We start from the raw sequence: 53,167 nt of genomic DNA on the forward strand, positions 1-53,167 counted from the left end.
CGCGCTGGCCGGGCGGGCCGGCGTCCGGCTGGCTGCCCAGCTGGGCTTCGGAGCCAGCCGGATGACCTTGTTACGCAGGGTCATGGCCTTGCCCGATCCGCAGTTCGGTACTCCGCGGGTGCTGGGCATGGACGACTTCGCGATCCGCCGCGGCCAGACCTACTCCACCATCTTGACCAGCGTCGAAGACCATCGCGTGATCGACGTGCTCCCGACCCGTGAAGCCGGGCCACTGGCCGACTGGCTGATCCGCCACCCCGGCGTGGAGATCATCTGCCGGGACCGGGCGGGCGCCTACGCCGAAGGTGCCCGCCGCGGGGCCCCCGACGCTCTGCAGGTCGCCGACCGGTTCCATCTATGGCAGGGCCTCGGCCGAGCCGTGGAGACCTGCGTCGCCGCCCATCGCGACTGCCTGCGCAATCCTTCACCCAGCGGCATGTTGCCGGAGGCCACCCGAGCGGCTGCCGGCCGGCCGCAGGGCGACTCGGCGCCCGTCGGCCGGCGGGCCGAGCGGAAGAAGGCAGCACATGCCTTGGTCCACGAGCTCCTTGCCCAGGGGTACTCACGCCGGGCTATCGCTCGGCACCTGGGCTGGGGCCTCAACACCGTGCTCCGGTACGCGAATGCCGCACGCTGGCAGGACACCTTCCGCGATAACCGGCCCCGACCGAGCAGGCTGGACCCCTACAAGCCCTACTTGGAGCGGCGATTCGTCGAAGGATGCACCAGCGTCACCCGGCTGCACGGCGAGCTGGTTGCCGAGCGCGCTCCTGTCACCTACGGCATGGTCCGCGCGTACATTGCCACTTTGCGCGGGGTCCCATCCGGGGCACCGCCCCGGCCGCCGACAGTGCGGCAGGTGACCGGCTGGATCACCCGTCACCCCGCGACCCTGACCGAGGAAGCCCGGGCCGGCCTGAAGGAGGTCCTGGCACGCTGCCCCGAACTGGACACGGCAGCCGGACATGTCCGCGACTTCGGCGAGATACTCACCGACCGCCTCGGCGCCACGCTCCCCACCTGGATCGATGCAGTCGACGCCAGCCAGCAACCCGGTCTCACCGGCTTCGCGCTCCATCTGCTCCGAGATCTCGACGCCGTGACCGCCGGGCTCACTCTCGACTGGAGCTCCGGCAGCATCGAGGGCGCCGTCAACCGCATCAAGAAGATCAAGCGGCAGCTCTACGGCCGAGCCGGATTCGGACTGCTCCGCAAGATGATCCTGCTCCAGTAGCACTCCGAGACGCTCCCAAGACCTGCACAAAACCGAGAAATAGGGATATTTGCCGCGGGTGTGTGAATCGGGGGTCCATCCAGGTGCCCAGCCGTGGCAGGATGGCCTGATGTTGATCCGAAAGGGCGATGCCGCGTAGGCGTCCCAAGGCCGTCCGTGCAGAGCGGTGGCGGCCACGATGGCAGTATCCGGTCCTGAGGGTCCGCGGTGTCTCCGCGCGGACTCGTGCAGCGATCCGCCGGGTCGAAGACCAGGAGATGTGGTCCAACGCGGTCGCGAATGCGCTCTCTCGCTTCGAGTGGGCCTTCAAGCAACAGGGCCGCTACCTGAACGCCTCCGAGGCCTGCTCGCCTGGGATAGAGGTGGAAGACGCTCGTGACGATCTGGAGCGGGCGATGCTGCACCTTCCTCCCGGAGCCAAACGGGACTTGGGTCGACTGATCACGCGCATCGATGAGGAATTCGAGCGCCGCACCTTGCCGGAGCCCAACTACATCGAGTGGGCAATGGACGGCTGGTGGTGGACCAGGATGCGTGAACGCTGACGGACCCGGCCTCGTGCCCGTTCCCTGTAATCGAACGACACAGTTACCCTCCGTGATCACTCCCCAAGATCTGTGCCAGAACCCATTTCTCATCCACATTCCAGAGATGGCCTGGCGGTCGACGAGCTGGAGCGGGATCGGCTGCTGGACATCGCGGCGGGCTGCGGTGGCACCGACGTGGAGTTCACCCCGGCCCCGTAGGGCGGCGCAGACGACGTCGCACCACGAACGGAGTAACGACCGACCGACATTGTGGACGCTCTAGCGTCCGGACCCGCGTCGCCCCAGGCACCGGCGCGGCTTCACCCAGGGCAGAAGGCCACTCCCTTCCCCCCGCGCCCCGGATCCTTAGGGTGAGGGGGTGAGCACTCATGCGCCGAACGAGTCCCGCGTCATCTCCCTGCGCCCGCAGGCCCCGTCGCCTGGTTCCGGCGGGGCGGCCGGCGCACCGCGGCGACCCGTGGGGGGTCCACAGCCACGCGCGCCGAGGGAGCCTCTGTGGCGTGACCTCGTCGGCGACGTGCTGCGGCGCGAGCGGCTCGCCCAGGAGCGCACGCTGAAGGACGTCTCGGAGGCGGCCCGGATCTCGATGCCGTACCTGTCGGAGGTGGAGCGCGGACGCAAGGAGGCATCCTCCGAGGTGCTCGCGGCAGCCGCCCAGGCCCTCGGGCTCGGCCTCGCCGACCTGCTGCTGCTCGCCGGTGACGAGCTGGCCCGGCACGCCCGGAACCGGGTGGTCCGGGGCCGCACGTCACCCACGTCACCCACGGCGCAGTACAAGGGCTTCTGCCTCGCCGCCTGACCGGACCGGGCCCACGGCCGGTACGACGGGGCGCGCCCCCGCCGTACCGGCCGGCTCGCTGGCCCTCGGCCACGGCCGCGCGGGCTCAGACGAACGCGAACCGTCGGCTCAGCACCTCGTCGGCGAGCCCGTAGGCCACGGCCTCCTCGGCGGTGAACACCTTCTCCCGGTCCATGTCCGCGCGCAGCGTCGCCACGTCGTGGTGCGTGTGCCGGGACAGGACCTCCTCCACCTGCGAGCGGACGCGGACCATCTCCTTGGCCGCGAGGCTGAGGTCGGAGACCGTCCCCTGCCGGCCGCCGCTGGCCGGCTGGCCGAGCAGCACCCGCGCGTGCCGGAGCACGAACCGTCGCCCGGGATCTCCGCCCGCCAGCAGCACCGCCGCCGTCGACGCCGCCTGACCGACGCAGAAGGTGGAGATCGGCGCCTGCACGAACGTCATCGTGTCGTAGATCGCCATCAGCGAAGTGAACGATCCGCCGGGTGAGTTGAGATAGATCGAGATCTCCTGCTCCGGGCTCGCCGACTCCAGGTGCAGGAGCTGCGCGATGACCACGTTGGCGACCCCGTCGTCGATCTCGGTGCCGAGGAAGATGATCCGCTCGTTCAGCAGCCGGCTGAAGACGTCGTAGGACCGCTCGCCCTGCGCGGTCCGCTCGATCACGTAGGGAACCGTGTACGACCCCATGTCACAGCCCCGTCCGTCGGCGCGGCGTGGCCGGGCGGATGTCGGCGAGCGACTCCACCACCCGGTCCACCATCCCGTACTCCCTGGCCTGTTCGGCCGTGAACCAGCGGTCCCGGTCGCCGTCCCGCGCGATCGTCTCCTCGCTCTGCCCGGTGTGCTGGGCGGTGATCCGTTCGACGGCCTTCTTGGTGAACTGGAGGTTCTCCGCCTGGATCTCGATGTCCGCGGCGGTACCGCCGATGCCCGCCGAGGGCTGGTGCATCATGATCCGCGCGTTCGGCAGCGCGAACCGCTTGCCGGGCGTCCCCACGGTGAGCAGGAACTGGCCCATGCTGGCGGCGAAGCCCATCGCCAGCGTCGAGACGTCGTTCGGGATGAGCCGCATCGTGTCGTAGATGGCGAGACCCGCGGTGACCGACCCGCCGGGGCTGTTGACGTACAGACTGATGTCGGAGCGCGGGTCCTGCGCCGACAGCAGCAGCAGCTGCGCGCACACCCGGTTGGCCGACACCTCGTCGACCTGGGTGCCGAGGAGGACGATTCGCTGGTCGAGCAGCCTTGCCGCGAGGTGGTCGTCGAAGTGGCCGGGCGGTGTGTCGCCCTCCTCCGCGCGGGGCGCGAGCATGGTGAGGGGAGCCATCTCTTCTCCTTGTCGAGGGGTGATGCCGTCGACTCCACTCTTGACCTCGGGAACCCCCCGGACGCCGTTCCTCTGCCCCCGGCAGATCCGCCACGGGCGGACACGACGTCACGGCACTCGTACCTGGAAGCGGTCGGCGCCTAGGACCTGGATTCCGACGACCTGTCGTGAACGTTGGTGAACGCCCTGCGTCGTGCGGAAGATTCGAAGACCCGGGCGTAGAAGGTGCACTCCCGTCCCGGGTGCTGCGCCCTGGACGGCGGCATGGAGCAGGGGAACGGTGCCGTATCTGCCCGAGCCTCCACGGCCTGGGCCATCTCGTTCTACGGTGGTCGGTAGCACCCGCCGCAGGAGGAGCCGATGAGCGCCCAGCCCGACCACACCCCCGCAGCCCCTGCCCCGTACGCGCCTGCGCCCGGCGCGCCGGCCGAACTCCTCGCGCAGCTGCGCGCCGATCGCCGCGCCGCGCGGTGGGTGCCGGCGTTCGAGGCGGAGTGGGCGGCGGCGCTGGAGGAGTCGCGCCGGACGTTCTCCTTGACCACCTTGTACGAGGTCGTCCACGCCTGGCAGGCCCGTCTCGCCTCCGCCCCCTCGGTCGACGCGTTCGTGGCCTCCGGCCGCGACGAGGCCGGGTTCATGGACATGGCCGAGCTCCGCGGTCGGCGGCGCCGGTGAGCCTGCAGCCGTGCGCGGTCCGCATTTCGTCGCCGGCTGCGAAGGTCCTCGCCGCCCTCCCCGAACACGCAGAAGAGATGGTGTGGGACCTGCTCGACGCTGCCGCGGCCGACCCGCGGGGCTCCCGCCAGTGGGACCCCGCTGACCCCGAAGGCGAAGACGTCCGGATCGCGTCCGCCGGCCGCCTGTCCGTCATCTACTTCGTCAACCGTCCGCTACGGCACCTGTCCGTCCTGGACATCGTCTGGCTCGGCTAGCTATCCGACTACCGCGAGTCGGCCGAGCCGTCGCCCCGGGAGCCTCGCTGTCTCGTCCGGTTCACGGGGCCTCCTCATGAGAAGTCGAACATGCTTAACCCCCTCTGCTGGCTGGCTCGGCGGTGTTCGGCGTGACCTGGCCGCGTTGGGCATGGCATGGAGATGGAGTGGTTGCCGTTCGGGATGCGGGCCCCGGTCGCGGTGACGTACGTCCGGTGCGCGCAGTGCGGGGCACTCGGTGAGATCGTCCTCGAGGGCGGGCGGCTGGACCTGGCGATGGCCCGGGCCGGCGCTCACGTCCGCCAGATGCACCCGGGTGTGAACGTCCGCGAGGCGCTCCGCCTGGTGCCCGACCTCGCCTTCCCACCAGTCGACTGTTCCGACGTCGCCGACTGGGCTGCGCAGTACAACGCCCGAAACTACGGGACGGAGACCCTCGGCCCGGGGTGACGAGACGGGTGTGGGGCGGCCCCGCGGGGCCGCCCCACCTGGTTCGCAGGGATGGGCTGTCGTGGTTTCTGCAGAACGAGACGTTGATGTAGTCGATGTCGGTGAATTCGACTTCGAGGTGGTCGGCGCGGGTTCCGCCGTCCTTGCAGTAGATGTCCTGGAGGCCTTCGGCGACGATCGCGCGCAGTTCCGGATCCGGGGCCGCTCGGCGGCCTGGGCGAGCACCACCTCGGCCAGGGCCCGTCGGCGGTCCTCCTCCGGCGTCCGTTCAGACATTTTGTGGTCAGGGGCGGTGAGCGTGGAAGATGCCCCAGCTGGTCAGGTTGTTGCGGCAGGCTTCCACCCAGAGCGGCAGATTCTCGAGGAGGCCTTGCAGGTAGGCGGGACTGATGAGGCCCTGGAGTTCTTTGGCCCGCTGTCGTGTCTCCTCGGTGAGGCGGAGGTAGTGGGTGAGCATCTGGTCGCTGCGGTCGTCGAAGTCGACTGAGGCCAGCCCCAGGGCGGTGAGTTGCTGCCGGTAGAAGGCGGGGGTGGCGAACCCGTCGACCTCGAGGCGGGCGATCACAGGGCGCAGCGCCTGGGGTGGAGTGTGGTCGGCCGCCATCAGGTCGGTGAATACGAGGTGCCCCTGGGGTTTGAGGACACGGACGGCTTCTGAGAGGAGTTCTTCCCGGTTTCCGCTGTGGCAGAAGGCCTCCTGCGACCACACGACGTCGAAGTGCCGGTCAGGGGAGGGGATGTCCTGGAACGATCCGGTGACGACCTTGATGAGCCCGTCGAGGCCGAGCTCGGCATTGGTCTTGCGGTGGCGCTCGTTCTGGGCCTCGCTGATGTTGAGGGCGACGACCTGGCAGCCGAAAGTTTCGGCCAGGTAGCGGGTGGGTCCCCCGTATCCGGATCCGAGGTCGAGGACCACGGATCCGGGCCCGAGACGGCCGGCGACTTTCGACGCTGCGACTTCGACGGTACGGCGGGAAGCAACGGCGAGCGGCTCGTGGGGATGGATGTACACGCCGGTGTGGATGTCCTCCCCGCCCCACACTGTGCCGTAGAAGGCATCGACATCACTTGTGCCGTAGTAGCGGGCCGCTGCAGCAGAGGCCTTGGCCGCACTGTCAAGACTGGTCATCTCACGCCCTCACTTGTCGGGACCCGGCTACCACAGCCGGCGCAGATGCTCGGCGCGAGAGTAACCGGGCCCCGGGCAGGAAACAGGAACACCAAACCAGCCATCCCGGCGAACACCCCGGCGCGCACCGGGCCATCGGACAGTATCTCGACGTACCTGCGAGCCCCCGTTCTGCCTCGTGCGCGGGGAACGAGCTTGAGTGGCGGCGAATGCGGCGGCCGTGCCGGTGTCTGCAGTCCGGGCCGGCCCGCCGGATCGGCGGAGTTACGAGGTCGTGGGGGCGGGCGGGCGACGTGAGAGCGTCTCGCTGGATCTCCTCGGTGACAGCCATCTGGTGAAGGGCGGGCGAGCCACGCGGTGGCCCGCCAGATGTTCGTCTCCGAGCACACCGTGCAGGACCACCTCAAGTCGGTGTTCGCCAAGACCGCTACGAACAACCGCAGAATGCTGCTGGCCCGCGCACTCGGAACGTGAACCGCGGGCCGCTACCCCGCCTGCTTGACGCAGGTCCGGTCCCTCGCCGGCAGCTTGCCGGTGGCCAGGTACCGGTTGACCTGGTCGTCCACGCACGCGTTGCCGTAGCGCCCGAAGAGGGCGTGCCGGTTGGCGCCCTCGAGGGTGACCAGCCTGGAGCTCGGCAGCTGCTTGTGCAGCTCGACGCTTCCCTTGTACGTCGTACGCGGGTCACCGGTGGCGGCGACGATCAGTGCAGGGGCATCGCGCCGCACCCGGGTGGGCTCTTCGCGCGGCGAGTCCCAGAAGGCGCACGGGTTGATGTTGTTGGTCAGAGCGCCGAACAGCGGGTGCGCGATGCGGTTGCGCTCGATGTCCCGCCAGTAGAGCTCGGGATCGCGCGCGGCGGCCACGTCCCCGCAGATGACGGCGGACTGCGCGCCGGTGGGCTCGCCCTCACCGCGCAGCACGTACCGGAGCTCCGGGACGAGCATCGGCGGCACCGTCGTCGGCCGGCCCTCCGCGGCTTTGGCCAGTACGGAAAGCAGCTCGCCGAACGACGCCCGCGCCGGGGCGGTGTCGTCCGCGATGCCCGAGAAGAGGAGGAGCGGCACCTGGCTGTCGTCGATCCGGAAGGCATCGGCGCCGGCGCCGATGGTCAGCGGACCGCGCGCGGCCGCCGCGACGATGCGGTCGACGGCGGCGAGCACCTCGGCGCGGCTGCGGCCGAGGCCGTAGGTGTCGTGGTGCTCCGCGGCCCAGGCGGCCCAGTCGGACAGCGCCTTCTCGTTCTCGCGCTCGGTGCCCTTCAGCAGCCGGGGGCGGTAGTCGCTCGGGTTGATCGCCCCGTCCAGCACCATCCGGTCGTGGCGGCCGGGGAACATCTGCGTGTAGACCGTGCCCAGGTAGGTGCCGTACGAGTAGCCCAGGAAGGAGATCTTCCGCTCGCCGAGCGTGCCGCGGATGACGTCCATGTCGCGGGCCGTGTTGCGGGTGGTGATGTGCGGGAGCACCGCGGCGTCGGTGGCCCGGCACTTGTCGGCCAGGCTCTTCTGCAGGGCGACCTGGCGGTCGAAGCCCGCCCGGCCGGTGCCGGCGGACAGCCAGGTCATGCCGACGGGCAAGCCGCAGTCCAGCGCGGTGCTGCGCCCGATGAAGCGCGGGTCGAAGCCGACGATGTCGTAGCGCGCGCCGACCTCCTTCATCGACGCACGGGCCTGCGGCGGGGACTGGAGCGCGGGACCGCCCGGACCGCCGTTGTTGAGGAGGATCGCGCCGATGCGGTGGCGGGTGTCGGTGGCCTTGAGCCGGGAGATCGCCACGGTGATCGTGCGCCCCCGGGGGTCGGCGTAGTCCAGGGGCACGGTCACGTCCGCGCACTGCACGCCTGCCTGGTCCAGATCGCGGCCCGTGGTGTCGTCGGGGCCCTTGATGCAGCTGCCCCAGCCGAGGTGCTGGCGGTAGTACCGGTCCAGTCCGGCTCCGGAGCTGTCCTGGGCGGGGGTCTCGGCGGCCGTGGCCAGGACGGGGGAGGACGTGAGGCAGGCGGAGAGGGTGAGGCCCACGGCCAAGGCGCGGCGTGCGGCGGGGCTGAGAGTGGTCACGGGGTCTCCTTGAGCATCGTCCGCTTCGTGTGATCGCATGCCCCGAGGCTAGGAATCCGCCCTGGTACGGCACATCGCCCAAGGGCACGAGGACCCCGGTCCCGTCCACCCCCTGGTCCGGGACCTGCGGCCCGGTCCGGTCTCCTCCTCCGGGAGGAGACCGTCGGCGTCGTCGCCTCCCTCAAGATCCGACGCGTCCGGTTCCTGCTGAGGGAGGGCAGTACTGCGCGGGGCGTGGTGACCCGTCTTGAGTAGACCCGGATCGCGCCGGCCTCGGGTGCCGGCAGCACCAGCCGGAGCGTCGGAACCACCGTGTACTACCCGGTCATCACTTGGAGCACGGGCGACGGCCGCGCAATGGAAACCAGGACGAACATCGCTCGACCCAAGGACAAAACCCTTCCCGTCGGTGCCCGCGTCGAGGTCCGATACGACCAGGCAGACCCGTCACGCTGGACCCTCCCGGCCGAGGGCACCGCCTTCTGGTTGGCTGTTCAGCGCACTGGGCGCGTTGTTCGTCGCGATGGGGCTGGGGTTCGCCCTAGGGGGCCTGTCGTAAGGGGCCTTGACGTGCGAAACGTTCGCGAAACACCCGGGTCCGTACACCTGGAGTCATGGAGAAGCATCTCTAGGCTCAAGACCAGCTACTGACCTTGAAGTCGTCTTGCCGCAGGGGCTGACGGTTTGTGGTCGTCGCGTGACCACGGAGAGGCAAGCGTTGACCAGGCTGGAGGAAGCTGAGGAGGTCGTGCTCGGCCAGGCCCCTCTCGCGGTAGTAGGGGGCGACGACTCGGCTGATCTGCGAAAGGGTGTCGATGGCGTCGCCCAAGAGGTAGAGAACCATTCGCGGGACGTCGAAGGGTTCATTGCCGTGTGCGTAACGCGTCACTTCAGCCAGGTTCCGCACGGCCTCGGTAATCGTGGCGTTGATTCCGTCGACCAGGCCCTCAGGTATTTTGGCATCGTCCATGACCGCAGGCCATGACCGCTGATGCGGAGCGCAGGCTCTGAACGGCCGGCACCGCGAGCCAGCCGCGCAAAGCACCCGGCCAGCCGTCCAGGAAGGGTGCCGCCGACCGCGGTGCACGCAAGGACAGCGGCCGCCGCGCGAGCGACCTCCCCGTCGAACTCACCGGCGTCGACTACCTCGACCTCGACTACTGCATCGCGCCCGGGTGGATCCGCGTGTCCAGCTGAGCCGAAGCACGATAGTTGTCACCACGGCAGGCTTGTTGTCAGCGAAGGTGTGTGCGTGGAGCCGGCCGTGAACCTGCGCCGCTCACGCTCAGGCTGTCTTTCTCGGTGTTCGGGATCAGTCCTCGCCAGCCGGAGCGATGGCTGTGCGCAACAAGGCGGCCATCGATCGGCCGGCCACCCGCAGCGGTTCTGGATCTCGGGCAGCCCGGCTGAGCATGAAAGCACCCTCCAGCATCATGATCATCGAGTACGCGAGGGACTGCGCCGTCCTCGGCTCGGTCACCCAACGGCCAAACCACTGCGTCGCCGTGCCGACCCACTCCTCGAAAACCTCCGCCGTCGCGGTACGCAACACCTCATTGCTGCTCGCGACCTCCAGGGCCACCGTCCCGATCGGGCATGCGTCGGCATAGTCGGCCGCAGCAAGGTCATCTGCAGCAGCTGCGAATGCGCGCACGAGGGACTCCATCGGATCGGGCACGCTGTCCAGCAGAGCCAGGACCATTCGGCCGTACTCAGTTCCGGATGCGCGGATCATGTCCTCGGCCAGTTGTTGCTTGCCGCCGGGGAAGAAGTGGTAGATCGAGCCGAACGGCGCGTCCGCCTCCACCGCGATCCGCTTCAGGCCGGTGGCCGAGTAACCGTGTCGGCGGAACAGCACCGTGGCGGCCCTCTGGATTCTGGCTCGCGTGTTCGACTCTCCCATTGCCTTCCACCCCTCTCCCCGCCAAGATTACAGTAGAACGATCTATCAAGTGAGGGGCTGGGATGCCGAGGATCGAGTTGTCGTCCGGACCGATCGACTACCAGGACACCGGCGGTGAAGGGCCTGTACTGGTCCTCGCCCACGGTTTACCGATGAACGAGACTCAGTGGCGCAAGGTGGTCCCGTTGTTGGACGGATACCGCTGCGTTCTGCCCACGCTGCCCCTGGGCGGTCATCGTCAGCCGATGAACCCGGATGCCGATCTGTCCCAGCGCGGTGTTGCCCTGCTCTTGGGCGAGTTCATCGAGGGGCTCGGTCTGGACCGGGTGACCCTCGTCCTCAATGACTGGGGCGGTGGTCAGTTTCTGGTGTCGGAAGGGCAGGACCGGCGCATCGCCCGCCTGGTGCTGGTGGCCTGCGAGGCCTTCGACAACTTTCCCCCAGGGCCGGCCAAGGCCATGGCACAGGTGTGCAGGATTCCCGGCGGCGTCTGGCTACTGACGCGGCTCATGCGCGTTCCCGCCTTCCGTCACAGCCGGGGCGGATACGGCGGGATGAGCCTGTGTGGAGTCCCCGACGAGATCATGGACGACTGGTTCGCTCCCGCCACCCGCAGCAGGGCCATCCGCAGGGACTTCGCCAAATTCGCCACCGGGGCACCCGGACGCAAGACCCTGCTCGCCTGGAGCGATCGACTGCGTGACTTCGACCGCCCGGTATTGGTCGTTTGGGCGACCGAGGACCGCTTGATGCCGCGTGAGCACGGCCCCCGGCTGGCGGAGCTGTACCCGCAGGGCCGGCTGGTCGAGATCGCCGACTCGTCCACCCTCATCCCCGAGGACCAGCCCGAACGACTCGCCCAAGTGCTCACCGACTTCCTGACCCAAACCGGAGCAGAACCGGTCCGAAGGGTCTCCTGAGCGCGCGGCGGCAGGCTGATGCGACAGCTACTGAGGATTTCAGGGTGGGGTCGGTGGGTTGATAGCCAGGCCGGTGGCGGTGAGGCAGCCGTCGATGAGGTGGGGTCGAAGCTGGATTCTGCGTAACTCGCGGCGGAGTACAACCCGCAAAGCTCAGTAACGCAAAACCTCGGACTCAGGTCACTAGAGGGGAATTGGCGAGCAGTCGGCGTTGGTGGTCCCGGGCCGGCTCGTCGTAGTACTTGTCCCACCAGCGCCTGGAGGCGAGCGGCACCGGGGCTTCGACTCCAGTCTCGGGGCCGGGCGTGGGCTGGTGCGCGGCTAGGCGGAGCGAGTCGCGGAAGCGGTGGTGGTTGAACAGGCGGAAGAACTCGGTGAAGTAGATCTCGGCGAGGCCGTGGTCGCCCCGGATCACCAGCATGTTCTCGTCGTTCTTGTTCGCGGAGGGGTTGCTGAAGTTGGCCGAGCCGGTGACCACGATCGGATCGTCGCCGATCGGGTCGATCAGCAGGTACTTCGTATGCAGGTACTCGATGTTGTTGGAGAACGGGTTGTCGTGCTCGGCCGCCCAGCCGGCGAGGCCGCCCTCTTCGACGAGGCCACCGGCCACGAGCTCGGTGTCGGGATCGGTGACCAGGTTCCGGTTCGCGTCGGCGACGGTGGCGTCCTCGAAGAGCAGCCAGCGGAGCGCAGGGTGGTCACCGGGGAGCTGGTCGGCGAATCGGGGATCGAGGTTGAACGGGAGCGTAATGCACATCAGGTCCTGGGCCGATCCGAAGAGATCGGCGTAGCGGTCTTGCGCCGTGGTCTGCGTGTGCGGGCTGAACACGACTGAGATGCCCGCGGGCCAGGAGTCGGGTATCGGGTTGTTGGTGTCCACCCAATTGTTGAGGGTGCCAGGGGTTGGGTCCGTGACGAGCTGTGCCCAGTAGTCGCGGTACTGCTGGGCGACGGCTGGCTCGGTGACAGTGTGTCCGACGTTCGACTGGCCGAAGATCCCGTTCTCGGTGATGTTGGTCGACCCCGTCCAGACCGACTGGGGCGCACCCTCGTGGCTTGCGATCACGAACTTGTTGTGCGGGATCTGAGCCCGGGCGCGCCAGGCTACGACCAGGTCGTCGATGCCAGCGGCGGTCACCGCTGCGCGGTTGTGCGGGTGGTCGAACACGACGAGCTGGACGTCCATGCCCGTGTCTGCGGCCACGCGGAAGGCCTCGAGCACGGGCAGGTACTCGAACTCGTACAGCGCCGCATGGAGCTGCCCGTGGTCGCTGGCGGCGGTGCCGATGAAGGCGAGCAGCGCCTCCTCGAGACCGCGGGACAACCATCGCCAGGCCTCGCGGTTGGCGATGTCACGGGGGTGGAGGTTCTTGAAGCGCTCGGCGTAGGCCTGCGAGGCATACACGCCACGGTTGAACCAGACACCGTGCACGCCCGGCTCCTCGGTTTGCACTTGCAGCTCGACGGTCGAGACCGGGGTGAGTTCCTCCCCCGGAGTTCCGGTCATGCTGTGCACGCGGTAGGTGTAGGTTCTCCCTGGCTTGGCGCGGTAGTCACCCCAGGTGAAGGTCTGGAACGGGTTCCAATTCGATCCCCAATGGCGCCTCGCCTGCGGAAAACGGAGGCGGTTGTCGAGCCACCGGTGCTGGCCTTCAGTGTGATCGAACCGCTCGACCCCGAAACCGAGCACGCCATTCATGTCAGCTCGATCGTGGTCGAACCCCAACACCACGACATGAGTCCCGGCGATGGCCTGCACTCGCAATGGCCCAGAACTGCCCTGCACCCTCATGCCCACGCCTCCTGCTCGCCCGGCCATCTTCTGGACCAACGCTCGCTTCCGGCCCGGCCCAGCCATCGGCTGTTCCGCCGTCAGGTGTCCAGGCCGTGTTCCAGGAAGCGCGTGCGGCCGTCCTGTTCAGGTCTCGGTGATGGGTTCGCCGTCGTACGTGCTGCCCATACAGGTCCAAAGACCGGTACTGGAGTCGTACTCCACGTTCCGTGACCGGCCACACAAACCGGCCCGCCGACAAGCCGATACGGCAGCCCCCGCAACGGGGCCCATGGAGCCAAGAGCCGCCATGATCACGGCGGCTGTAAACCTGAGTCGTGTACGCAGGTGAGCTCCTTTGAGGACAAGCGACACCAACACGTCAATCCCAGCTTTACCCCGCGCCGCGCCGGGCGCACCCTGACGCGGGGGCGCTCCCGGGGCACGTGAGCTCTTTTCGTAAACCTTGCAGTTGATCCAGCCCGTACGGGGCCCAGCCGATCCGGGACCGGCCGCAGCAGCACTTCCTGGGCGGCCGCGGCGATCCGGCGGACCTGGTTGAGCTGGCTCTCCCGGCGCGTGCGGGCGGCGCGGCTCGTCGTGAAGCTCGCCGCCGTGACCAGGGACAGGGTGAGGAGGTTGGTGTAGGCCTGTTGGCCGCGCCAGGCGTGATTGTGGGTGGCGGTGATCAGTCTGACGACGACGGCCAGGCCCGCCGCCACGAGCGTGCCCCTGGGTCCCGTCGTCACCGCCGCCAGGGCGGGTGTCGCGACCAGCAGGGGCCCATGTAGACGACGTGCGCGGGCGTGAGCTCGATCAGGAGCACCAGCAGGGCGATCGCGAAGGGCACGCACTCCGCGAGGACGAAGAGGACCTGGTGGTGACCGCCGGCTCCCGGTCCCGGGGGAGAGCGCAAGGGCGCTCTCATGAGTACAGCCTGTCCCTCCCGGACGCGCGGACGCCACTCCGTGTCCCCGGTGGGCCGGCGGGTGGGGCCGAGGCCACCGGAAGGGGCCACGCCGGGAACCCGTCTGCCCCGCTCGGCACGACACCGCCGCGCGCGTAGGGAAACCTCGTGGGGAGTGCAAGGAAGCCCCCAGAAGCCCCCTTCGTGAAGAGGCACGCATGGACGAGGTCGAGCGGTACGAGCGATACGTCGGCGGCAGCCCGGAGACCGAGCGGCTGGCCTTCGAGCGGCTGGCGAAGGAGCTCCTGCGCGTGCAGCTCAAGGTGAAGCGGCGCAGCGGCGCCGCCGCCCTGGAGCGGACCTTCCACGCCAAGGCGGTCCTCTGCGTGGAGAACGGGCGCCTGCGGTTCCGCGACGACCTGCCCGAGCAGCTGCGGACCGGGTTCGCCCGGCCCGGGGCCGAGTACCCGGTGACGGTCCGGCTGTCCAACGCCAGCGGGGTCCGCCGGCCCGACTCCGCGCCCGATCTGCGCGGGGCGGCGCTGCGCGTCGAGGTGGGGCCCGAGGAGACCCACGATCTGCTGATGACCAGCTTCCCGGTCTCCCACGCCCGCGACGCGCGCGAGTTCGTGGCCTTCGCCAAGGCCATGGCGGGCGCCGATTCGCGGCCCGCACAGGGGTTCGCGCTGTTCGTCAAGCTGCCCCTGGCGGTCGGCTGGTCCACGGCGGGCCGCATGCGGCGCAACGTCGTCGCGGGGAGCAGGCGCACCGTCTCCAGCCTGGCGCTGGAGACGTACTGGAGCCGGGGCGCGATCCTGTGGGGCGCCGCGGGGCCGGTGCGCTACCAGCTGCGGCCCGCTCCGGGCGCCGCCCCGGCGGGGGCGCCGGCCGGTCCCGACGGCCTGCGGCGCGAGCTGGCACAGAGGCTGGGTGCCGGGGACATCGTCTTCGAGCTGTGCGTACAGCGTTACGTGGACCCGCGGCGCACCCCGGTCGAGGACGGCGCGGCCGAGTGGAGCGAGCGGGACGCGCCCGTGGTGCCCGTAGCCACGCTGACCGTCCCGCGCCAGGACGTCCACACGGCCGAGGCGCGCGCCGCCGAGGCGCGGGTCGACCTGCTGGCCTTCAACCCGTGGCACACCGCGGAGGGCTTCCGTCCGCTGGGGAACCTCAACCGTGCCCGCAAGCTCGCCTACGAGGCGAGCAGCGCGCACCGTCTGGGCCGCCGCTTCGTGACCGTGGAGCCGCGCCGCAACGCCCTGCTCGGGATCCCGCTGCGGGCCGCCTTCCGTTCCGTGAACCGGGTCGTCCCGTGGCACCGGCTGCCCACCCCGGTCGCACTGCTGAACCTGATGGCATTCCGGCAGACGCTGCGCCGGCACAACCTGATCGACACCGAGGTGCACGAGGCGCCGCCCAAGGCGGGCCCGGTGGAGCCGCCGGTGGACGAGGAGCTGCTGGTCAGGCGCAGCTACGACGGCAGCCACAACGACCTGTCGCAGCCGCGGATGGGCGCCGTCGGCGCGACCTTCGGGCGTTCCATGCCGCCGGTGTACCGGCCGGACCGGTTCGACACCCCGAACCCGGTGACCGTGAGCAGGGAGCTGCTGCGGCGCGAGGCCTTCATCCCGGCGAAGTCACTGAACGTGATCGCCGCGGCCTGGATCCAGTTCCAGGTGCACGACTGGGTCAACCACAAGCGGGTCCCGGTGGGCACCGGGAGCGTCGAGGTGCCGCTGCCGCCCGGCACCGACTGGCAGAACACCCCGGGTGGACCGCGCGAGAAGGTGATGCGCTTCGGTGACGACGAGCCGCTGGACGCGGCCGGGAGCGGGCGGCCGCCGATCGTGTTCGCCGGCGGCGTGTCGCACTGGTGGGACGGTTCGGAGGTGTATGGCGGCGACCAGGCCGTCGCCACGTCCCTGCGCGAGCCCGGCGGCGGCGCCGGGCTGCGGCTGGAGCGGGGGCACCTGCCGACGAGCGCGGACGGCCTGCCGGTCACCGGGTTCAGCGACAACTGGTGGCTCGGCCTGAGCGCCGTGCACACCCTCTTCGCCCGCGAGCACAACGCGGTGTGCGAGGCCCTGCGGCACGAGTACCCGCACTTGGACGAGGACCGGATCTACCACACGGCGCGGCTGGTCGTCTCGGCCCTCATCGCCAAGATCCACACGGTGGAGTGGACTCCCGCGATCCTGGCCACCAAGACGCTCGACATCGGGATGCGGACGAACTGGGAGGGGCCGCCGAAGAACTGGCTCGACCAGCTGGGCGTCTGGCTGCTGGAGGCGAACGGCAAGGGCGGCATCCCCAGGACCCTGCCCGACCACCACGGGGCCCCGTACGCCCTCACGGAGGAGTTCGTCACCGTCTACCGGATGCACCCGCTGATCCCCGACGACTACGAGTTCGTCGACCACCGCTTCGGCCGCCGGCTCGACACCCTCGGCTTCGACGACCTCCAGGGCGCCGCGGCGGAGCCGCTCATCCGCAAGACCGGCCTGGTGGACTCCCTGTACTCGCTGGGCATCGCCAACCCGGGGGCCATCACCCTGCACAACTTCCCGCGCTCGCTCCAGGCGTTCCGGCGCGACGGGGAGGTGATCGACCTGTCCGTGGTCGACCTGGTGCGCACCCGCCGCCGCGGCGTCCCCCGCTACAACGACTTCCGGGCCGGGCTGCACAAGCCGCGGATCCGCCGGTTCGAGGACCTGTCCCAGGATCCGGAGACGGTCGCGCGGCTGCGGGACGTCTACCGTTCGGTGGACGACGTCGACACGGTGGTGGGGCTCTTCGCCGAGAACCCGCCCGCGGGGTTCGGCTTCAGCGACACCGCCTTCCGCGTCTTCATCCTGATGGCGAGCCGGCGGCTGCAGAGCGACCGTTTCCTCACCGTCGACTTCCGGCCCGAGATCTACACGCCGCTCGGCATGGACTGGATCGCCCGCAACGGCATGACGAGCGTCATCCTGCGGCACTGCCCCGAGCTGGCGGGTGTCCTGCCGCGCGGGGCGAGCGCCTTCGCGCCCTGGCGCCCGGTCCAGCCGGTCCGCAACCACGACGGCCGCGGCTGAACGGGGAGGGGCCATGTCCGCACCCGAAGGCCCCGGCCGCCGCCACCCCGGCCTGGAAGAGCTGCTCGCCCGGCCGCTGCTGGAGACGGTCTTCGGCCGGCGCACCCACCGGGTCAGCCGGGGAGCCTCCGTACCCGCCGGGTCGATGAGCTACAGCTCCCCGCACCCGCCGCGGCCGCTGGACGAGCTGGAGGAGGCGGTGCTGATCGCCCTCACCGGCTCCTCCGGGCTCACCATGCCCGACCGGCCCTTCGAGGACCCGCGCGACCACAAACCGATCATGGCGAAGCCGAACCTGAACATGACCGGGCGGACCGCCGGCAGCCCCGACAACGCGCAGGCCACCCACTTCTTCATGATCAACGACAGTGGCACGTACTACTTGCGCAAACTGCCGCCCGCCCCGTGGCACCCTTTCGACCCGGACACCCTGGTCGAGCGGGCCCGCCGGGCCAAGGTACAGGTACTGGACCACCGGCTGGACGTCGCCGAGGGGATGCGCGACTTCCCGGCCTACCTCGACTCCAACCGGTTCCTGTCCAACCTGCCGGGCACCACCCTGTTCCTGCCGGTGGTCGACCTCTCCCACCAGTACGTCAACGCCCTGATGTACCTGCTCACCCAGCCCGACGGAGCCCGGCCCACCCTCGTCGACGACCGCAACTTCTACCGCCCGGCCGGGGTGCGCAAGTGGGTCGAGAACGGCTTCCTCAACCCCGACATCAAGATGCCGCTCGGCGCCCTGGGGCCGATGCGCACCCAGATCGAGGCCGATCTGCTGCTGCAGAACATGATGCTGGTCGCGGACGCGATGGGGCTCGGCGCCTGGATCCACGCCACGATCAGCCCGCAGATCATGCTCGGCGACCCCAAGTTCTCCCGCGCCTACGGCCGGATGCTGGGCTTCGACTTCGTCACCCCGAAGTTCCGCCCCCTCGACGTGCTTCGCTGGCAGGTACCGCTGCCGAAGTACGCGGCCCTGCGCGCCCACCCGGTGGGACTGCGGGCCGGCGGCGAACACCTCATCAAGGCCGCCTGCCCGCCCCACTACCCGTCGATGGCGGAAGCCGTCGACTCCGTCGTCCGGTCCAAGTTCGGCAAGGACGGCATCTACGCGGACAAGGAGCTCTTCACCCGCGTCTACAAGGACGACTACGCGCAGCGCTACCTCGCGGAGGCGAGCGAGTACGACCGGCAGGTCATCGACTGCGCACGGGACATCTGCGTGTACGTCCACGAGACCCACGGCCGCTTCCCCGCGCACACCGACGCCATCCACGTGCCCGGCGTCTGGCTGCAGACGCACCACGTCGAATCCGAGTACTACGACCGGTTCTTCCGGGGCGGCCTGACCGAGGCGCACCGTCGGCACGCCGCCCACTGGGACACGTAGCCCTACCGGAAGGGAGAGGCGATGAGGGTCTACGAGGCCATCGTCAAGGGGCTGGAGGGCGTCGGGGTGCGGGCGGCCTTCGGCGGTGCCGGGGAGAACACGGCCGGCCTGATGCTGGCGCTGAAGCACTCACGGCTGATCCGGCCCGTCATCACGCGCCACGAGCAGGCCGCGTCGTTCATGGCCTGCGGCTACGCCATGTACACCAACAGGCTGGGGTTCTGCTTCGCGACGGCCGGGCCGGGCGCGTTCAACCTGTTCTCGGGGCTGGCCGTGGCCATGTCGGACTCCTATCCCGTCCTCGCCGTCTCGGGGTACGCGTCGATGGAATGGCGCGGATGGGGCTCGCTCAACGAGACCTCGGGGCTGAACCGCACGCCCGACTCCCAGGCCATGTTCGCCGCCACGACCAAGAAGTCCTTCCTGCTCACCGATGCCGCCGACACCTGCGACGTCCTGGAGGAGGCGGTGAACACCGCCTTCGAGGGCAGGCCCGGACCGGTGCACATCCACGTACCCGAGAACCTCACCCACCGGGGCGTCGAGGTACGGAACTTCCGGCCGGTGAAGCTCGACGTGGCGCCGGTGCTGCCCGATCCCGCGCGGGTCGAGGAGATCGCGGACGTACTGGCGGACGCCCTCGCGCGGGGCCGGCGGATCGTCGCGCTCGTCGGCTTCGGCGCGGTGCGCAGCGGGGCGGGACCCGAGATCAAGCGGCTGATCGAACGGTTCCGGATCCCGCTGCTCACCACCCTGGACGGCAAGGGCATCGTCTCCGAGGGGCATCCGCTCGCGGTCGGCGTCTTCGCGGACAGCGGCCACTCCAGTGCGTGGAAGGCCTTCCGCGAGGCGGACGTGGTGCTGTGCGTCGGCAACTCCCTCAACCAGCACGCGACGTTCAATTACCGCCAGGACCTCTTCGAGGACAAGCTGCTCATCCACGTGAACATCTCCGAGGGCGAGTTCCACAAGGCCTACCCGCCCGACCACGCGCTGCTGTCCGACGCTCGGCCGGCGGTGGCCGCGCTGACCGACGCGCTGGAGCGGAGGGTCGGCGATGTCCCGCCGGTGGAGGTCGACGGGCGGGACTACGAGGCCCGGCACATCACCCACCTGACGGGAGGGATCCACCCGGGGCAGCTCGCGCAGTCGATCGGCCGGATGCTGCCGCCGCGGGGGGTGCTGCTCGCCGACGCGGGGGCCCATCTCGCTTGGCTCGGCCACTACGTGGAGCTGGAGGAGGGGCAGAACTTCCGCAAGGCCGGCTCCTTCGGGCCGATGGCCGGACACGTCAACGGGGCCATCGGCCTGAAGGTCGCCCATCCGGAGCGGACGGTGGTCGTCGGCTGCGGCGACGGGTGCTACTCGCTGTCCGGCTTCGAGCTGATGACCGCCGTGGAGAACGAGATCCCGGTCATCTGGGTCATCTTCAACGACGGCCAGTTCAAGCTGATCAAGCTCTTCCAGCTGGTCACGTACGGCGAGTCCGCGCTGGTCGAGTTCCGGAACCCTGACTTCGCGGCGTACGCCCGCGCGTGCGGGGCGGAGGGCTACAAGGTGGAGACCCTGTCCGAGTTCGAGGAGGCCTTCCGCGCGGCCCTGGCCTCGGGCCGGCCCGCGCTGATCGACGCCCGGATCACGCGGTGGGCGGTGCCGCACTACAGCCCGTCGCCGGACGGGGTGATCCCGGGGCTGGTGGAGACGATGGAGGAGCGCCTGCGGGACGCGTTGGACTGAGGGGGTGGGCCCTACTTCGGCCGGGAGTCGCTGCTGGCCAGGCTGCGCCACACGCCCACGACGATCGCCAGCTGGGCGGCCAGGTAGGCGACCTGCGTGGACAGGCCCCGCAGCTGGTAGACCGACAGCAGCAGGCCGACGCCGCTGGGCCAGAACCTCCTCTCCTCGCTGAAGGTCTCCATGTCCATCCAGATGCTCGTGAGCGTCAGGACCAGGAGCATCAGCGCCACGTGCAGGAAGACGTACCCGAGTTCCGTGTCGGTGATCTGGGTGACCAGGGCGCCCACACAGACGGGGATGGCGTAGGCAGCGGTCAGGCTCAGCGCCCGCACCGGACTTCGGCGTCCGGGGAGCACCCGCCACAGCGCCCCCAGGACCAGGCCTCCTCCGGCCCATGCCACTTGCCACGCCAGGCACTTCGCCACGATCTCCGGCAGCCCTGTGAGGCTCTGGAACGTGGCCATCTGGGTCCGGTCGTCCTTGAGGTAGCTCAGCCAGACGAGGGCGAGACTGGCCGGGAACCCGAAGCAGAATGCCAGGCGCGCGGCACTCTTGGCGTTGTCCCACCAGTCTTCGCCCGGCCCCCAGCTGAGGGCTGCGTCCAGCACGGAGATCTGGGCTGGTGGATGCCCCTTGCCCCGCCCGGCGAACAGCCAGTGGTGCAGCCCGTCCAGCCTCTTTTCCACCTCCTCGCGTGAGAGGTCTCCCTCCGCCCGGCCACGGTCCAGGGCGTACAGCTTGTGGTGCAGGTTGCGGAACTCGTGGGCCTTGTTCAGCAATACGTGCCGGCGCCGCTTGGTGCCCAGTCTTCGAACGCGGAACTCCTCTTCGGTACGACCCAGTACGGAAAACCGCCGGCCGACCGTGATTACGGCGTACAGCGAGGCGATCATCAGCAGGAGCCAGACACCGAACAGCAGGTTGGAACCCGCGAACTCGACCTGCCGGAACCCCACGGAAATGGTGAAGACCGCGACGGTCAGCAGGAGATCGGCCTTGGCCGGCCCCAACGGCGGTCCTTCGTCACACTCTTCGGGCCGACCCTGCCGGTCTCTGACGCGGATCTGCAGCAACGCGACGAGCGCGATGCCCGTCAGCAGCCACGCGTAGGCGTAGACCCATGTGAGTCCGGAGTAGGGGAACTGGACGAGAAACCCGACCCATTCCCGGTCGCGGGCGGTCTCGGGCTCGTCGATGAGCCAGTAGACGCGACTCCACAAACGCGCGTGCGTCCACCAGAAGGAGGTGAGCAGCGCCGCCGCCATCACCGCGAGCAGGGCTGTCGCAACCACCGTGGAACGGATCGGGGCCTCGTCCCACGCCTTGTTCCAGGAACGCCGGGCCATCGCCCCTTCCCGCACGAAACGCCACGCCCATGCCGCCATCGCGGCGAGCCACAACCACAGCGTCCCCAGCGCCAGCAGTGTCAGCCCGATGAGGCCCGGAAGGGCGACGACCGACAGGAAGCCGGACACCGCCACGGCTGAGGCGATCAGGCTCACCGCCCAGGCCCGACGTCGCTGGGCGTCCTTGACGTCGACGCCGGCTGCTGTCTCCTGCGCGGTGGGGGGAGACGAAGACCTGATGGCACACCACGGACGGGCGGCCAGTACCAGGACCAGGGCCAGCGCAATGGCGACGAGGTGGCGCCAGGACGGTCCGGCGGATGGGGGGCGATCCACGATCAGCACGCGCAGGACAGCCGCCACCACCGCGCTGAGGACGGCCCACAGCAGGATCACCCTTGCAAAGCCGACCGGTCCCGGGGTGCCGGAAGCAGCTGGTGAAACGGATGCACCGGGCTGCTTCCACGACGCATAGAGCACGGCCACCACGCTCACCAGCGAGGTGAACGCCCACCAAGTGGCGACACCCACCCAGCCCAGGGTCCGCCACTGCTCGCCCACATTGAAGGAGCGCTGCCAGGGGGGATCCACCTCGACCCGCACGTCGAAGGGTTCCGGTTCGGACCACACCAGGCGCTCCGGGTCGGCAGAGGAAGGCGGAGGAAAGACATTGGTGGCTTCGAGACCGTCCAGTTGGACCTCGACCTGGCCCCACTTGGCATTCTTCAGCGTGTTCGGCGGCCGGAGGAAGACGCGCCAGTTGTCGCCCTTCCTGTTGACCTCGATCCGCCATGGACCGAGCAGAAAAGGCCTGTTCTGCTCGATCCATGCGGTCGCCGCGTAATTCACGGTGACCAGGTCGCCCCGGACGCTCACCCGCGGGTCGTGGAAGCGCCACTCACGACTGCGCGGGGTGGTGTCATCCCCCCGGAGGAGGCAGCGCATCGCCTTGCGGTACAGAGCCGACTTCTCGCTGAGTGCCAGATCCGTGGCGCGGGGCCATTCCTTCGCCGAGACACTGACGATGAGGGTCGAGAGCACCTGAGCGTAGCTGCGGTCGTGGTAGTCGAAATCGAGCCTGGCACTCACGTTGCGGGCCTTCAGCCTCCCCGCCTCACAGACGTCGACAGCGTGCGCCTGCTGTGCCCCGCCCCACGCCGCCATGGCTGCGGTGAGCAGTAGGATCAGGCTCCACCACCGGGTTTGCACCATCCCGCCCCGTTCGCATCGTCTCCTCCGGCACCCCGTCCTAAGACCCTTTAACACGCACCGCACCCCGCCGCACCCGGACACGCGGCCGCCGCACCCCGCTCACCCTCCCGGCCTCCGCCAACCGGATTGCGGGAGAACGCTCGGCGGCCGACGATGGCATCGGGGGACCTACCCACACTCCACGGGACGTGCCATGACCCACCCCAAGGAATCCACCGCGCGCAAGCTCCCCCGCTTCGAGGAAGCCGAAGGGCTGGGGCCCTCGGACGCGGCGTTCGTACGGGACCTCGTCGAGGTGCTCGACAAGCACGGGAACCTGGACCGCTTCGGCCTGTGCCTGCTCCACGACCACTTCCCGCTCGCCCCCGACGAGGTCATGGTCGAGACGAACGACCCCGCCGCGCGCACCCTGCACGCCCACGTGGAGAAGCGGGACCGGACGCGGCACGTCAAGCCCTCCCAGTGGCGGTTCGCGCCCCACGGCGCCGCGGTGGACGAGGGTGGGCCGTACCAGGTCGTCATGCTGTGCGACCCGCTCGACCTGTGCCCGGGCTGCGACGGGTCGCGCTGACCGGCCCGCACGGCTGATCCTGCTCGGCGAGGACATCTACGTCCCTCCGGAGCACACCTACCAGCTAGCCTCTGCACTGGCAGTGCACGAGGTACAACACACCGTGCACGTCTTCGCCCGCGGCCCGCACAGTCTCGGCCTGGCCCAGGGCGCTGGCCAAGCCGCCGTTGGACGAAGCTCGCGGAATCCTGTACCGCCGCACAGGTCGCCATACCGCTCCCCGGTACGTCCTGACCGGATCCTCTCCGCCTGAAGAGCGCTCGGACCAAGATCCGGACCGCATGAACGAACTTCCACACGCTGACCTCGTACCTGTCGGGTCGCGATGGGCGGATCGGCGATATCTTCGTGACCCCGCCCCCGCCTCTGACACGAGCGTCGACGGTGCCGCGCTGAGCTCGCGCGAGTGGCGCGCGGCCCACCCTGCCCGCAGGCCGGCCCTGTCCTCGTCCGTCCGGGGAGGGATCCCCAAACGGCGCGACACCTCCGGTCGAATGGCACCGCCCGCTGGGCATCGGTCACAGGCAACGCCTCTTACTCAGGTCGCTTGAGGGGTTCCTGTTGACGCTTCATCCCATCGGCGTAGCGCGAATCTGGGCCCTGTCCAGTGGCAGACGGCCTCGGGGCTCGCGGGAAGTCCCACCGTTCGACGCCGCGCCGCTGCCACAGGCACCACGCCTTCCGAGCCAGGGCAAGAGGAGCGATGGCCATGGGCAACCTCTCTGTGGACCAGCTGCGCCAACGGGTGCGCGGCGCGGTCGTGCCTCCCAAGGACGAGGCCTACGACGAGGCCCGCAAGGTCTACAACGCCATGATCGACAGACGGCCGGCCGCCGTCGTGCGCTGCGCCAACGCGGTCGACGTCATGGCGGCCGTCGACTTCGCCCGGGAGAATGACCTCGACCTGGCGGTACGCGGTGGCGGCACAGCGTGCCCGGCTTCGGCACCTGCGACGACGGCGTGGTCGCCGACCTGTCCGCGATGCGCGGCGTCCGCGTCGACCCCGTACGCCGGACGGCGCGTGCCGAGGGCGGCGCGACCTGGGGCGACTTCAACGCGGCGACCCACGCCTTCGGCCTGGCGACGACCGGCGGGATCATCTCCACCACCGTCGTCGGCGGCCTCATGCTGGGCGGCGGCATCGGTTACCTCGACCGCGAACTGGGCCTGAGCTGCGACAACCTGGTCTCGGCCGACGTGGTGACGGCGGATGGTCGGCTCGTCGTGGCGAACGAACAGGAGCACGAGGACCTCTTCTGGGCGCTGCGCGGCGGTGGTGGCAATTTCGGCGCGGTGACCTCCCTCGAATTCCGGCTCAGCCCCGTCAAGGACATCTACGGCGAGCCGATCCTCTTCGAGCTGGACAGTGCCGGCACGGTCCTGCGCTCCTTCCGGGACTTCATCGCCGACGCGCCGGAGCAGCTCGGCGGGTTCCCGGCCTTCCAGATCGCCCCGCCGCTGCCGTTCATCCCGGAAGACCGGCACGGCGAGCCCTTCGTCCTGATCGTGTCGTGCTGGGCGGGCCAGCCGGAGGAGGGCGAGCGGGCGCTCCAGCCCTTCCACGACTTCGCCCCGGTGGTCGCGGAGCACGTCGGCGTCATGCCGTACCCGGCACTCAACAGCGCCTTCGACGTGCTCGTGCCGCCCGGTCTCCAACACTACTGGAAGGCCAACTTCGTGACGGAGCTGAGCGACGCCGCGATCGAGGCGCACCTGGTGCACGGCCCGCGCCTGCCCGCAGTGAACTCGACGGTCCACATCTACCCGATCAACGGCGCCTGCCACCGGGTCGCCCCGGTTGCGACGGCCTTCGCCTACCGGGACCCCTCCTTCGCCACCGTCATCGCGGGCATGTGGCCGGACCCCGCCGACAACGAGGCCAACACCGCCTGGGTCCGCGACTACTACGAGGCCACCGCCCCGCACTCGGAGGAGGGCGGCTACGTCAACTTCATGGCCGACGACGACCAGGACCGCATCCGCGCCAACCACAAGGGAAACTACGACCGCCTTGTCGAGATCAAGCGCACGTACGACCCGGGGAACCTCTTCCACCTGAACCAGAACATCAGGCCTTACTGATCATTTCAGAATGAGGTTCTGAGCCGTCGTGAGCAGATGATGCTGCAGGCGAGTTGGAGTAGTCCGAGGTGCAGGTCGCCTCGTATCTCGTAGCGGATCCGGAGGCGTTTGAACTGGTGGAGCCGGGCGAAGGTTCGCTCGACGGCCCATCTGGTCTTGCCCGGGCCGGATCCGTGGGCGGTGCCCTTGCGGGCGATCTGCGGCGTGATGCCGCGGGCACGGAGCAGGCGTCGGTACTTGTCGTAGTCGTACCCGCGGTCGGCGAACAGCCGCCGTGGCCGGTGACGGGGCCGGCCGACCAGGCCGCGGATGCGGGGAATCGCGTCCCGGAGGGGCGTGAGCTGGGTGACGTCGTGCCGGTTTCCGCTGGTCAGCGACACCGTGAGGGGTGTCCCGTGGCGGTCGGTGATCAGGTGATGCTTGCTGCCAGGGCGGGCGCGGTCGACCGGCGAAGGGCCGGTGTGAGCCTCCCTTTCAGAGCCCGGATGTGCGAGCCGTCGATCGCGGCGTCGTCCAGGTCCAGCAGGCCGGCTCTGCGGAGTTCCGCGAGGAGGATCTCGTGCGGGCGGGGCCAGACGCCGGCCTCGGTCCAGTCCGGCAGTCGCCTCCAGCACGTCACCCCGCTGCAGCCGATCATCTCGGTCGGCACGTCCGCCCAGGTCACGCCCGTGCGCAGGACATAGACGATCCCCCGCATGGCTGCACGGTCACCCGCTGGCAGCCGGCCAGAACTCTGCCGCCCGCCAGCCCAACCGCCAAGCCCCTGAACCAAACTCATTCTGAAATGACCAGTAAGTCGCTCTCGCGCCAATCAGCGTCGACATTCGGCCATCAGGGCTCGCCTACTACCTCATGAGCCCCCTTCAAGAGCAGCCTGATACAGGCATCAGCCATCACAACAGGGGGAAACATGAGCAAGATCGCTCGCCGATTACCGTACGCGTTGATCACGGCGACACTCGTGGCGCTCACCGCGGCCGTACCGGCATCCGCCGCCGGGAGCGGGACGTCCGAGGAAGCGGCGGAGCTCCGCCCGCTCGCCGGCAGCGAGGTCCGGGACCTGACCGGGGTCGCCCGCGCGTACCTGCAGCAGCGGGCCGACTCGGTCACCACGGCCGGAGCCCACCGCCTGGCCCCGGTCGTGCCCGACCCTGCCACACCGGAACTCCGGAAGGACCTCGCGACGGAGTTCGCCCAGCTCGCCGGGATGGGCCGCGTCTACGAGAAGGCCAGCGGCGGCTACTCCGGCGCCAAGGTGACGGTCACCGCGGGCAAGGCGGAGCACCAGGGCGGCAGGGCCACGCTCCGGCTGACAGAGAGCACGAGCCTCTTCTACCCGAACGTCCGCTCGGCGGACGAGCCCAAGGCCGAGGAGTACGTCCTCGACCACACGCTCACCTTCACGCGCGACGCGGCCGGCAAGTGGGTGCTCGCCGAGGACCGCCCGGACCTCGGCGCGGGGGACGTCACCACGTACAACACCCCGCCGAAGACCGAGCAACCCGCGGAAGGCGCGAAGAACGAGGACCGACGCACGGCCTCTTCCGCCACCGACCACGTGGCCGGACAGCGCACCGCGAACGACAAGACCGCCCTGGCCGCCGGGTACGACTACACGGCGATGGTCAACTATGCGAACCACTACTGGAAGAACCCCAACGGTAGCTACCGCACCTACGGGAACGACTGCACCAACTTCATCTCGCAGGCCATGAAGGCCGGTGGCTGGAAGCAGAAGGGCAGCGGGTTCCTCGACCGCAAGGACAAGGACAAGTGGTACTACGGCGGCCACACCTGGACGACCAGCTACACCTGGGCGGGTGCGGAGAACTGGTACTGGTTCGCCACGAAGCACTCGCAGCGCACCCGGATCCTGTCCAATGTCTGGCAGATGGGCCTGGGCGACGTGCTGCAGGCGGACTGGGACCGTGACAACACCATCGACCATACGGTGATCGTGACGGGCTTCTCGGGTGCCGACGAGATCTACCTGACGTACCACACGAACAACACGCACAACCGGAAGCTATCCAACCTCCTCGCCGCGCGCCCGCACACGACGTGGTACGCGCACCGCACCTGATCGTTCACCGTCGTTGACCGGCTCGCCTTCCTCTGGAGCGACATGAAGACACCACTTCGCATCGTGTGCGCGACGGCGGTCGCGGTCCTGTCCGTGGCCGCGTGCGACAGCGACGGGGGCGGTGACCAGGGGAAGGCGAGAAACGAGCGCGAGACCGCAGTCGCGTACGTGAAGGCGCTCAACGACCGGGATGCGCAGGCCCTGGCGAAACTCGGCCCGCCCGGGAACGCGGGGACGGAGGAGGAGGCGCAGAAGCTGGTCGCCGCGCAGGGCGGACGCACGCTGCACGTGGACGACGTCCGGGTCAGTCACGAGTTCGGCCCGGACACGGCAGACGCCCAGGTCCGCGCGACGGACGACAAGGGCCGACCCGTCAACGAGACGCTGACGCTAACCCGTAAGGGGAAGTCGTGGTACGTCGTCCTGGGCACGAACCCGGGCGGCACACCGAAGACACCGGCCCAGACGTCACGGCCGTCGCCGACGGAGTAGGAGGAGCACAGACCGTGAGGCGGCCGTCGGCCTGCTGACCCGGCTGCGGGCCCGGCACCGGGACATCTGCCTCGTATGGGCCGACGGCGGCTGCACCGGCTCCCTCATCGACTGGGCCCGGCAGATCGTGAAGCGCACCGACGATATGGAGGGGTTCGTGGTGCTGCCGAGGCGTTGGGTGGCCGAGCGAACCCTGAGCTGGCTGATGCACTCTCGGCGTTTGTGCCGGGACTACGAGACCCTGACCGCGACCAGCGAGGCGATGCTCCAGTGGTCGACGATTACGCGGATGAGCCGCCGCCTGGCGAGGCCACGAGCCTGCGGCCGGCACTGAACGCGCTCGACGCCTCCTGCAGCAACCACCCGCGCTCGGCCAGGCGTCTCGCCTTCGACCGCACTCCCTCGACCTTCGCCGCCACCGTCACCTCGATCCCGAGGGCCACCGCGATGTCCCTGGCCCGCACCGGCCCGTGGCCTGGCCGGTCCTGAAGCACGTTCAGGATCCACTGGTTGTCCGGCGAGAGCACCGACACCAACCGCCCCTCCCGTCAGGGCGGAACGATCACACCCGGAACCGACGCGGGCACAGGCCCGGGAACAGCAGTGGGCGCCGTTCCTCCCGCGTCCCCGGCTTCCGCCGCGGCAGTAGTCGCTTCGGCGGACACGGCCAGGGCCTTGACGCGATGAAGATCCTCAACTTGCCCATTGAGCGCCATGCCGCAGTGCGGCGGTTCTCCCGGTGAGGGCGCTCGCCGTCGGCGGCCATGTGGGCATCGGCCACCATCGCGTCCGGCCTACTCGGAGGGATCCCCTACGTACGGTGGTCGGTAGCCCGCGAAGCCGGCCGACCCGGGAACAGATAGCCTCGTCGGCTGCATCGAGGCCGCCTGCACCCTCGTCAGTGGGCGGGCGGTCGGCAGGTCCCTCAGTGGCACCGAATGGTGGTTGGCCGTGGGAGCGCGGCCAGGCGCTTCTCCTCGGCGATCCGCTGCCGGTCCCGGGTACAGGCATCTTCGCGGGCCTCGGGAGAGACAGGGTTTCCGCAGATGATTGCCGCGCTGCCCGTGACCGGCGCCAGTGAATTCCGGATGGGAGAGCGCGTCGCCCTGGAGGGGAGATGCAGGCGGGCGACACCGTCGGGGAGTTCGGCGTGCAGCGCACCGAGCCAGCGGATCCACAGGGCGGGGCGCCCGCGCAAGGTCTCGTCGCGGAGTGTGTCCACGGCGCTTCCGAAGACCGCGCGTACGGCGCTCCTTGGCGAGCTGCTCGGGCTTGTGCTGGTTCAGTCGGTGCCGAGGGGTTCGATGTTGCTCGCTGCGGTAGGTAGTTCCCGGCCTCCGGTTTCGGGTCGGATGTACGCGCGCCGGGTCCAGCGTCGGCCGGCGTGGGTGGCGATCTCTTCGGTGACGACGGCCATCAGCTCGCCCTCGGTGCCGGAGGCGAGGTCGCGGACCCGGCGGCCCAGCAGCGGATGGTCTTCGTGCCCGAAGCCGAGGTTGGCGCTCTTCTTCATGCCTCGCCCCCGTCCATGGCGCTCTCCCGCTCGTTGTCCTGGTCACCGAGGAAGCGGGCGAGGCCGCGGTCCGCGCGGGCCCGAAGCTCGGCGGAAGGGGTGCCGTGATCCTGCCGGGCCGGGCTCCACCGGGCGGGTTCCGGGCCGTTGGTGGGTGTGCTCATCAGGGGCCTCCGTGCCGCTGCTGGAATCCCAACACCCTCGAAGCTAGGTATCCGGCGGGTGGCCGCTCAACGTTCTTGCGGGAAATTGCGGAGGTTCACCGGTGCGCTGCGGCGGCCCGTCGGATCAGAGTGCGGGCGCCGGCCCCGTAGGCGGCGTGGGAGGCGAGGTCGGCCAAGGCCCGCTCATAGGTGGCGATCTCTCCGGGGGCGGTGATGGTGACCCGGGTGGAGAGCAGTTCGATGCCGACCTGGGCGTCGTCGTAGACGGTGAAGGACTCCATCGACCACAGCGGGCGGGGCGCACGTATGGGGATGATGCCGAGGGAGACCTGCGGAAGCCCGGCAAGCTCGGCGAGGTGCTCCAGCTGGGCGGCGGTGGTTTGGGGGTCGGCGATGCGGGAGTGCAGGACGGACTCCTCGATGAGAAACGCGAACTTGCGGCCGCGCTTGTGCAGCACCCTGGACCGCCTCACGCGCACGGCTGCGGCGGCCTCGATGTCGTCGGTCGTGCCGTGGAAGGTGCCGTAGGCGGCGATGACGGCGGCCGCATACGCGGGGGTCTGGAGCAGGCCGGGGACGACGTGGGAGCAGTACACGCGGAACTGGCGGGTGCGCTCCAGCAGTGGGGCGATCTCCTGCTGGAGGCTGGCCAGGCCGGCCCGGTTCAGGCGCTTCCACTCCACGTACATAGAGGTGGCGTGGCGGGCGGCGGCGATCAGGTCCTCGGCCTGGCCGTCGGCGCCGCACGCGGTGCACCAGGCGCGGATGTCGGCGTCGGAGGGCACGGCCCGGGTGTTCTCGATCCGGGAGGTCTTCGCCGGGTGCCAGCCGCAGGCACGGGAGAGCTGGTGGCCGGCCAGGTCCGCGTCCAGGCGCAGGTGCCGCAGGCGCGCGGCGAGCGCGGTGCGGGCGGCCTGGGCACTGGACAGGGGCGAGGTCATCGGTGAGTGCGCCGACTAGGGCTTGTAGTCCTCATAAGGGACGGCGCGCTCCCACACCACCGTGAACGCCGAGGCGCACAGCGCGGCCGCGGCCGGGTCGTCGGACATCTCTCCGCCGGCCGTGGCGCCGTTGCCGGTGAAGTGGTTCCAGCGGATGAGGCGGCCGTCGATCAGCCAGAAGTCGTTCCCGGGCAGCGCGATGTCGGAGGCGTGGCGGCGGGGCAGGTAGCGAATCTCCTCGCCGGCCGAGATGTTCACCACCGCGCCGGCGTGGCTGTAGCGGGAGTAGTCCGACAGCGGCGCCGAGACGATGCGGGCCCGCCGCACGCTCACCCCGCGCGCCACGGTGCGGCGCACCAGACCGGTCCAGAACGCCCAGTACTCCGAGTCGGGGTCGGTATTCCGCTCGCCGGTCTCCAGCCAGTGGGCAAAGCCGGCGGACTCCGCCGCGACCCCGTAGCCGTCGCGCATCTCCAGGTGGAGGGCGGAGTGGCGGGCACCGTCCAGCAGGACGTCAAAGCCCGGCACGTCGCTCTGCGGCATCACAGGCCTCCCTCAGCATCGCCGCCATCCGCACGGGGATCCGCACGACGCCCTCGGTCTCAGGGACAGCCCCCGTCTCCAGGCACTCCGCGAGCAGGGCCTCGTCGGCTTTCCACCCCTGAATGACCACCTCAGCCGTGGCTTCGTCGACCCACACCGTCGGGCACTGCCCGGTGTCGGAGTCCGGGTCGATACCGATGAACCGTAATGCCATGTCTGCCCCCTGCATCGCTGTGCTTGCGGGAAATTGCGCTCGTCCCAGTGGAGCAGGAAAGAGGGGACGGCGGCCAGAGAACGGGGGATCGCCCGTCGATAATCGCCGGTGAGAGGTTCCGCCTGCGAACCGTGCAGGCGGAACCAGGCCGACGTCACACGGCGGGCTCGTAGACGACCGTGGTTGTGGGGCCCTCCTCGGCGAGGCCGAGAAGGGCCTGGCGCTCGTTCTCGTCGGCGGCCAGGTCCCAGCGCAGCTTCGTACCGACCCAGGTCGCGGCGTAGGCGCAGTGGTAGGAGCCGTCCGAGGGAGGCCACTCGGCCGGGTCCTTGTCGGCCTTGCTCCTGTTGGACGCGGCGGACACCGCGATCAGCGTGTCCGGCGACGCCTGGTCGTTCGCGTACGCCTCCCGCCGCGCCGCCGACCACGGCATCTGCGTCGGCGTGTCGAAGCGTCGGAGAGCGTCTTGGCGGCCGTAGGTTGCCGTGGGCTGAGGGAGCCCTCGTCGTGCGTCGTTCCGGATCAATGGCGCAGCGTGTCGAAAGCCTAGCTATAGCCTCCCACGACTTGGTCCATGGCGTACCTGAGTTGATTTCGCAGGCAGCTACTTCTCGCTGAGATCCGGCAGCATCCACGAGGAGTTGTTGCGCAATGCGCGCGAACGATCACGTCAATCTCTGCCGCCGCTACACCGGTGAGACCTGGGCCGGCGCGAAGGCCCGGATGGAGCTGCTTCCCGTCGGCAGCCCGCCGATCCAGCGCCCCACAGGCCAGCAGGAACTGCTGGAGCATTCGTACTCCGTGCCCTGCTGGAGTCCCCGACCACGTACACCACCAGGCCGCTGTGGATCACCCGCGTCATTCCCGGCATCGGATCAGAGGGTGGCAGCGCGCAGCGCGATCAGGGCGACGGAGGCCATGGTGAGGACCAGCGCCGGAGGCGCGCCCTTGCGGTCACCGACACGCAGGTGGAAGGCGACCGCCCCAGCGAAATAGAGCGTCAAGCCGATCGCGGCGGCGATTCCGAGGGGTCCCCACCAGAGTCCGGCGATCGCACCGGCCGCGCCCGCGATCTGAGCGCCGATCAGGAAAGGCATCATGCTCTGCGGCACTCCGAGGGCGGACATCTGCTCGGTGATGTGCCGCGTCCGCACAGACTTGGCCCCGGCCGATACCAGGAGAACCGCCGACAAGAACACGGTGACGACGGCAAGGGAGACGAACATGGCTGAAACCTCAATCATGCGAGATGCGAGTACGGGGCGTGCGCACCTCGACGACGATAGGCGGCCGCCAGGTACCTCCAGGTAACCTTCGGGGCATGAGCCTGCGACCCGGAATTGGCTTCCTCTCGGACTGTCCTGCTCTCCTGGCCATGGAGATCATCGCCAGCAAGTGGTCCATGGTCACGCTCTTCGCGCTGACCGATGGCCCGTTGCGCCACGGCGAGCTGGTCGAGCTGAGCGGTGGCATCTCGCGCAAGGTACTGACCCAGACGCTGCGCCGGCTCCAAGCCAACGGGCTCGTCGAGCGGCACGCGTACGCCGAGGCACCGCCGCGCGTGGAGTACACCCTGACCGATCTCGGGCGAACCCTGGAGGAGCCCATCAGGATGCTCACCGCATGGGCGCGGGAGAACGGCGAGGCGGTCGTCACCTTCCGGGAAGCAGCCGACGGGGCCAGGACCATCGGGGCGGACCAGGCGACCCTGGTGAAGTCTCCTCCTGTTGATGCGAATCCGAACCGTTTCTGATCAATAGGGTCCCAGGTCAAGAAGCCTGCTCTCCGCCCTCGCGGGGATGCCCCGCCGTTTTCGGCAGCCGCTTCGGGCGCGCCCCGTCAGTGCGGCGAGGCAAGCCGCAGTCGGTGGTGGGACCGTTGCGCCGCGGGCCCCGCGGCGGAATCCGCGTGGTTGTGCCCCCCCATCGGCATGGGCCGCGAGCCACCGTCCTCCCCGCGCGGAGGGCCTGCCCGATCACCGTGCGTGGCCACGGGTTTTTGGCTGCATCCTGGTCTCGTCAAAGAGATCCATCAGGGGGCGCTGACTGTGGTCGGTCGTGTCAACGGGCGGGATACCGGCAGGAGATCGGTTCGACTGGTACTCCGAGATCGTGTCGAGCGAGGTGATGCCCGCCAGCTGTGAGCGCCCCGCCGCGTTCCGGGGTGAGGCCGCGGTGCTCGACCTGGGGGAGATCCGCGCGTCGAGGTTCTCCCTGTCGACCCTGCGTTCGCGGTCCGCTGAAGCCCCAGTGGGCGGCGATGGCGCCCACCGGGCGGCTGGTTCGAGCTGGACATGAATGCCCACCTCGACCTCGCTGTTGTGGCGTGAGCCTAGGTGGCCTGATCTGAATCGTCGGTCAGAGCAGCCGCGGTCAAGGTGAGGTGCCGGACCAGGAGCGCGGCTGCGGTGTCGGCGTCGCGGGCCAGCGCGGCCTCCTCCAGCCCGCGGTGTTCCTTGGCGCCGTCCCGGTCGGGGTTGCGGTGCGCCGACCAACGGCGGGCCAGCTCACTCGCGGTCCACAACCGGTCGAAGGTCTCCAGCAGCGCGCTGTTGCCACACCCCTCCAGCAAGGTGCGGTGGAAGGCCCTGTGTGCCTCGGCCCAAGCGCTTGTGTAGTACTCGCTCTCCTGCGGCACGTACGCCGGAGTGCGCACCAGACGGTGGTGGGCGGCCCGCACGCGTGCCTCCCAGTCGACGTCGCCGCGCTCGATGGACATGCGCAGTACGACCGGTTCGACGGTCCGGCGGGCTTCCGCGATCTCCTGCCAGCGGCGGTCGGAGAAGGACGGGACCGCGAAACCGCGGTTGGGCAGCCGGTCGGCGAGCCCTTCGCCGACCACCCGCACGAGCGCCTCGCGCACCACGGCCAAGCTCACGCCCTGCTCCTTGGCAAGGTCCTGCGGCTTGAGGGGGGCGCCGGGGGAGTGGTCCCCGCGCATGATCGCGTCTCGCAGGTGGGCGTAGACCTGCTCGGAAAGCATCTGCTTCCCCGGCGGGGTGGAGGCGTGCGCCGTCTGAGTCATGAGCTCATCCTAGACGATCCACTAGATAATCGATTATCCGTGTTACTGTCGATTCAGTAGCTGATGAGAACTCCCTCGTCCGGAAAGGAGCGACCGCCGTGCCTGCCTGGCGGGAAGGACATATCCCCGCAGCTGTCTTGGAGCGGGGCCCTGGACGGCACCAAGAGCTATTCCGTCACCGTCTACGACCCCGACACCCCCACCGGGTCCGGGTTCTGGCACTGGGCGGTCGCCGATATCCCCGCCACCATCACCAGGCTCTCCGAGAGCGCCGGCGACGAGCACCGGCTCACAACTGCCCGAGGGTGCCTACCAGTTATCCAACGACGCCCGCGTGGCCACTACGTCGGTGCCGCCCCGCCGACCGGGCACGGCCCGCACCGCTACTTCCGCGTGGTGCACGCCCTCGACATCCCGCCACATGCGCCCCGGCCGACGCCATACCGGCCGTCCTCGGCTTCACCATGCCGGTCACACCCTCGGACACGCCGTGTTGATCGCCACTGCCGAAACACCCGCCTGACAGCGCCGCCCGACTCCCCGGAGACACCACCGCCATGCACCTCGACGACCTTCCCGACTCCGCCCACCTCGACGACGGCCCGATGGACCTGAACGCCGTCCGTGACGTCAGCCGCGCCGTCAGCGCCGCCCACCTGTTCATCTACCTTGCCCCCGAGAGCGCCGAGGAGGCCGCCGGGCTCGGCGTGACCGACCGCGGGCCGGCGTATCTGGCCTTCCGGTCGGCCGCGATGGGCGCGGTTCCGTGGCAAGTCACGCTCGCGGCCTTCTACAACTTCAGCCCGCGGGCGGTGCGGGCCATGGCGGGCGTGTGGGACGCCGCGCCGCCTGAGCGGTGGCAGGCCGCCCGTTTCCTGGCCGCCGGTCGGGCGATGCGGCGCGTCAACGTACATCTCACGCATGACCACCTTGCCGAGGCGCGCTTGCTGATCGACCCGGTCGTCGCCGGTGCCGACTACGCCGGCAAGGTACTGGCCGCCGCGAACGCCTCGGTCGCGCTTCCATCCGATCCTCTTTCCGCACTGTGGCAGCAGATCACGGTGGCGCGCGAGTGGCGCGGCGACGCCCATCTCGTCGTACTCGCCGACAACGGCCTCGGGCCGTGCGACTGCCTCGTTCTGCACACCGCAACCGGCCGCCTCCCGGCAGCTCTTGCGCGAGCGACCCGTCAATGGGACGACGAGGAGTGGAGCGCAGCGACGGCACGCCTCGTCGCGCGCGGCTGGCTCGACTCCCACGGCGTGGTGACCGACGCCGGCAGCGCGGCACGCGAGCGCATCGAAGTGGAAACGGACGAGCACTGCGCCGCGCTATGGGCGCCGATCGGCACCGCGGGTGCCCGCCGCTTTGCCTCGCTCATCGCGCCGATCACCAACGCGTTCACCGCGGCGGGAACGTTCCAGGCCGTTCATGGACGGTCTGATCTCGCATAAACGGTCCTTCGCGCGAGCAAGATCAATCACGCGCCGCCGGACCCCGACCATGATCCCTGCACGGTCAGGCGGACCGGCCGTGCCCTGCCGTCGTTGGCGTGATCCGAACAGGGAGCGCGGGGCGGCGGAACTCGAAGGTGGGCGTGCGGAAATGGCGTCCGGGCGGTCGGCGCGCGGACGAACGGGGCCGTGGAGTGGCGCCGCTGACTCATGCGTGCTGTTTCGGGCCGTCGGCCGGACGGACCACCCGCGCCTCGCCGTCGGGCCCTGGAGCTGTCTGGCCCCGGGACCGGCCTGGCTCCGGGCGGGTCGAGGGTGTTCGATCAGGCCGTGCCGGACACCAGTCCGGCGCGGTGGGCGAGGACGACTACTTGGACCCGGTCACGCAGGCCGAGTTTGACCAGGATGCGCGAGACGTAGGTTTTGATTGTTTCCGGGGCGATGAAGAGGGCTTCGGCGATCTCCGCGTTCGAAAGGCCCTCGGCCACCTGTTGGAACACTTCCAGCTCGCGCGGGGTCAGTGCCTTGACGACCGTTTCGCGTTCGGGGCGGGTGGGGCGGATGTGCTCGGCGAAGTGGCCGATGAGGTGGCGGGTGACGGCGGGAGCGAGCAGGGCCTCGCCCTGGGCCACCGTCCGGATCCCGTTGACCAGCTGGGCCGGTGGTGCGTCCTTGAGGAGGAAGCCGCTGGCTCCGGCCTTCAGGGCGTCGTACACGTACGCGTCGACGTTGAAGGTGGTGACGACCAGCACCTTCGGCGGATTTTCGGCATCGGGGCCAGCCAGTTGCCGGGTGGCCTGGATGCCGTCGAGCAGGGGCATGCGGATGTCCATCACGACCACGTCGGGGCACAGTCGGCGTGCGGCCTGGACCGCCTCGTGCCCGTTCTCGGCCTCGCCGACGACCTCCATTTCGGGCTGCGCCGAGAAGATGGTGACGTAGCCGGTGCGCACCAGTGGCTGGTCGTCACAGACGAGTACACGGATCGGCGGCTGCGCGTCGCTCTCGCTCACGGGGCTACTCCTGGACGGGCTTGGTGGGAATCGTGGCGCGGACCTCGAAACCGCCCTCGGGCCGGGGACCGGCCTCAAGTTCACCATCGAGCAGCCGCACCCGTGCACGCAGCCCGGCAAGACCCCGCCCGCCCCGCGAACCCGGCACCTGCATGACCCGTGCGTCGGCCGGGGGGCTGTCGGATCCGCCGGTGACCACCGTGATCTCGAGGTGCTCCCCGCCATGGCGGGCCGAGACCCGGGTCGGCCGCCCGGCCGCGTACTTCATGGCGTTGGTGAGTGCCTCCTGCACCACCCGGTAGGCGGCCAGCTCCACGTCCACCGGCTGCGGCTGCCGCTCGCCCTGCTCGCTGAACTCGACCGGCTGGCCCGACCTGCGGGCCTGCTCGATGAGGTCCGCCACCCGTCCCAGGGCCGGGGCCCGGTCCGCACGCGCCGGATCGGCGCTTTCGCCGGTCGCCTCCAGCACGCCGAGGAGGTAGCGCAGCTCCGTCAGCGCCCGCCGTCCGGTGTCGCTGACGGCCACAAGTCCCTCACCGGCCTGCTCCGGCGCGGAGGTGATCAGGAACTGTGCCGCATCGGCCTGGACCACCATGGCCGTCACGTGGTGGGTGACCACGTCGTGCAGCTCGCGGGCGATCCGCGCCCGCTCGGTCGCCGTGGCCACCTCAGCGGCCAGCCGCCGCTGCTCCGTCTCTTGTGCCCTGCGCATCCGCACGCTGCTCCCTACCAGCCAGATCGCGGCCAGAGTCAGATAGAAGGCGGCATAGTCCGCGATGCCCTGCGGTGAGCCCAGACGGTGCAGCACCAGGGCCAGGGCGACGTAGCCCGCACTCGCCACGGCCGCCAGGCGCCGGCGGAGGCGGACCTGGTGGGCCCCGGCCGAGTACAGCGCGCCGTACAGTCCCAGGCTGCCGAACGTCGTCGCGAAACCCAGCGCCTGATGCGCGGCGAACGCGCCCGCGACCACGGCCAGAGTGGCGGCGGGCCACCGACGGCGGGCCGCCAGCGGCAGCGTCTGGGCCAGGGTCAGCCCGATACCCAGCGCGTCCACCGGCCGCTGGGGCAGGTCACCGATCTGCGCGCCGATGTTCGACAGGGTCGGCGCGAAGGCGAGCAGCGCGAGCACCACGGCCACAAGGCCGTCTTGAAAGGAGGCGCCCCGCTCCCTCCACCGGTCGAGCGGCGCCTGGAGCCGCGGGGAGCTCCAGGGCGCCTGACGGGACATCACTTCCGTATCCTCCGGTCGGCCGGTCTCAATTCCGGGTCCGCCGCCGGGGCAGCAGGCCGCCGTCTCGACGGGCCAGGACAAGCATCGGAACGGTGATCAGCACACTGAGGAGCACGGGCACGACCGACGCCTCCAGACCGAAGATACCCCCGGTCAGCGCCGCCGAGCCATGGGCATCGACGGTGAACAGCCCCTCCGGGTCATGTCCGGACACCGGAACACCGGCCAGCTGTTGAACGGTGTTCCATGTGAAGTGCAGACCCGTGACGAACCAGATGCTGCGCCTCCAGATGTACGCGGCACCCAGCATCGCACCCGCCTGCAAAGCGATCGCCAGCGCACTCCACAGGTTCGCCCCCGCCCCGCCCAGGTGGGCGGCTCCGAAGAACACCGAGGTGACCGCGATCGCGATTCCGCGCCCCCACCGCTGCTCCAGGGCCTGCAAGAACAGACCCCGGAACATCAGCTCCTCAGTGACCGCGGTACCGATCTGCACCATCACCGCGGACCACACCACCGACATGAAGCCGCTGCCAGCCCAGGAGAACGAATACCCCCCGAAAAACGTGATCAGCAAAAGCGCCGCCAGGATGAACCCCAGACCGATCCCCCCGCCGAGCAGCGCCTCACGCGCCGCCCCGGACCGGGCTATCTCCGGCGTGGCACGTCCCGCGATCCGGCGCATCACCAGTGCGTACACGGCCACCGCGGCGGCCGCGCCCAGCACCGGCACCGGACCCGGCCCCGTGGCCGTCAGACCCGCGACCAGAGCGACTCCGACCAGCCCGGTCACCGACCAGCCGAGCGGCGAGCGCAGGATCCGGCCGAAACGGCCGCCCCAGCCGACCGGCCCCGTGTCCGGACCGGCGTCCGCTTCGTGCCCGTACTTGGCAGTCGATGTCGTGCTCATGATGACCTCCCCTGTGGCGGTGGTCGCACCAGCGGCGACCTGGCAACCACGCTAGAAACCAACCGGCATGCGCGAATCACCCCCGGAGGGACAGCCCGCGTAGCTCTCACGGGGGATGGGCCACTCCCGCCCGACCACTCCCAGCCCCCACCGCCACGCAACGCAGCCGCGACACGAACAGCAGCGGGCACCATACGAGGGCCAGGCACCACGGCCGCTGCGGCGGCGAGGCCGAGGCGGGGGTTCATGCCCAGCGTCCTCGGCGGTGCCAAGGCGCAGGGCCGATGGGGCGGAGGCCGGCAGGGCGCAGGGGAACTGGGCAGTGGGTGGAAGCCCTTCACACGCGGACGCTGTACTGCCTGAACGTCGATTCCAAGGCCGGCGCCGTGCTGGTTCACGCGGGTCTGGTAGCCGCCGTCGGCCCATACCTTGGTCACGTTCGGATGGGCTGCAGCCGGCTCGGTAACCTGCCTGCCGCCGACGGAGTCGTGGACCGAAGCGGCGGTGACGAGGACGGTGAGCACCAGCCCGAGGGTGTAGGTGATCAGGTGGCGTTTGCCTCCTTTGACCCTCTTCCCGGCATCGATTCCCTGACTGGCTTCGGAGACATTGCTCGAGGTCTTCACGCTCCGGGCGTCCACCGCCGCCGCAGCAGGCTCGCCGTTTCGGGCGTTGGCCCGGCGAGTTCTATCCCGCAGCAGAGAGTGGACCTGTTCGGTGGTTCCGTCCGCCTCCCACTTGGCGTAGTGGTCGTAGACGGTCTTGAACGGTGGGAAGTCGTGCGGCAGGTACTCCCAAGGAATTCCTGTGCGGTTGACGGACAGGATCGGGTTCACGATCTCTCAGCTCATGCACCCGCGCTGCGGTACCAGGTCCTGAGCGGGCAGCCCGTCAGGCAGCGAACACCGGCTCGATCAAGGCCCACCGGGCGTCCGAGACATCACTGCGATACGCCCGCGCGTGCTGTCATGCCCTGACGACGACCGCGGACGCAATCAGTCACAAGAACGTCCCAAAACACTAACTACCTGGATCAGATGCTCTCTTACAGCTGGACGGTGGTACCGGGCTTGAGGCGGTCGATCGGGGTGCCGGTCAGGCCCTTCTCACCGAGGAGATTCGCGGTGGAGTGCTGGCCGAGGTCGCTGAGCATGAGTTCGTGGATCTGGATGATGCGCTCGGGCTTGACGGTGCGGACGTAATCGGCGGCTTCGCCGAGCTTCGTCCATGGGCCGCTGGTCGGCAGCAGGAGGGTGTGTATGGGAGCGTCGGGCGCGAAGTAGGCGTCGCCGGGGTGGTAGACGGCTCCGTTGTCGAGGAGGTAGCCGACGTTGTCGGGGCACGGGATGTCGGCGTGGATCAGCGCGTGGCGGTGGCCGTGGACGGTGGCGGTGATGGAACCGACGCTGAAGGTGTCGCCCGCGGTGACGGCGTGGACGCGGCCATCGTGGCTGCCGAGGGTGGCTGCGACCGCGGCCGTGCCGTAGACCTGCAGTCCGGGCTGGGCTTCGAGAGCGGCGGCGACGAGCTTTTCGTCGAAGTGGTCGAAGTGTTCGTGGGTGATCAGGACGGCGTGAGCCTGGGTGACGGCCTCTGCCGCGTCCGGGGTGAGGGTGCCGGGGTCGATGACCAGGCGGGTGCCGTCCTTCTCCAGCGTGACGCAGGCGTGGGCGTGCTTGGTGAGCTTCACAGCGGGGCCTTTCCGAGCCGACCGAATATCTACAATCAAACTGTACAACATGGTTGTAGATATCGTGCCGTGAGCGTCGACTGCGACTTGATTTCGGCGCCCCCGACCTCGCTACGGCGAGGGCTGGTGGACGCTCCTGTGGCACCAAGGCAAACAATGGAGCCAAGGTGTACAGTTTGGTTGATGGGCATGGGTAGGCTGGCACCATGGACGAGAATCAGCTGGCTGAAGAACTTCGCCTGACCGTCGGACGGCTCGTACGCACGGTGCGCACTGCCGACAAGATGCCGCCCGGCGAGGCCGCCGTCCTGGGCTACCTGGACCGCAGCGGGCCGCTGACCACCGCCGATATCGCACAACAGCGGGGAGTCAGTCACCAGTCGGCTGCCAAGGCGGTCAAAGAACTCCTGGCCCAGGGCCTTGTTCATGCCGAGGCGCACCCCAGCGACGGGCGCAAACTGTTGCTCCACCTCACGCCGACGGGAAGCAGCCGTCTGGCCGAGGAGCGCCGAAGGCGTGCGGACTGGCTCGGTGCCGCGATCAACGATGTCCTCAGTTCCGATGAACGAAAGACGCTTGAGGCGGCGCTGCCTCTGCTCTCACGCCTGACCACACACTTGAATGGCAAGTAGCCCAGGGACTGTCGTTTGGGTCATCGAGCGCTGTGCATTGTGAAGTTGCAGGTCACGAGTCTGGTGTGCGCGATGTCCGGGATGCCCATGCTGGTCGCGCACGGATGAGTTCGGCGAAGATCGTCGGTCACCGCGAGATTTCGCGCCTGCCGCGCACCGCCACCTGAAGCCAGGGCTTCGGCATTGTCGGACGGTGTCCGCTTCATGAGGGGCAGTCGGGTGGGAAGCCCTGGGAGCAAGGCAGTGCCGAACAGCCCCGGATCCCAACTGGCGAAGAGGTACCACCCGTCGCTAACGGGGACGTGCATCTGCTGGATCCGCTGGGCCCGACCTTACGTCGTGATCGAAGACGCCCGGTACGAGGTCGAACCGGCTGCATCCGACAGTCCGGTCAGCGCGCTGTCCCGCGCGTGGTGCGCTACTCGATCAACAGGGTGTCGTAGATGTAGACCCCGGCGGTGTGGGCTGCCGCGAGGGAACGGCTGTGCACCCTCGGCCTGTACGCCGATGCGCTTACGGGCGATGCCCTCGTCGGCCACCTGACGGAGGCCCGTACGACCGGCTGCTGTGCATCTTCAGCGTGCGCTCCATCCCACGGGCCTGGGTCGAACAAGCACGGCCCGGCAGGGTGATCGTTGGTGCTGCCGGCCCGAGGCTCTCTACGGCGGTGGCCGGCCGCGCCGACGGCTGGCTCCCCATCGGAGGCGTCTTGGACGACTACGCCCGGTACCTGTGACGAACCGGTGACGCCGACGCCGCCGTCCGTGTCTCCCGGCCTGGTAATTTGGCACACTCTTTCGATCAATTCGTGCTCCACTGGGGGACTTCTCTTGCACAAGAACCTGCGCCACAGCCTCATCGCCACCGCCGGCGTCGCGGCCGCCCTGGCCCTCACGGCCTGCGGCAGCGACTCCGGCAGCGACAAGGCCGCCACCTCGAAGGACCCGAAGCCGGCCGCGACGCCGAGCAGTCCCTCGGCCGCGTCCAGCTCCGGTGTCGGTGCCGACGCCAAGGGCGGCAGTGTGGAGGGCGGCTGGATCTCGATGGCGAACCCGTCGAAGCCCGTTGTCCTGACCGTCAAGGGCAAGACCGCCGTGGTCGTCGAGGGCGCCTCCGGCCTGACCTGCCAGGGCACCACCGACGGCAAGTCCTTCGACCTCAAGTGCCCGGCGGGCGCACTGCACGCGAAGGGCCAGGTCGCCTCCGTGGGCGCGGCCGAACTGAAGGTCACCTGGCAGGAAGTCGGCACCGAGACCTACCAGAAGAGCGAGCCGGGCAAGCTCCCCACAGGCCTCCCCACCGCGATCCCGAAGCCCTGACTCATCCCGTACGGTCCCGCGCCTCGGGCGGTCGGGACCGTACGGTGGCGGTGTGCAGCCCACCGGGGGACGACGGGGTATACCGATGCCGGAGCGGCACGCGACCTACGCGGTCAGAGTCTTTGCCGCGGACCCCGCCTCGTGACCCGCTGGTGGCACGCCCTCCCGGCCGAGACCCGCGCCGAGGCCGACGGGTACGTCCTCAGGGGCTGCCGCCAGGCCGCGGTGTTCGCCTCCAGCTCGGCGACCACGTGCCCGACCTCCCTCGGCGGCGTCCGCAGCCAGTGACCTGGGGCGTTGATCCGTCGTTTGATATGCATCTGCCAGACCTGCCAGACCTGCCGGTGGTCGGCGCGGCGACGGCCCGAGCACGGGCGCGGCCGGGTCCACACCCACGGCACCGCCACCGCATCCTGGGCGCCGGATCGACCCGGTTCGTCCCCCAGACGTTCCCCTCCTCGGCGTCCATCGGCGGGTGGTGGAATGGACGATCGCCTGGCTCCACGGCTTCCGCCGGCTCCGCATCCGATGGGAACGACGAGACGACATGCGCGAAGCCTTCCGCGGCCTCGCCACCAGCCTCATTACCCACAGACACGTCCAACGCCATTGTCAGGTCCTCTTAGAAGTCATCTCATTTGGTGTTGGCGGGTAGGCTGTCGGTCATGGTGGGGATTGTTGAGCGGCTGGTTCCGGATGAGTTGTGGGTGCTGTTCCAGCGGGTGGTTCCGGAGGCGCCGTCGAGGCCTCAGGGTGGTGGGCGGCGCCGGCACGGTGACCGGGAGGTCCTCGCCGCGATCGTGTTCGTGGCCACGTCGGGTTGTACCTGGCAGCAGCTGCCCACGGCCTCGTTCGGCCCGTCCGGGGCGACAGCCCACCGGCGCTTCTCGGAGTGGAGCAAGGCTCGGGTGTGGGCCAAACTCCATCACCTGGTCCTCGATGAGCTCGGCGCCCGCGGTGAGCTGGACTGGTCCCGCTGCGCAATCGACTCGGTGAACATGCGGGCCCTGAAAAAGGGGACCTGACAGGTCCGAATCCTGTCGACCGGGGCAAGTTCGGGTCGAAGATCCACTTGATCACGGAGCGGACCGGTCTGCCCCTGTCCGTCGGAATCTCGGGTGCGAACCTTCACGACAGCCAGGCTCTCGAGCCCCTCGTTCGCGGGATACCGCCCGTCCGCTCCCGCCGCGGACGCCGACGGCGCAAGCCCGGCAAGCTCCACGCGGACAAGGGCTACGACTATGCCCACCTGCGGAAATGGTTACGCGGACGCGGCATCAAACACCGCATCGCCCGCAGGTGCATCGAGTCCTCACAACGGCTCGGCCGCCACAGATGGGTCGTCGAAAGGACCATGTCCTGGCTCGCCGGCTGCCGCCGACTGCACCGCCGCTACGAACGCAAGGCCGAGCACTTCCTTGCCTTCACCAGTATCGCCTGCACCCTCATCTGCTACCGCAGACTGGCCAAATGAGATGACTTCTAAGTCGCCGGATATCAGAGCCGCGGCCCCGAGTACAGAGGTCGCGGCGCGTCAGTCTTCCGACGCGGCTGGTGGCTTTCGATTGCAATGAACTGCCCTCCATGGGGGGCGGATCCCCGCGGCGTGGGATTGGCCCGCACAGGCGATGAGAGGGCATGGCAGGGCCATGGCATGTCTTCGCAGGTGCGGGAACGCCGCGGATTACGAGTGGCACTGGTTCATTGATCTGACTGTCACCACGTTCAGTGGTGGCCACCGCAGAACGTAGTGAGAAGCAGACCCAAGGGGATACCCGCTAAAAGCAAAGGATTGCCTTCGGTCAGTGATCTACGGGTATACCGTGTGCTGCCATGGAGTTGGACGACGGTGCGGTCAACGACTTTGTAGCGCTGGGTCTTTCCCGCTACGAGGCGCGGGTCTACCTCACGTTGGTCACGAGGGAGTCGTACACCGCGGCGGAGGTGGCGCGCGCCGCACAAGTCCCCCGCCAGCGGGTCTACGACGTACTCGACGCGCTGGTGCGAAGGCGCCTCGCCATCCCGCGTCCCGGACGGGTGGCGGGGTTCTCCGCCGTGTCACCCGAGCTGGCCATCACCCGGCTGATGGCCCTTCAGAGAGAATCGCTGGAGCGGCTGGACCAGGCCTCGTCCGCACTCGCCGCAGCGCTGACCCCGCTCTGGACCGCCGGGCAGACCCACACCGACCCGCTCGACTACATCGAGGTGCTGCGCGATCCCAAGGCGATCGCCGAACTGTTCGCGAGCATCCAGGAACAGGCCGCACACGAGCTGCTCAGCTTTTGCAAACCCCCCTTCGTCGCTCCCGCGGCCAATACGGAAGGCATCAGGACCGTCCGCAGACTGCGCCGCGCCGGGGGGAACGGCCCGCGCGGTGTACACGCATGACGCACTGGGCGACGCGGAGGTGCTGGAGAACGTACGGCGGTTCGGCGAAGCGGGCGAGGAGTCCCGCTTCGCCCCGCAGCTCCCGTTGAAGCTGATCACCACCGATGCCTCGCTGGTCCTGTGCGACATGCCCGACCCGATGGCCGGCGCCGGCGCCACCACTGCGCTGTTCATCGAACACCCGGCGCTCGCAGGCTGCTTGAGACTGTCGTTCCTCACGGTCTGGGACCAGGCCGTGACGGTGGCCGAGCTGAGCCACTCGGGACACCTCTGAGGGCAGTCCCGAAGTCCTACCGGCTGGTGCCGTAGGGGAGCAGGGCCATCTCCCGGGCGTTCTTGATCGCCGCAGCGAGCCGGCGCTGCTGCTGCGCCGTGACGCGGGTGACCCGGCGGCTGCGGATCTTCCCGCGATCGGAGATGAACTTCCGCAGCAGATCGGTGTGTTTGTAATCGATGTAGGTGATCTTTGCGACGTCCAGAGGGTTGGGGCGGGATTTCACCGGCTTGTGAGGGGCTTGGCGGCGGGCCATGAGGATTCCTTGTGGTTGTCGATGCGGGGCTCTCGGTCCCCGACGGTCAGGAGACGGGGTCGAGGAGGGAGTCGAACGCGGCGGGCAGTGCCTTCCAGGCCTCGCGTCCCGCCGCGTACTCGGCGTCGGTCAACAGGCAGGACTCGAGGAGTCGTTCGAGGCCGTGCCGGTCCAGGCCGGGTGAGGTGAAGACGAGGTGCTGGCAGCAGTCGCCGTGTTCGGGGTGCCAGTCGAGCGAGGCCGCCGCCCTACGCATCGGCGGAACCAGCTCCCAGGCGGCGTCCGGGAGGGAGGCCAGCCAGGGCCCGGCGTTCTCCACGCACAGGGCGCCGCCCGCTGCGTCCCAGGCCAGCAGGGTGTCGGGGCGGTCGGCGAGCCAGAAGCGGCCCCGGCTGCGAGCGGCCGCGCAGCAGAGGTCTTCCAGCGCTTCGTAGAGCCGCTCGGGATGGAAGGGGCGGCTGCGGTGCCAGACGAGGGTGGTCACTCCCGCCTCGTCCGCCTCCTGGGGGAGCAGCGCGCACGCCGGGTGCTGGGCGGCGGCCGCCGTTTCCACGTCGAAGCCGGCGAAGGCCAGTTGGGCGAGCTCTCCTGATCCGGCGGGCACTTGGCGGGCGGTCGGATGGAGCTGGGCGAGGAGGGCCCGGTCCTCGTCATCGGCTTCTTCGCTGTCGACGAGGGCGAGTACGGGCGCGTACTCCAGCTGCCGCGCCCAGGTGTCTCCGACGGTTCGCTGGTCGGAAGCAGCCGCCGCGAGCCCTACGGCGGCCAGGTCGTCTCCGTTGACGAGGTAGGGCAGGACGAGCGCGGGGTCGACCGCGGTGATCACACCGGTGAGATCGAGTACGTCACCGCCGTGTCCGACCACGACCTCGGCCATCGCCTTGGGTTCGACGGAGTCCCAGAGTTCGACGACGGCCAGCCGGGTCATGCCGCTGTCGGCCAGCCGCTCCAGCTCGGGGACCAGGTCCTCGCGCAGCGCGCAGCAGGCGCAGTCGTTGAAGAGCGGCGCCTCACCGCGGGACAGCTCGCCCGAAGCGTCGCGCACCAGGCGCAGGACTGTGCCCTGCGTTGCGGTGGCCAGGTCGTGGTGCAGGGCGACGCTGCCCGGGACGGCGGCCAGCAGCCGGTCCACGACCTCCTTGCGGGCGTCGGAGTGGAGCCCGCCGACGATGACGACGGGCAGGGTCACGCCTTGCTCCCGTAGCGGCGCTCGAAGCGCTCGACGCGGCCGGCGGTGTCCAGGACGCGGGCGGTGCCGGTGTAGAAGGGGTGGCTCTGCGAGGAGATCTCGACGTCGATGACGGGGTAGGTCTTGCCGTCCTCCCACTCGACCGTCTTGTCGCTCGTGGCGGTCGAGCGGGTGAGGAAGGCGAGGTCGGCGGCCTTGTCGCGGAAGACGACGGGGCCGTAGGCGGGGTGGATTCCAGGCTTCATGGCGAGGTCCTTCAGGCAGGGGGGCGGGGGATCAGCGTTCTTCGCGGAAGTCGACGTGCCGGCGGACCACCGGGTCGAACTTGCGCAGCACCATGCGGTCGGGATCGTTCCGCCGGTTCTTGCGGGTGACGTAGGTGTAGCCGGTGCCCGCGGTGGAGCGGAGCTTGACGATCGGGCGTACTTCGTTGCGTGCCATGCCGCTACTATACGGGAATGGAAATCGTTTCCAATAACGAATCCCGCTCAGAGAGAGGCAGGTAACACCTTGTCCGCCCACTGCCAACTGACCGGCGCCCAGCCGGGCTTCGGCAACGCCATCTCCCACTCGCACCGGCGCACCTCCCGCCGTTTCGACCCCAACATCCAGCGCAAGCGCTACTGGCTGCCCAGCGAGGGCCGGTACGTGCGACTGAGGCTCTCCGCCAAGGCGATCAAGACCGTGGACACCATCGGCGTCGAGGCCGCTGTCGCGCGGATCCGCGCCCGGGGGGTGAAGGTCTGATGGCCAAGCAGAGCAAGATCGCGCAGAACGAGAAGCGCAAGACGGTCGTCGCGCGGTACGCCGCCCGGCGGGCCGAACTGAAGGAGATCCTCCGGCGCCCGTCCTTTTCTGAGACGGAACGCGCGGCCGCGCTCGCGGAGCTGCGCAAGCAGCCCCGCGACGCCAGCGCGACCCGGGTCCGCAACCGCGACAGCGTGGACGGCCGGCCCCGCGGACACGTCCGGAAGTTCGGGCTGTCCCGCGTGCGCATGCGCGAACAGGCGCACGCCGGCTTCCTTCCCGGAATCACCAAGTCGTCCTGGTAGGCCCGTAGGTCCCGCAAGTGCGGCGTGCCCATATCTCCGGCGGGATCTGGGCACGCCGGAAGGCGGCCGCCCGCCGTCCCGCCTGCGGTCGGCACCCGTGCCGCAGCGCGTCGCCCACCTCAACTGATGGGAAACCGATGTCCAAGGGTCTGCTGAGCGTGGTCGCAGGCAACACCCCGGGTGTCCGGGGCCTGGTGGTGGATCACTTGCTACGTACCAGCCCGAGCGCGGTGGTACTGGCCGTATCGATCCATGACCGCGGCAGCGGATATCCGGTGGTGCAGCGGTACACCGCCGGAGCCGGTACGGAGCTGCGAGAAACCCTGACGCGGGGCGCGACCGGCGATCCCGTGGTGATCTTCCGCCAGGACCTGATGGCCATCCGTCGGGCAATGGCGCAGCCCCATGTGGTCCTCGCTCTGCCCCGGGAACTGGACGTCCTGCCGTTCCTGGTGGAGTTGTGGCGGCCGCGGACCGGAGTGAGCGCCCTGGGCGACCACTACGAGCCCGCGCCGGTTCTGGTCGGGGTCGATCCGGCATCCTTCACGGGCGACCTCGGGTGTGTCCACCGTACCGTGCCCCTCTGGGACGGCTCGGGCGGCGCCGCTCCCACGACTCCGGCCGAGGTCGCCGTCCGGCAGGTCGAGGCGGCGGACGCGCTGATCGTTCCCACTCCGGCGGGCGGCGGCCGGCGGATGTCCGGGGCCACGGCGCTGATCGGCCGACTCAACGCGCACGCCGCACTCCTGACGGTCTCCGATTGTGCGGACGTGGCGACCGAGCTACCGCCGTTCCTCACGCGGCCCGCTCCGGCCGGTGCGAGCGAGGGGTGGCGGACGCGGCTCGAACCGGTGATCGTGCCGCACTCACCCCGAGGCAGTGGCCATGGTGTGGATTCGGTGCTGTGGCACGCGCGGCGACCGCTGCACCCCGAACGGCTGGCGGATGCTCTGGGTGCGGTGATGATGGGCGTGGCCCGCAGCCGTGGTCACCTGTGGCTGTCCAGCCGTCCTGATGCCGTCGTCACCTGGCGCTCGGCCGGGGCACACCTGGAACTGCTCGAAGCCGATCGCTGGTTGGAAGCGGGGGACCGCAACACCTGGGAAGCGGCCTCGCCGCAGCGACGGACCTTCGCGTCATGGTTCTGGCACGACTACTACGGCGAGCGACGCAACGAGATCGTCTTCACCGGTATCGACCTGAGCGAACAGCGGATCCGTTTCACTCTGGACGAATGTCTGCTCACGGACGGGGAACTGTCGGGCGGCCGCGACGGCTGGACAGTTGTACCCGATCGGCTCCTCGGAAACCCTTGATCTTCGCTGCCTGCTCAGCGACGCCGGGAGCTGAAGAGGAGCCCGGTCAGGGCGATACCCATCCAGGCGGTGAGGTAGGTGAAGGCCGCGGTCGGGGAGATGGCGGTCCAGAGGATTCCGGCGATGGCGCTGGCGGCCAGGTTCCCGAGGGACTGGACGGTGGCGAGCATCCCGAAGGCGGAGCCGCGCAGGTCTTTGGGAGCGAGGGCGGCGACGGCGGAGTGCTGGGCGGTCTCGACCGCGCCGATGCCGGCCCCGGCCAGCAAGAAGGGGACCGCGAGGAAGGCGACGGTGGTGGCGTCGACGGTGAACAGGCCGTAGGAAAGCCCGAACGCGGCGACTCAGCCGGCCAGGACCAGGACCGGTCCGCCTCGGCCGAGCCGGTCGGAGAGCCGCCCTGCAGGGACCGAGGCGATGGTGGCCGCGACGATGTAGGCGGTGTAGAGACCGAGCGCGATCGTCGTAGCGGTCCTCGTGCCGTGTTCGGGAGTGAGCAGCTCCGAGGCGCGCAGGATCAGCAGAGTTGCGGCGACGTTGCCGACCTCGAATGCGGCGACGGCAGCGATCAGCTTGCCGAGGTCGCCCGTGAGGACGGGCTTGACGCGGATCTTGAGCGGGACCTTGTCCCGGCCGGTGGGATGGGGGGTCTTCCGGATCGCGTAGACGATCGCGGCGGCAGCGAGGAGACCGGGGATGACGGAGAGGCCGATGGCCCACTGGACCCCGAGCCAGGCGACGAGGGCGAGGGCGAGGAGCGGGCCGAAGATCGCACCGAGGTTGTCCATCATCCGCTCGAACCCGTAGGCCCGTCCGTACGCCTTTGCGGGAACGATGTCCGCCAGGAGCGCGTTTCGGGCCGGCACCCGCAGGCCGCGGGCGGTCCACGCGGCAGTGCGAAGCAGGCCGACCTGCCACACGGCCGTGGCCCCGGCGGTCGCCGCGCCCAAGACGGCGGTGGTCGCGTAGCCGCCGACCGCGACCTTGCGCCGCCTCGAAGGGTCGTCGGCCAGAACGCCGCCACCGAACCGGGCCGCTCCCGCGAGGGCATCGGAGATTCCTTCGATTGCGCCGAGGGCGGCGGCAGGGGCTCCCAGGGTGGAGGTCAGCAGCGAGGGCAGCAGGGCGGTGGGGATCTCGTGTCCGACGTCGGCGAGGAAGCTGGCGGAGCCGATGCCCTTCACGCCCGGCGTGAGCCATTTCTCCCGGTCGGGGGTGATGTCGGCGGGCTGTGAGGTGTCGGTCATGGCTGGCAGTCTGCCCAATCGCAGGTGCCGGTGGGGACTGGAGGATCGGTCGAACCTGCCAGGCCTCTCCCGGCTGAGCAACGGGAGCCGTCAGGCGCCTGTCCGAGAGCGGCCTCGGGGAGGAAGGCCTGCTGATTCCGGCGACCGCGGCCGAATCCTCCAGCGAGCACCCACTGGCCCGGGCTGTTGTCGGGCTGCGTGTGAACGGCGCTTGCACCTGCCTGCGGCGCAGGACTTCACTTCGATTCCCGGCGTCGGGGTGACAGTCACCGTGAACGGTCATGCCTGTGCCTGCTGTGCGACGGCGCCTGGAAGCCCGCCGCCGCACAGCAGTGGAATCACGTATGAGCCGCCCCGCCAAGAAGGCCGCCCCTGCACCGTTGGGTGGCAGGGGCGGTGATGCCGGGCTGGGCGGTGCCGTGGCTGCGACCACCGCCCAGCCCGGAGTTTTCAGGCCTGCAGTACCGGCTCAGGGTGCTCGTGTTCGCAGGCGTCGTCGATGCCGTAGGTGTCCCATGCCGGGAACGGGTCGCCCGGCGGCAGGGTCTCTCCGTTGGCCATTAGGCAGCCGGCCAGGGCGGCTTGGAGGGATTCGGTGCGCAGCCCGGTGCCGATGAAGACGAGTTCCTGTCCCTGGGCGATGTCCGCGTCACGCGCTCCGGACGGTTCGAAGCGGGCGACGGCGCCGGCCTGCGACCACACGCCGGTCACGTTCGGGCGGCTGGCGAGCCAGAAGAAGCCCTTGGAGCGCAGGATCTGCCCGAAGGTGCCGCTGTCGAGGCCCTTGGTGACGAAGTTCCACAATCGGCCCGGGTGGAAGGGCAGTTCCGCACGGAAGACGGTGGCCGAGATTCCGTACTCCTCGGTCTCCGGCACGTGGTCGCCGTTGAGCTCCATGACCCAGCCCGGGGCCTCCTGGGCGCGCTCCAGGTCGAAGAGTCCGGTGCCCAGCACCTCGCCAAGCTCCACACGGCCGCGGGTGGCGGGCACGATCTTGGCGACGGGGTTGAGGCGGCTGAGGGCGGCCCGCAGCCGGTCGGCGCTCCTCGTGCCGACGAGGTCGACTTTGTTGAGCACGATGACGTCGGCGAACTCGATCTGGTCCATCAGCAGGTCGCTGACAGTGCGCTCGTCGTCCTCGTACTGGTCGAGGCCGCGCTCGGCGAGGCCGTCCCCGCCGGTGAGTTCCGGCAGGAAGTTCGCGGCGTCGACGACGGTGACCATGGTGTCGAGCCGGGCGAGATCGCCGAGGGTGGCGCCGTCGTCCCGGGGGAAGGCGAAGGTGGCCGCGACCGGCATGGGCTCGGAGATGCCGCTGGACTCGATGAGCAGGTAGTCGAAGCGGCCCTCGCGGGCGAGGCGGTCGACTTCTTCCAGCAGGTCGTCGCGCAGGGTGCAGCAGATGCACCCGTTGGTCATCTCGACCAGCCGCTCCTCGGTGCGCGACAGGGCGGCCTCGCCACCGCGCACCAGGGCGGCGTCGATGTTGATCTCGCTCATGTCGTTGACGATGACCGCGACGCGCAGGCCTTCGCGGTTGCTCAGGATGTGGTTGAGCAGCGTGGTCTTGCCCGCCCCGAGGAAACCGGACAGGACGGTGACGGGCAGACGGTCGTGCGTCATGGTCCTCAGCCTTCGGGGCGCAGCAGGCCGCGCTCGTACGCCTTCAGCAGCCGCTGCGGCACGAGGTAGACGGAGCCGTCCACCGTGAAGGGCACCAGCGTCGGGGTGGTCGCCTTCCACTGGGCACGGCGGTGGCGGGTGTTGCTGCGGGACATCTTCCGCTTGGGAACGGCCATGGCGAATCTCCTCGGTAGGCGAACGATCGCCGACGCTATATGAAAATGGATTCCATTGCCAAATTAGGTGGTGAGCAGGATGCGCAGGCCTTCCCCGGTGACCTGCTCGACGGGGCGGGGCGGGATCCAGCACCGGGCTCTGCCGTTCATGGGCGGCGCGGTCACGGTCGTCTGGACGGGCGGTTGGCCGGGAGCGGCGCAGGTTGGTTGTCGGATGATGACGGCGGTGTCGTCGCTCCGTCCGGTGAGGCCCGCCCAGCGCCCGACGACGTCCGTGTTCACCGGCGATGCGCTGCCGTGTCCTGCGTGTATCGCTGGTGGAGCGCGTCGGATGTGCGTCTTGCGTCGCCGCCTCCCGCGTCTCGCCCATCGCGGACTCCTGGTTGACCGATGGCTTGCGGATGTCTCATTCTAAATGAATATGGTTTTCATTTCGATGAGACTCAGGCTCGTGCAGTCCGCGAGCACGTATCTGGAGGACCCATGCATCACCCCAAGCCCCGTGCCGTCCGGCTCGCCGCCGCTGTCATCGCTCTCGCCTCCGTCACCGCCTGTGGCTCCACATCCGCGGCCGACAGTGGCGCCTCCGACAAGGGCGGCAAGCTGAAGGTGGTGGCCACCACCACGCAGGTCGCCGACTTCGTCCGGGTCATCGGCGGCGACCGGGTCGTGGTCACCCAGCTGGTGAAGTCAAACGCCTCGCCGCACGAGTACGAGCCCACGCCCGACGTGATCCAGGCGATAGGCCAGGCCCAGCTGCTGGTCAAGAACGGCGTCGGCCTCGAGGACGACTGGCTCGGCAAGACGGTCCAGACCTCCGGCTTCCGCGGGCAGACCGTCGACACCAGCGCGGACGTTAAGCTCCGGCAAGGCGAGGGCGAGGAGACCGGCAAGCCGGTGGACGACCCGCACATCTGGCACAACCCGGAGAATGCCAACATCATGTGCGCGGCCGTCGAGAAGGCCCTGGCCGGGGCCGACCCCGCGCACAAGTCCGGCTACGAGCAGCGCTTCACGGAGTACGCGGCAAAAC

The 53,167-nt window shown here is 69.4% G+C and carries 62 protein-coding genes and 2 pseudogenes (2 of these 64 only partly in view); 31 read left to right on the forward strand and 33 right to left on the reverse strand.

Going from position 1 to position 53,167, the window contains the following annotated elements; genetic code table 11:
• From ACIQU4_RS26480 to ACIQU4_RS26490, 3 genes are all read left to right on the forward strand, one after another.
• Positions 1–1,234: the 3' portion of an ISL3 family transposase gene (locus tag ACIQU4_RS26480; protein ID WP_403735422.1), read on the forward strand. The gene continues 359 nt to the left of window position 1, outside the view; 1,234 of the gene's 1,593 nt are visible here — the last part of the coding sequence; its start codon lies off the left edge, out of view; the stop codon is at positions 1,232–1,234.
• A gap of 257 nt (positions 1,235–1,491) precedes the next feature.
• Positions 1,492–1,779 carry a hypothetical protein gene (locus tag ACIQU4_RS26485; RefSeq protein ID WP_403735425.1) on the forward strand — a complete coding sequence of 96 codons (288 nt, stop codon included), beginning with the start codon at positions 1,492–1,494 and terminating at the stop codon, positions 1,777–1,779.
• A 361-nt stretch (positions 1,780–2,140) separates the two neighbouring features.
• Positions 2,141–2,581 (forward strand): helix-turn-helix domain-containing protein, encoded by a 441-nt coding sequence (locus tag ACIQU4_RS26490; RefSeq protein WP_403735428.1) that lies wholly within the window; start codon positions 2,141–2,143, stop codon positions 2,579–2,581.
• 85 nt (positions 2,582–2,666) lie between these two features.
• Here the strand turns inward: ACIQU4_RS26490 and ACIQU4_RS26495 are convergent, their stop codons facing one another.
• Together ACIQU4_RS26495 and ACIQU4_RS26500 are read right to left on the reverse strand one after the other, a co-directional pair.
• Positions 2,667–3,269 carry an ATP-dependent Clp protease proteolytic subunit gene (locus ACIQU4_RS26495; protein WP_356812690.1) on the reverse strand — a complete coding sequence of 201 codons (603 nt, stop codon included), beginning with the start codon at positions 3,267–3,269 and terminating at the stop codon, positions 2,667–2,669.
• A 1-nt stretch (position 3,270) separates the two neighbouring features.
• Positions 3,271–3,909 carry an ATP-dependent Clp protease proteolytic subunit gene (locus tag ACIQU4_RS26500; RefSeq protein WP_403735431.1) on the reverse strand — a complete coding sequence of 213 codons (639 nt, stop codon included), beginning with the start codon at positions 3,907–3,909 and terminating at the stop codon, positions 3,271–3,273.
• 360 nt (positions 3,910–4,269) lie between these two features.
• Between ACIQU4_RS26500 and ACIQU4_RS26505 the strand changes: the two genes are divergently transcribed.
• The 3 genes from ACIQU4_RS26505 (at position 4,270) to ACIQU4_RS26515 (ending at position 5,291) form a co-directional block, all read left to right on the forward strand.
• A complete protein-coding gene (locus ACIQU4_RS26505; protein WP_403735434.1) occupies positions 4,270–4,584 on the forward strand; it encodes a DUF6247 family protein in 315 nt (104 codons plus the stop codon).
• Positions 4,581–4,841 carry a hypothetical protein gene (locus ACIQU4_RS26510; protein ID WP_403735437.1) on the forward strand — a complete coding sequence of 87 codons (261 nt, stop codon included), beginning with the start codon at positions 4,581–4,583 and terminating at the stop codon, positions 4,839–4,841. Before ACIQU4_RS26505 ends, ACIQU4_RS26510 begins: the two co-directional genes overlap by 4 nt.
• A 162-nt stretch (positions 4,842–5,003) precedes the next feature.
• Positions 5,004–5,291, forward strand: coding sequence for a hypothetical protein (locus ACIQU4_RS26515; RefSeq protein WP_403735440.1), 288 nt, complete (start codon positions 5,004–5,006; stop codon positions 5,289–5,291).
• Positions 5,292–5,574: 283 nt separating this feature from the next.
• Here ACIQU4_RS26515 and ACIQU4_RS26520 read toward each other — a convergent pair whose 3' ends face one another.
• Positions 5,575–6,420 (reverse strand): SAM-dependent methyltransferase, encoded by an 846-nt coding sequence (locus ACIQU4_RS26520; RefSeq protein ID WP_403735443.1) that lies wholly within the window; start codon positions 6,418–6,420, stop codon positions 5,575–5,577.
• A gap of 357 nt (positions 6,421–6,777) precedes the next feature.
• Here ACIQU4_RS26520 and ACIQU4_RS26525 point away from each other — a divergent pair, with 357 nt between their 5' ends.
• Positions 6,778–6,894 (forward strand): LuxR C-terminal-related transcriptional regulator, encoded by a 117-nt coding sequence (locus ACIQU4_RS26525; RefSeq protein ID WP_403735446.1) that lies wholly within the window; start codon positions 6,778–6,780, stop codon positions 6,892–6,894.
• 11 nt (positions 6,895–6,905) lie between these two features.
• Here the strand turns inward: ACIQU4_RS26525 and ACIQU4_RS26530 are convergent, their stop codons facing one another.
• Entirely contained in the window at positions 6,906–8,477 is a 1,572-nt protein-coding gene (locus tag ACIQU4_RS26530; RefSeq protein WP_403735449.1) for an alpha/beta hydrolase, read from the reverse strand.
• A gap of 261 nt (positions 8,478–8,738) precedes the next feature.
• Here ACIQU4_RS26530 and ACIQU4_RS26535 point away from each other — a divergent pair, with 261 nt between their 5' ends.
• Positions 8,739–9,128 carry a DUF3592 domain-containing protein gene (locus tag ACIQU4_RS26535; protein WP_403735813.1) on the forward strand — a complete coding sequence of 130 codons (390 nt, stop codon included), beginning with the start codon at positions 8,739–8,741 and terminating at the stop codon, positions 9,126–9,128.
• Here the strand turns inward: ACIQU4_RS26535 and ACIQU4_RS26540 are convergent.
• Both ACIQU4_RS26540 and ACIQU4_RS26545 read right to left on the reverse strand, forming a co-directional pair.
• Complete coding sequence (locus ACIQU4_RS26540; RefSeq protein ID WP_403735452.1) at positions 9,112–9,447, reverse strand: hypothetical protein; 336 nt, start codon at positions 9,445–9,447, stop codon at positions 9,112–9,114. The two genes, ACIQU4_RS26535 and ACIQU4_RS26540, sit on opposite strands and share 17 nt — an antisense overlap.
• 342 nt (positions 9,448–9,789) lie before the next feature.
• The gene (locus ACIQU4_RS26545) at positions 9,790–10,380 is read right to left on the reverse strand and encodes a TetR/AcrR family transcriptional regulator (protein ID WP_403735455.1); all 591 of its coding nucleotides are present in this window, start codon (positions 10,378–10,380) and stop codon (positions 9,790–9,792) included.
• Positions 10,381–10,442: 62 nt separating this feature from the next.
• Between ACIQU4_RS26545 and ACIQU4_RS26550 the strand changes: the two genes are divergently transcribed.
• Positions 10,443–11,300 (forward strand): alpha/beta fold hydrolase, encoded by an 858-nt coding sequence (locus tag ACIQU4_RS26550; protein WP_403735458.1) that lies wholly within the window; start codon positions 10,443–10,445, stop codon positions 11,298–11,300.
• Positions 11,301–11,475: 175 nt separating this feature from the next.
• On the opposite strand, the gene ACIQU4_RS26555 is transcribed toward ACIQU4_RS26550, so the two are convergent.
• A complete protein-coding gene (locus tag ACIQU4_RS26555; RefSeq protein ID WP_403735816.1) occupies positions 11,476–12,807 on the reverse strand; it encodes a phospholipase D-like domain-containing protein in 1,332 nt (443 codons plus the stop codon).
• Positions 12,808–13,816: 1,009 nt separating this feature from the next.
• Positions 13,817–13,999, reverse strand: a complete 183-nt coding sequence (locus ACIQU4_RS26560) for a hypothetical protein (RefSeq protein ID WP_403735461.1) — start codon at positions 13,997–13,999, stop codon at positions 13,817–13,819.
• A gap of 197 nt (positions 14,000–14,196) precedes the next feature.
• On the opposite strand from ACIQU4_RS26560, the gene ACIQU4_RS26565 reads away from it, so the two are divergent.
• Genes ACIQU4_RS26565 through ACIQU4_RS26575 form a run of 3 tightly spaced genes read left to right on the forward strand, consistent with a single transcriptional unit; the run spans position 14,197 to position 20,182 of the window.
• Complete coding sequence (locus tag ACIQU4_RS26565) at positions 14,197–17,052, forward strand: peroxidase family protein (RefSeq protein WP_403735464.1); 2,856 nt, start codon at positions 14,197–14,199, stop codon at positions 17,050–17,052.
• 13 nt (positions 17,053–17,065) lie between these two features.
• Positions 17,066–18,445 (forward strand): hypothetical protein, encoded by a 1,380-nt coding sequence (locus ACIQU4_RS26570; RefSeq protein ID WP_403735467.1) that lies wholly within the window; start codon positions 17,066–17,068, stop codon positions 18,443–18,445.
• Between the two features lie 21 nt (positions 18,446–18,466).
• Positions 18,467–20,182, forward strand: a complete 1,716-nt coding sequence (locus ACIQU4_RS26575; RefSeq protein WP_403735469.1) for a thiamine pyrophosphate-binding protein — start codon at positions 18,467–18,469, stop codon at positions 20,180–20,182.
• 11 nt (positions 20,183–20,193) lie between these two features.
• Here the strand turns inward: ACIQU4_RS26575 and ACIQU4_RS26580 are convergent, their stop codons facing one another.
• On the reverse strand, positions 20,194–22,740 hold the full coding sequence (locus tag ACIQU4_RS26580) for a DUF6185 family protein (protein WP_403735472.1): 2,547 nt from the start codon (positions 22,738–22,740) through the stop codon (positions 20,194–20,196).
• 193 nt (positions 22,741–22,933) lie between these two features.
• Here ACIQU4_RS26580 and ACIQU4_RS26585 point away from each other — a divergent pair, with 193 nt between their 5' ends.
• Both ACIQU4_RS26585 and ACIQU4_RS26590 read left to right on the forward strand, forming a co-directional pair.
• Complete coding sequence (locus ACIQU4_RS26585; RefSeq protein ID WP_403735475.1) at positions 22,934–23,311, forward strand: hypothetical protein; 378 nt, start codon at positions 22,934–22,936, stop codon at positions 23,309–23,311.
• Positions 23,312–24,241: 930 nt separating this feature from the next.
• Positions 24,242–25,393: an FAD-binding oxidoreductase gene (locus ACIQU4_RS26590; RefSeq protein WP_403735478.1), complete on the forward strand. Its 1,152-nt coding sequence runs from the start codon at positions 24,242–24,244 to the stop codon at positions 25,391–25,393.
• A 5-nt stretch (positions 25,394–25,398) separates the two neighbouring features.
• Here the strand turns inward: ACIQU4_RS26590 and ACIQU4_RS26595 are convergent.
• A pseudogene (locus ACIQU4_RS26595) lies at positions 25,399–26,120 on the reverse strand (IS5 family transposase); the annotation flags it as partial.
• A 183-nt stretch (positions 26,121–26,303) separates the two neighbouring features.
• On the opposite strand from ACIQU4_RS26595, the gene ACIQU4_RS26600 reads away from it, so the two are divergent.
• From ACIQU4_RS26600 to ACIQU4_RS26610, 3 genes are read left to right on the forward strand one after another with little or no spacing between them, the layout of a single operon-like run.
• The gene (locus tag ACIQU4_RS26600) at positions 26,304–27,476 is read left to right on the forward strand and encodes an amidase domain-containing protein (protein ID WP_403735480.1); all 1,173 of its coding nucleotides are present in this window, start codon (positions 26,304–26,306) and stop codon (positions 27,474–27,476) included.
• Between the two features lie 42 nt (positions 27,477–27,518).
• A complete protein-coding gene (locus ACIQU4_RS26605) occupies positions 27,519–27,968 on the forward strand; it encodes a hypothetical protein (protein WP_403735482.1) in 450 nt (149 codons plus the stop codon).
• Positions 27,969–28,011: 43 nt separating this feature from the next.
• Positions 28,012–28,302, forward strand: a complete 291-nt coding sequence (locus ACIQU4_RS26610; RefSeq protein ID WP_403735818.1) for a hypothetical protein — start codon at positions 28,012–28,014, stop codon at positions 28,300–28,302.
• Here ACIQU4_RS26610 and ACIQU4_RS26615 read toward each other — a convergent pair.
• From ACIQU4_RS26615 to ACIQU4_RS26650, 8 genes are all read right to left on the reverse strand, one after another.
• Complete coding sequence (locus tag ACIQU4_RS26615; RefSeq protein WP_403735485.1) at positions 28,250–28,501, reverse strand: hypothetical protein; 252 nt, start codon at positions 28,499–28,501, stop codon at positions 28,250–28,252. The two genes, ACIQU4_RS26610 and ACIQU4_RS26615, sit on opposite strands and share 53 nt — an antisense overlap.
• A 749-nt stretch (positions 28,502–29,250) precedes the next feature.
• On the reverse strand, positions 29,251–29,481 hold the full coding sequence (locus tag ACIQU4_RS26620) for a hypothetical protein (RefSeq protein ID WP_403735488.1): 231 nt from the start codon (positions 29,479–29,481) through the stop codon (positions 29,251–29,253).
• Positions 29,478–29,645: a hypothetical protein gene (locus ACIQU4_RS26625; RefSeq protein WP_403735491.1), complete on the reverse strand. Its 168-nt coding sequence runs from the start codon at positions 29,643–29,645 to the stop codon at positions 29,478–29,480. The genes ACIQU4_RS26620 and ACIQU4_RS26625 overlap by 4 nt, the downstream gene beginning before the upstream one ends.
• Positions 29,646–29,740: 95 nt before the next feature.
• Complete coding sequence (locus ACIQU4_RS26630; RefSeq protein WP_403735494.1) at positions 29,741–30,586, reverse strand: helix-turn-helix domain-containing protein; 846 nt, start codon at positions 30,584–30,586, stop codon at positions 29,741–29,743.
• 15 nt (positions 30,587–30,601) lie between these two features.
• Complete coding sequence (locus ACIQU4_RS26635) at positions 30,602–31,129, reverse strand: DUF6879 family protein (protein ID WP_403735497.1); 528 nt, start codon at positions 31,127–31,129, stop codon at positions 30,602–30,604.
• Positions 31,101–31,343: a hypothetical protein gene (locus tag ACIQU4_RS26640; protein WP_403735500.1), complete on the reverse strand. Its 243-nt coding sequence runs from the start codon at positions 31,341–31,343 to the stop codon at positions 31,101–31,103. Before ACIQU4_RS26640 ends, ACIQU4_RS26635 begins: the two co-directional genes overlap by 29 nt.
• Positions 31,344–31,497: 154 nt before the next feature.
• Positions 31,498–31,776, reverse strand: coding sequence for a hypothetical protein (locus ACIQU4_RS26645; protein WP_403735504.1), 279 nt, complete (start codon positions 31,774–31,776; stop codon positions 31,498–31,500).
• A 442-nt stretch (positions 31,777–32,218) separates the two neighbouring features.
• Complete coding sequence (locus ACIQU4_RS26650) at positions 32,219–32,569, reverse strand: DoxX family protein (protein ID WP_403735507.1); 351 nt, start codon at positions 32,567–32,569, stop codon at positions 32,219–32,221.
• A gap of 95 nt (positions 32,570–32,664) precedes the next feature.
• Here ACIQU4_RS26650 and ACIQU4_RS26655 point away from each other — a divergent pair, with 95 nt between their 5' ends.
• Positions 32,665–33,096, forward strand: a complete 432-nt coding sequence (locus tag ACIQU4_RS26655) for a winged helix-turn-helix transcriptional regulator (RefSeq protein WP_403735510.1) — start codon at positions 32,665–32,667, stop codon at positions 33,094–33,096.
• 578 nt (positions 33,097–33,674) lie between these two features.
• Here ACIQU4_RS26655 and ACIQU4_RS26660 read toward each other — a convergent pair.
• Entirely contained in the window at positions 33,675–34,367 is a 693-nt protein-coding gene (locus ACIQU4_RS26660) for a GntR family transcriptional regulator (protein WP_403735513.1), read from the reverse strand.
• 63 nt (positions 34,368–34,430) lie between these two features.
• On the opposite strand from ACIQU4_RS26660, the gene ACIQU4_RS26665 reads away from it, so the two are divergent.
• Both ACIQU4_RS26665 and ACIQU4_RS26670 read left to right on the forward strand, forming a co-directional pair.
• A complete protein-coding gene (locus ACIQU4_RS26665; RefSeq protein ID WP_403735515.1) occupies positions 34,431–34,982 on the forward strand; it encodes a YbhB/YbcL family Raf kinase inhibitor-like protein in 552 nt (183 codons plus the stop codon).
• On the forward strand, positions 34,925–35,821 hold the full coding sequence (locus tag ACIQU4_RS26670; protein ID WP_403735518.1) for a hypothetical protein: 897 nt from the start codon (positions 34,925–34,927) through the stop codon (positions 35,819–35,821). The genes ACIQU4_RS26665 and ACIQU4_RS26670 overlap by 58 nt, the downstream gene beginning before the upstream one ends.
• 323 nt (positions 35,822–36,144) lie before the next feature.
• On the opposite strand, the gene ACIQU4_RS26675 is transcribed toward ACIQU4_RS26670, so the two are convergent.
• The 5 genes from ACIQU4_RS26675 to ACIQU4_RS26695 form a co-directional block, all read right to left on the reverse strand.
• Positions 36,145–36,834: a response regulator gene (locus tag ACIQU4_RS26675; protein ID WP_403735520.1), complete on the reverse strand. Its 690-nt coding sequence runs from the start codon at positions 36,832–36,834 to the stop codon at positions 36,145–36,147.
• A gap of 4 nt (positions 36,835–36,838) precedes the next feature.
• The gene (locus tag ACIQU4_RS26680) at positions 36,839–38,062 is read right to left on the reverse strand and encodes a sensor histidine kinase (protein ID WP_403735522.1); all 1,224 of its coding nucleotides are present in this window, start codon (positions 38,060–38,062) and stop codon (positions 36,839–36,841) included.
• 28 nt (positions 38,063–38,090) lie between these two features.
• Entirely contained in the window at positions 38,091–38,975 is an 885-nt protein-coding gene (locus ACIQU4_RS26685; RefSeq protein ID WP_403735525.1) for a lysostaphin resistance A-like protein, read from the reverse strand.
• Positions 38,972–39,811, reverse strand: a complete 840-nt coding sequence (locus ACIQU4_RS26690) for a transposase (protein WP_403735528.1) — start codon at positions 39,809–39,811, stop codon at positions 38,972–38,974. Before ACIQU4_RS26690 ends, ACIQU4_RS26685 begins: the two co-directional genes overlap by 4 nt.
• Positions 39,812–40,020: 209 nt before the next feature.
• Complete coding sequence (locus ACIQU4_RS26695; RefSeq protein ID WP_403735530.1) at positions 40,021–40,665, reverse strand: MBL fold metallo-hydrolase; 645 nt, start codon at positions 40,663–40,665, stop codon at positions 40,021–40,023.
• A gap of 206 nt (positions 40,666–40,871) precedes the next feature.
• Here ACIQU4_RS26695 and ACIQU4_RS26700 point away from each other — a divergent pair, with 206 nt between their 5' ends.
• From ACIQU4_RS26700 to ACIQU4_RS26730, 7 genes and pseudogenes are all read left to right on the forward strand, one after another.
• Entirely contained in the window at positions 40,872–41,297 is a 426-nt protein-coding gene (locus ACIQU4_RS26700) for a MarR family winged helix-turn-helix transcriptional regulator (protein WP_403735532.1), read from the forward strand.
• Between the two features lie 830 nt (positions 41,298–42,127).
• Positions 42,128–42,616 (forward strand): hypothetical protein, encoded by a 489-nt coding sequence (locus ACIQU4_RS26705; RefSeq protein ID WP_403735533.1) that lies wholly within the window; start codon positions 42,128–42,130, stop codon positions 42,614–42,616.
• A 141-nt stretch (positions 42,617–42,757) separates the two neighbouring features.
• Positions 42,758–42,904 carry a hypothetical protein gene (locus ACIQU4_RS26710; RefSeq protein WP_403735535.1) on the forward strand — a complete coding sequence of 49 codons (147 nt, stop codon included), beginning with the start codon at positions 42,758–42,760 and terminating at the stop codon, positions 42,902–42,904.
• Positions 42,905–43,073: 169 nt separating this feature from the next.
• Positions 43,074–43,271: pseudogene (locus tag ACIQU4_RS26715) on the forward strand (hypothetical protein); the annotation flags it as partial.
• Positions 43,272–43,281: 10 nt separating this feature from the next.
• Positions 43,282–44,090, forward strand: a protein-coding gene (locus tag ACIQU4_RS26720) for an IS5 family transposase (RefSeq protein WP_403735537.1) whose coding sequence is annotated in 2 segments (ribosomal slippage) — positions 43,282–43,630 and positions 43,630–44,090 — 810 coding nt in all. Because the reading frame shifts where the segments join, the coding sequence is not laid out codon by codon here.
• A gap of 359 nt (positions 44,091–44,449) precedes the next feature.
• Positions 44,450–45,004, forward strand: a complete 555-nt coding sequence (locus tag ACIQU4_RS26725) for a TrmB family transcriptional regulator (protein ID WP_403735540.1) — start codon at positions 44,450–44,452, stop codon at positions 45,002–45,004.
• Complete coding sequence (locus ACIQU4_RS26730) at positions 44,991–45,278, forward strand: hypothetical protein (RefSeq protein ID WP_403735543.1); 288 nt, start codon at positions 44,991–44,993, stop codon at positions 45,276–45,278. The genes ACIQU4_RS26725 and ACIQU4_RS26730 overlap by 14 nt, the downstream gene beginning before the upstream one ends.
• Positions 45,279–45,294: 16 nt before the next feature.
• Here ACIQU4_RS26730 and rpsR read toward each other — a convergent pair whose 3' ends face one another.
• Genes rpsR through rpmG form a run of 4 tightly spaced genes read right to left on the reverse strand, consistent with a single transcriptional unit; the run spans position 45,295 to position 47,164 of the window.
• Positions 45,295–45,534, reverse strand: coding sequence for a 30S ribosomal protein S18 (rpsR, locus tag ACIQU4_RS26735; protein ID WP_403735545.1), 240 nt, complete (start codon positions 45,532–45,534; stop codon positions 45,295–45,297).
• Between the two features lie 46 nt (positions 45,535–45,580).
• Positions 45,581–46,723: a CobW family GTP-binding protein gene (locus tag ACIQU4_RS26740; protein WP_403735548.1), complete on the reverse strand. Its 1,143-nt coding sequence runs from the start codon at positions 46,721–46,723 to the stop codon at positions 45,581–45,583.
• Complete coding sequence (locus ACIQU4_RS26745; RefSeq protein ID WP_403735552.1) at positions 46,720–46,968, reverse strand: type B 50S ribosomal protein L31; 249 nt, start codon at positions 46,966–46,968, stop codon at positions 46,720–46,722. The genes ACIQU4_RS26740 and ACIQU4_RS26745 overlap by 4 nt, the downstream gene beginning before the upstream one ends.
• Before the next feature lie 31 nt (positions 46,969–46,999).
• Positions 47,000–47,164, reverse strand: coding sequence for a 50S ribosomal protein L33 (gene rpmG, locus ACIQU4_RS26750; protein ID WP_030162346.1), 165 nt, complete (start codon positions 47,162–47,164; stop codon positions 47,000–47,002).
• A 69-nt stretch (positions 47,165–47,233) separates the two neighbouring features.
• On the opposite strand from rpmG, the gene rpmB reads away from it, so the two are divergent.
• From rpmB to ACIQU4_RS26765, 3 genes are all read left to right on the forward strand, one after another.
• Positions 47,234–47,470: a 50S ribosomal protein L28 gene (gene rpmB, locus ACIQU4_RS26755; RefSeq protein ID WP_403735556.1), complete on the forward strand. Its 237-nt coding sequence runs from the start codon at positions 47,234–47,236 to the stop codon at positions 47,468–47,470.
• Positions 47,470–47,775, forward strand: coding sequence for a 30S ribosomal protein S14 (gene rpsN, locus ACIQU4_RS26760; protein ID WP_403735559.1), 306 nt, complete (start codon positions 47,470–47,472; stop codon positions 47,773–47,775). The genes rpmB and rpsN overlap by 1 nt, the downstream gene beginning before the upstream one ends.
• Positions 47,776–47,912: 137 nt before the next feature.
• Positions 47,913–49,091, forward strand: coding sequence for a GTP-binding protein (locus ACIQU4_RS26765; RefSeq protein WP_403735562.1), 1,179 nt, complete (start codon positions 47,913–47,915; stop codon positions 49,089–49,091).
• Between the two features lie 14 nt (positions 49,092–49,105).
• On the opposite strand, the gene ACIQU4_RS26770 is transcribed toward ACIQU4_RS26765, so the two are convergent.
• The 5 genes from ACIQU4_RS26770 to ACIQU4_RS26790 form a co-directional block, all read right to left on the reverse strand.
• Positions 49,106–49,357: a hypothetical protein gene (locus ACIQU4_RS26770; RefSeq protein WP_403735564.1), complete on the reverse strand. Its 252-nt coding sequence runs from the start codon at positions 49,355–49,357 to the stop codon at positions 49,106–49,108.
• A 75-nt stretch (positions 49,358–49,432) separates the two neighbouring features.
• Positions 49,433–50,335 (reverse strand): MFS transporter, encoded by a 903-nt coding sequence (locus ACIQU4_RS26775; protein ID WP_403735567.1) that lies wholly within the window; start codon positions 50,333–50,335, stop codon positions 49,433–49,435.
• 450 nt (positions 50,336–50,785) lie between these two features.
• Entirely contained in the window at positions 50,786–51,958 is a 1,173-nt protein-coding gene (locus ACIQU4_RS26780) for a GTP-binding protein (protein WP_403735570.1), read from the reverse strand.
• 5 nt (positions 51,959–51,963) lie between these two features.
• A complete protein-coding gene (rpmF, locus tag ACIQU4_RS26785; protein ID WP_362810919.1) occupies positions 51,964–52,134 on the reverse strand; it encodes a 50S ribosomal protein L32 in 171 nt (56 codons plus the stop codon).
• A gap of 63 nt (positions 52,135–52,197) precedes the next feature.
• Positions 52,198–52,416 carry a hypothetical protein gene (locus ACIQU4_RS26790; RefSeq protein WP_403735574.1) on the reverse strand — a complete coding sequence of 73 codons (219 nt, stop codon included), beginning with the start codon at positions 52,414–52,416 and terminating at the stop codon, positions 52,198–52,200.
• A 201-nt stretch (positions 52,417–52,617) separates the two neighbouring features.
• On the opposite strand from ACIQU4_RS26790, the gene ACIQU4_RS26795 reads away from it, so the two are divergent.
• Positions 52,618–53,167 carry the 5' portion of a metal ABC transporter substrate-binding protein gene (locus ACIQU4_RS26795; RefSeq protein WP_403735576.1) on the forward strand. Its footprint extends 404 nt past the window's final position, so the window shows 550 of its 954 coding nt (coding positions 1–550); the start codon lies at positions 52,618–52,620; its stop codon lies beyond the right edge, outside the window.

It is taken from the genome of Streptomyces sp. NPDC090741 (genome assembly GCF_044769045.1).
Taxonomy (GTDB): domain Bacteria; phylum Actinomycetota; class Actinomycetes; order Streptomycetales; family Streptomycetaceae; genus Streptomyces.

What these genes read in the sequence shown, in the direction of transcription:
- ACIQU4_RS26605 (WP_403735482.1), top strand. Translation starts at nt 27,519, where the DNA reads ATGAAGACACCACTTCGCATCGTGTGCGCGACGGCGGTCGCGGTCCTG.
- ACIQU4_RS26645 (WP_403735504.1), bottom strand. Translation starts at nt 31,776, where the DNA reads ATGCCGTGGTCGGCGGCGCGGCGGGAGGCGTACGCGAACGACCAGGCG.
- ACIQU4_RS26585 (WP_403735475.1), top strand. Translation starts at nt 22,934, where the DNA reads ATGACCCACCCCAAGGAATCCACCGCGCGCAAGCTCCCCCGCTTCGAG.
- ACIQU4_RS26775 (WP_403735567.1), bottom strand. Translation starts at nt 50,335, where the DNA reads ATGACCGACACCTCACAGCCCGCCGACATCACCCCCGACCGGGAGAAA.
- rpmG (WP_030162346.1), bottom strand. Translation starts at nt 47,164, where the DNA reads ATGGCACGCAACGAAGTACGCCCGATCGTCAAGCTCCGCTCCACCGCG.
- ACIQU4_RS26540 (WP_403735452.1), bottom strand. Translation starts at nt 9,447, where the DNA reads ATGGACGATGCCAAAATACCTGAGGGCCTGGTCGACGGAATCAACGCC.
- ACIQU4_RS26580 (WP_403735472.1), bottom strand. Translation starts at nt 22,740, where the DNA reads ATGGTGCAAACCCGGTGGTGGAGCCTGATCCTACTGCTCACCGCAGCC.
- ACIQU4_RS26700 (WP_403735532.1), top strand. Translation starts at nt 40,872, where the DNA reads ATGGACGAGAATCAGCTGGCTGAAGAACTTCGCCTGACCGTCGGACGG.
- ACIQU4_RS26745 (WP_403735552.1), bottom strand. Translation starts at nt 46,968, where the DNA reads ATGAAGCCTGGAATCCACCCCGCCTACGGCCCCGTCGTCTTCCGCGAC.
- ACIQU4_RS26765 (WP_403735562.1), top strand. Translation starts at nt 47,913, where the DNA reads ATGTCCAAGGGTCTGCTGAGCGTGGTCGCAGGCAACACCCCGGGTGTC.
- ACIQU4_RS26495 (WP_356812690.1), bottom strand. Translation starts at nt 3,269, where the DNA reads ATGGGGTCGTACACGGTTCCCTACGTGATCGAGCGGACCGCGCAGGGC.
- ACIQU4_RS26665 (WP_403735515.1), top strand. Translation starts at nt 34,431, where the DNA reads ATGAGAACTCCCTCGTCCGGAAAGGAGCGACCGCCGTGCCTGCCTGGC.
- ACIQU4_RS26485 (WP_403735425.1), top strand. Translation starts at nt 1,492, where the DNA reads ATGTGGTCCAACGCGGTCGCGAATGCGCTCTCTCGCTTCGAGTGGGCC.
- ACIQU4_RS26780 (WP_403735570.1), bottom strand. Translation starts at nt 51,958, where the DNA reads ATGACGCACGACCGTCTGCCCGTCACCGTCCTGTCCGGTTTCCTCGGG.
- ACIQU4_RS26655 (WP_403735510.1), top strand. Translation starts at nt 32,665, where the DNA reads ATGAGCCTGCGACCCGGAATTGGCTTCCTCTCGGACTGTCCTGCTCTC.
- ACIQU4_RS26555 (WP_403735816.1), bottom strand. Translation starts at nt 12,807, where the DNA reads ATGACCGGAACTCCGGGGGAGGAACTCACCCCGGTCTCGACCGTCGAG.
- ACIQU4_RS26560 (WP_403735461.1), bottom strand. Translation starts at nt 13,999, where the DNA reads ATGAGAGCGCCCTTGCGCTCTCCCCCGGGACCGGGAGCCGGCGGTCAC.
- ACIQU4_RS26680 (WP_403735522.1), bottom strand. Translation starts at nt 38,062, where the DNA reads ATGTCCCGTCAGGCGCCCTGGAGCTCCCCGCGGCTCCAGGCGCCGCTC.
- ACIQU4_RS26570 (WP_403735467.1), top strand. Translation starts at nt 17,066, where the DNA reads ATGTCCGCACCCGAAGGCCCCGGCCGCCGCCACCCCGGCCTGGAAGAG.
- ACIQU4_RS26575 (WP_403735469.1), top strand. Translation starts at nt 18,467, where the DNA reads ATGAGGGTCTACGAGGCCATCGTCAAGGGGCTGGAGGGCGTCGGGGTG.
- ACIQU4_RS26635 (WP_403735497.1), bottom strand. Translation starts at nt 31,129, where the DNA reads ATGCCGCAGAGCGACGTGCCGGGCTTTGACGTCCTGCTGGACGGTGCC.
- ACIQU4_RS26520 (WP_403735443.1), bottom strand. Translation starts at nt 6,420, where the DNA reads ATGACCAGTCTTGACAGTGCGGCCAAGGCCTCTGCTGCAGCGGCCCGC.
- ACIQU4_RS26685 (WP_403735525.1), bottom strand. Translation starts at nt 38,975, where the DNA reads ATGAGCACGACATCGACTGCCAAGTACGGGCACGAAGCGGACGCCGGT.
- rpsR (WP_403735545.1), bottom strand. Translation starts at nt 45,534, where the DNA reads ATGGCCCGCCGCCAAGCCCCTCACAAGCCGGTGAAATCCCGCCCCAAC.
- ACIQU4_RS26670 (WP_403735518.1), top strand. Translation starts at nt 34,925, where the DNA reads ATGCACCTCGACGACCTTCCCGACTCCGCCCACCTCGACGACGGCCCG.
- ACIQU4_RS26550 (WP_403735458.1), top strand. Translation starts at nt 10,443, where the DNA reads ATGCCGAGGATCGAGTTGTCGTCCGGACCGATCGACTACCAGGACACC.
- ACIQU4_RS26625 (WP_403735491.1), bottom strand. Translation starts at nt 29,645, where the DNA reads ATGAGCACACCCACCAACGGCCCGGAACCCGCCCGGTGGAGCCCGGCC.
- ACIQU4_RS26725 (WP_403735540.1), top strand. Translation starts at nt 44,450, where the DNA reads ATGGAGTTGGACGACGGTGCGGTCAACGACTTTGTAGCGCTGGGTCTT.
- ACIQU4_RS26640 (WP_403735500.1), bottom strand. Translation starts at nt 31,343, where the DNA reads ATGGCATTACGGTTCATCGGTATCGACCCGGACTCCGACACCGGGCAG.
- ACIQU4_RS26650 (WP_403735507.1), bottom strand. Translation starts at nt 32,569, where the DNA reads ATGTTCGTCTCCCTTGCCGTCGTCACCGTGTTCTTGTCGGCGGTTCTC.
- ACIQU4_RS26505 (WP_403735434.1), top strand. Translation starts at nt 4,270, where the DNA reads ATGAGCGCCCAGCCCGACCACACCCCCGCAGCCCCTGCCCCGTACGCG.
- rpsN (WP_403735559.1), top strand. Translation starts at nt 47,470, where the DNA reads ATGGCCAAGCAGAGCAAGATCGCGCAGAACGAGAAGCGCAAGACGGTC.
- ACIQU4_RS26660 (WP_403735513.1), bottom strand. Translation starts at nt 34,367, where the DNA reads ATGACTCAGACGGCGCACGCCTCCACCCCGCCGGGGAAGCAGATGCTT.
- ACIQU4_RS26565 (WP_403735464.1), top strand. Translation starts at nt 14,197, where the DNA reads ATGGACGAGGTCGAGCGGTACGAGCGATACGTCGGCGGCAGCCCGGAG.
- ACIQU4_RS26515 (WP_403735440.1), top strand. Translation starts at nt 5,004, where the DNA reads ATGGAGTGGTTGCCGTTCGGGATGCGGGCCCCGGTCGCGGTGACGTAC.
- rpmF (WP_362810919.1), bottom strand. Translation starts at nt 52,134, where the DNA reads ATGGCCGTTCCCAAGCGGAAGATGTCCCGCAGCAACACCCGCCACCGC.
- ACIQU4_RS26500 (WP_403735431.1), bottom strand. Translation starts at nt 3,909, where the DNA reads ATGGCTCCCCTCACCATGCTCGCGCCCCGCGCGGAGGAGGGCGACACA.
- ACIQU4_RS26600 (WP_403735480.1), top strand. Translation starts at nt 26,304, where the DNA reads ATGAGCAAGATCGCTCGCCGATTACCGTACGCGTTGATCACGGCGACA.
- ACIQU4_RS26630 (WP_403735494.1), bottom strand. Translation starts at nt 30,586, where the DNA reads ATGACCTCGCCCCTGTCCAGTGCCCAGGCCGCCCGCACCGCGCTCGCC.
- ACIQU4_RS26620 (WP_403735488.1), bottom strand. Translation starts at nt 29,481, where the DNA reads ATGAAGAAGAGCGCCAACCTCGGCTTCGGGCACGAAGACCATCCGCTG.
- ACIQU4_RS26545 (WP_403735455.1), bottom strand. Translation starts at nt 10,380, where the DNA reads ATGGGAGAGTCGAACACGCGAGCCAGAATCCAGAGGGCCGCCACGGTG.